Annotated in this window: 53 protein-coding genes (2 of these 53 cut by a window edge); 24 read left to right on the forward strand and 29 right to left on the reverse strand. The window is 64.3% G+C overall.

Features of this window, described 5'->3' with window-relative positions:
* The 4 genes from E1742_RS15330 to E1742_RS15345 all read right to left on the reverse strand — a co-directional run.
* Positions 1–1,393, reverse strand: the 5' portion of a protein-coding gene (locus E1742_RS15330) for a M13 family metallopeptidase (RefSeq protein WP_134385810.1). The gene continues 665 nt to the left of window position 1, outside the view; only the first 1,393 of its 2,058 coding nucleotides appear in the window; its start codon is at positions 1,391–1,393; its stop codon lies beyond the left edge, outside the window.
* A 148-nt stretch (positions 1,394–1,541) separates the two neighbouring features.
* Positions 1,542–3,578, reverse strand: a complete 2,037-nt coding sequence (locus E1742_RS15335; protein ID WP_134385812.1) for a M13 family metallopeptidase — start codon at positions 3,576–3,578, stop codon at positions 1,542–1,544.
* A gap of 34 nt (positions 3,579–3,612) precedes the next feature.
* Positions 3,613–5,835: a TonB-dependent receptor plug domain-containing protein gene (locus E1742_RS15340; RefSeq protein ID WP_134385814.1), complete on the reverse strand. Its 2,223-nt coding sequence runs from the start codon at positions 5,833–5,835 to the stop codon at positions 3,613–3,615.
* A gap of 117 nt (positions 5,836–5,952) precedes the next feature.
* A complete protein-coding gene (locus E1742_RS15345; protein ID WP_134385816.1) occupies positions 5,953–6,483 on the reverse strand; it encodes a hypothetical protein in 531 nt (176 codons plus the stop codon).
* A 307-nt stretch (positions 6,484–6,790) separates the two neighbouring features.
* Here E1742_RS15345 and E1742_RS15350 point away from each other — a divergent pair, with 307 nt between their 5' ends.
* The 3 genes from E1742_RS15350 (at position 6,791) to E1742_RS15360 (ending at position 11,372) form a co-directional block, all read left to right on the forward strand.
* Positions 6,791–8,221, forward strand: a complete 1,431-nt coding sequence (locus E1742_RS15350) for a S41 family peptidase (protein WP_134385817.1) — start codon at positions 6,791–6,793, stop codon at positions 8,219–8,221.
* A 235-nt stretch (positions 8,222–8,456) separates the two neighbouring features.
* Positions 8,457–9,578, forward strand: a complete 1,122-nt coding sequence (locus E1742_RS15355; protein ID WP_134385819.1) for a beta-ketoacyl-ACP synthase III — start codon at positions 8,457–8,459, stop codon at positions 9,576–9,578.
* 84 nt (positions 9,579–9,662) lie between these two features.
* Positions 9,663–11,372: a cation:proton antiporter domain-containing protein gene (locus tag E1742_RS15360; protein WP_134385821.1), complete on the forward strand. Its 1,710-nt coding sequence runs from the start codon at positions 9,663–9,665 to the stop codon at positions 11,370–11,372.
* 154 nt (positions 11,373–11,526) lie between these two features.
* Here the strand turns inward: E1742_RS15360 and E1742_RS15365 are convergent, their stop codons facing one another.
* Entirely contained in the window at positions 11,527–13,554 is a 2,028-nt protein-coding gene (locus E1742_RS15365; RefSeq protein ID WP_134385823.1) for an NADPH-dependent 2,4-dienoyl-CoA reductase, read from the reverse strand.
* 87 nt (positions 13,555–13,641) lie between these two features.
* Between E1742_RS15365 and E1742_RS15370 the strand changes: the two genes are divergently transcribed.
* Positions 13,642–14,277 (forward strand): SRPBCC family protein, encoded by a 636-nt coding sequence (locus tag E1742_RS15370; RefSeq protein ID WP_134385825.1) that lies wholly within the window; start codon positions 13,642–13,644, stop codon positions 14,275–14,277.
* On the opposite strand, the gene E1742_RS15375 is transcribed toward E1742_RS15370, so the two are convergent.
* The 6 genes from E1742_RS15375 to E1742_RS15400 form a co-directional block, all read right to left on the reverse strand.
* Positions 14,274–14,726, reverse strand: a complete 453-nt coding sequence (locus tag E1742_RS15375) for a hypothetical protein (protein WP_134385826.1) — start codon at positions 14,724–14,726, stop codon at positions 14,274–14,276. The two genes, E1742_RS15370 and E1742_RS15375, sit on opposite strands and share 4 nt — an antisense overlap.
* A gap of 6 nt (positions 14,727–14,732) precedes the next feature.
* Positions 14,733–15,185, reverse strand: a complete 453-nt coding sequence (locus E1742_RS15380) for a DUF2721 domain-containing protein (protein ID WP_134385828.1) — start codon at positions 15,183–15,185, stop codon at positions 14,733–14,735.
* A gap of 97 nt (positions 15,186–15,282) precedes the next feature.
* On the reverse strand, positions 15,283–16,239 hold the full coding sequence (gene pip / locus E1742_RS15385) for a prolyl aminopeptidase (protein ID WP_134385830.1): 957 nt from the start codon (positions 16,237–16,239) through the stop codon (positions 15,283–15,285).
* A 227-nt stretch (positions 16,240–16,466) separates the two neighbouring features.
* Positions 16,467–17,777 carry an amino acid deaminase gene (locus E1742_RS15390; RefSeq protein WP_134385832.1) on the reverse strand — a complete coding sequence of 437 codons (1,311 nt, stop codon included), beginning with the start codon at positions 17,775–17,777 and terminating at the stop codon, positions 16,467–16,469.
* A 115-nt stretch (positions 17,778–17,892) separates the two neighbouring features.
* On the reverse strand, positions 17,893–18,633 hold the full coding sequence (gene phbB, locus E1742_RS15395; protein ID WP_134385834.1) for an acetoacetyl-CoA reductase: 741 nt from the start codon (positions 18,631–18,633) through the stop codon (positions 17,893–17,895).
* A 76-nt stretch (positions 18,634–18,709) separates the two neighbouring features.
* Positions 18,710–19,888 (reverse strand): acetyl-CoA C-acetyltransferase, encoded by a 1,179-nt coding sequence (locus E1742_RS15400; RefSeq protein ID WP_134385836.1) that lies wholly within the window; start codon positions 19,886–19,888, stop codon positions 18,710–18,712.
* 121 nt (positions 19,889–20,009) lie between these two features.
* On the opposite strand from E1742_RS15400, the gene E1742_RS15405 reads away from it, so the two are divergent.
* Positions 20,010–20,336: a hypothetical protein gene (locus E1742_RS15405; protein WP_134385838.1), complete on the forward strand. Its 327-nt coding sequence runs from the start codon at positions 20,010–20,012 to the stop codon at positions 20,334–20,336.
* A gap of 121 nt (positions 20,337–20,457) precedes the next feature.
* Here E1742_RS15405 and E1742_RS15410 read toward each other — a convergent pair whose 3' ends face one another.
* Positions 20,458–21,366 carry a LysR family transcriptional regulator gene (locus tag E1742_RS15410; protein ID WP_134385839.1) on the reverse strand — a complete coding sequence of 303 codons (909 nt, stop codon included), beginning with the start codon at positions 21,364–21,366 and terminating at the stop codon, positions 20,458–20,460.
* A 128-nt stretch (positions 21,367–21,494) separates the two neighbouring features.
* Between E1742_RS15410 and metE the strand changes: the two genes are divergently transcribed.
* The 4 genes from metE (at position 21,495) to minE (ending at position 25,864) form a co-directional block, all read left to right on the forward strand.
* Positions 21,495–23,789 carry a 5-methyltetrahydropteroyltriglutamate--homocysteine S-methyltransferase gene (metE, locus tag E1742_RS15415; RefSeq protein WP_134385841.1) on the forward strand — a complete coding sequence of 765 codons (2,295 nt, stop codon included), beginning with the start codon at positions 21,495–21,497 and terminating at the stop codon, positions 23,787–23,789.
* A 163-nt stretch (positions 23,790–23,952) separates the two neighbouring features.
* Positions 23,953–24,732, forward strand: a complete 780-nt coding sequence (minC, locus tag E1742_RS15420; RefSeq protein ID WP_134385843.1) for a septum site-determining protein MinC — start codon at positions 23,953–23,955, stop codon at positions 24,730–24,732.
* Positions 24,733–24,796: 64 nt separating this feature from the next.
* Complete coding sequence (minD, locus tag E1742_RS15425) at positions 24,797–25,612, forward strand: septum site-determining protein MinD (RefSeq protein ID WP_134385845.1); 816 nt, start codon at positions 24,797–24,799, stop codon at positions 25,610–25,612.
* A complete protein-coding gene (gene minE / locus E1742_RS15430) occupies positions 25,613–25,864 on the forward strand; it encodes a cell division topological specificity factor MinE (RefSeq protein ID WP_107140067.1) in 252 nt (83 codons plus the stop codon).
* 76 nt (positions 25,865–25,940) lie between these two features.
* On the opposite strand, the gene E1742_RS15435 is transcribed toward minE, so the two are convergent.
* Positions 25,941–26,357, reverse strand: coding sequence for a hypothetical protein (locus E1742_RS15435; RefSeq protein WP_229466001.1), 417 nt, complete (start codon positions 26,355–26,357; stop codon positions 25,941–25,943).
* Positions 26,358–26,660: 303 nt separating this feature from the next.
* On the opposite strand from E1742_RS15435, the gene E1742_RS15440 reads away from it, so the two are divergent.
* The 7 genes from E1742_RS15440 to E1742_RS15470 all read left to right on the forward strand — a co-directional run bounded on the left by E1742_RS15440 (position 26,661) and on the right by E1742_RS15470 (position 34,231).
* A complete protein-coding gene (locus E1742_RS15440) occupies positions 26,661–27,350 on the forward strand; it encodes a response regulator transcription factor (protein ID WP_134385847.1) in 690 nt (229 codons plus the stop codon).
* A 124-nt stretch (positions 27,351–27,474) separates the two neighbouring features.
* The gene (gene hemA / locus E1742_RS15445) at positions 27,475–28,749 is read left to right on the forward strand and encodes a glutamyl-tRNA reductase (RefSeq protein ID WP_134385849.1); all 1,275 of its coding nucleotides are present in this window, start codon (positions 27,475–27,477) and stop codon (positions 28,747–28,749) included.
* Positions 28,750–28,828: 79 nt separating this feature from the next.
* Positions 28,829–29,905: a peptide chain release factor 1 gene (gene prfA / locus E1742_RS15450; RefSeq protein ID WP_134385851.1), complete on the forward strand. Its 1,077-nt coding sequence runs from the start codon at positions 28,829–28,831 to the stop codon at positions 29,903–29,905.
* A gap of 207 nt (positions 29,906–30,112) precedes the next feature.
* Positions 30,113–30,580 carry a disulfide bond formation protein B gene (locus tag E1742_RS15455; protein ID WP_134388195.1) on the forward strand — a complete coding sequence of 156 codons (468 nt, stop codon included), beginning with the start codon at positions 30,113–30,115 and terminating at the stop codon, positions 30,578–30,580.
* Entirely contained in the window at positions 30,577–31,407 is an 831-nt protein-coding gene (gene prmC, locus E1742_RS15460) for a peptide chain release factor N(5)-glutamine methyltransferase (protein WP_134385853.1), read from the forward strand. Before E1742_RS15455 ends, prmC begins: the two co-directional genes overlap by 4 nt.
* Positions 31,408–31,567: 160 nt before the next feature.
* A complete protein-coding gene (gene gshA, locus E1742_RS15465; RefSeq protein ID WP_134385855.1) occupies positions 31,568–33,160 on the forward strand; it encodes a glutamate--cysteine ligase in 1,593 nt (530 codons plus the stop codon).
* Between the two features lie 24 nt (positions 33,161–33,184).
* On the forward strand, positions 33,185–34,231 hold the full coding sequence (locus E1742_RS15470; RefSeq protein WP_134385857.1) for a histone deacetylase family protein: 1,047 nt from the start codon (positions 33,185–33,187) through the stop codon (positions 34,229–34,231).
* On the opposite strand, the gene E1742_RS15475 is transcribed toward E1742_RS15470, so the two are convergent.
* Genes E1742_RS15475 through E1742_RS15485 form a run of 3 tightly spaced genes read right to left on the reverse strand, consistent with a single transcriptional unit; the run spans position 34,226 to position 36,482 of the window.
* On the reverse strand, positions 34,226–34,585 hold the full coding sequence (locus E1742_RS15475; RefSeq protein WP_134385859.1) for a DUF3325 domain-containing protein: 360 nt from the start codon (positions 34,583–34,585) through the stop codon (positions 34,226–34,228). The two genes, E1742_RS15470 and E1742_RS15475, sit on opposite strands and share 6 nt — an antisense overlap.
* On the reverse strand, positions 34,582–36,186 hold the full coding sequence (locus tag E1742_RS15480) for a PepSY-associated TM helix domain-containing protein (protein ID WP_134385861.1): 1,605 nt from the start codon (positions 36,184–36,186) through the stop codon (positions 34,582–34,584). The genes E1742_RS15475 and E1742_RS15480 overlap by 4 nt, the downstream gene beginning before the upstream one ends.
* Complete coding sequence (locus E1742_RS15485) at positions 36,183–36,482, reverse strand: DUF3649 domain-containing protein (RefSeq protein ID WP_134385863.1); 300 nt, start codon at positions 36,480–36,482, stop codon at positions 36,183–36,185. Before E1742_RS15485 ends, E1742_RS15480 begins: the two co-directional genes overlap by 4 nt.
* 265 nt (positions 36,483–36,747) lie before the next feature.
* Between E1742_RS15485 and E1742_RS15490 the strand changes: the two genes are divergently transcribed.
* Both E1742_RS15490 and E1742_RS15495 read left to right on the forward strand, forming a co-directional pair.
* On the forward strand, positions 36,748–37,173 hold the full coding sequence (locus E1742_RS15490) for an organic hydroperoxide resistance protein (RefSeq protein WP_134385865.1): 426 nt from the start codon (positions 36,748–36,750) through the stop codon (positions 37,171–37,173).
* 115 nt (positions 37,174–37,288) lie between these two features.
* Complete coding sequence (locus E1742_RS15495; RefSeq protein ID WP_134385867.1) at positions 37,289–37,741, forward strand: GNAT family N-acetyltransferase; 453 nt, start codon at positions 37,289–37,291, stop codon at positions 37,739–37,741.
* 196 nt (positions 37,742–37,937) lie between these two features.
* Here E1742_RS15495 and E1742_RS15505 read toward each other — a convergent pair whose 3' ends face one another.
* Positions 37,938–38,384, reverse strand: coding sequence for an FKBP-type peptidyl-prolyl cis-trans isomerase (locus tag E1742_RS15505; protein WP_134385868.1), 447 nt, complete (start codon positions 38,382–38,384; stop codon positions 37,938–37,940).
* A 123-nt stretch (positions 38,385–38,507) separates the two neighbouring features.
* Complete coding sequence (locus E1742_RS15510; RefSeq protein ID WP_371860232.1) at positions 38,508–40,382, reverse strand: potassium transporter Kup; 1,875 nt, start codon at positions 40,380–40,382, stop codon at positions 38,508–38,510.
* A 123-nt stretch (positions 40,383–40,505) separates the two neighbouring features.
* On the opposite strand from E1742_RS15510, the gene E1742_RS15515 reads away from it, so the two are divergent.
* On the forward strand, positions 40,506–40,940 hold the full coding sequence (locus E1742_RS15515; protein WP_134385872.1) for a GNAT family N-acetyltransferase: 435 nt from the start codon (positions 40,506–40,508) through the stop codon (positions 40,938–40,940).
* Entirely contained in the window at positions 40,937–41,818 is an 882-nt protein-coding gene (gene rarD, locus E1742_RS15520; protein WP_134385874.1) for an EamA family transporter RarD, read from the forward strand. The genes E1742_RS15515 and rarD overlap by 4 nt, the downstream gene beginning before the upstream one ends.
* Here the strand turns inward: rarD and E1742_RS15525 are convergent.
* On the reverse strand, positions 41,808–43,700 hold the full coding sequence (locus tag E1742_RS15525) for an acyltransferase family protein (protein WP_134385876.1): 1,893 nt from the start codon (positions 43,698–43,700) through the stop codon (positions 41,808–41,810). The two genes, rarD and E1742_RS15525, sit on opposite strands and share 11 nt — an antisense overlap.
* Before the next feature lie 140 nt (positions 43,701–43,840).
* On the opposite strand from E1742_RS15525, the gene ettA reads away from it, so the two are divergent.
* Both ettA and E1742_RS15535 read left to right on the forward strand, forming a co-directional pair.
* A complete protein-coding gene (ettA, locus tag E1742_RS15530) occupies positions 43,841–45,508 on the forward strand; it encodes an energy-dependent translational throttle protein EttA (protein ID WP_134385878.1) in 1,668 nt (555 codons plus the stop codon).
* 117 nt (positions 45,509–45,625) lie between these two features.
* Complete coding sequence (locus tag E1742_RS15535) at positions 45,626–46,951, forward strand: IS4 family transposase (RefSeq protein ID WP_134383509.1); 1,326 nt, start codon at positions 45,626–45,628, stop codon at positions 46,949–46,951.
* 70 nt (positions 46,952–47,021) lie between these two features.
* On the opposite strand, the gene E1742_RS15540 is transcribed toward E1742_RS15535, so the two are convergent.
* Both E1742_RS15540 and E1742_RS15545 read right to left on the reverse strand, forming a co-directional pair.
* Positions 47,022–47,615 (reverse strand): outer membrane beta-barrel protein, encoded by a 594-nt coding sequence (locus E1742_RS15540; RefSeq protein WP_134385880.1) that lies wholly within the window; start codon positions 47,613–47,615, stop codon positions 47,022–47,024.
* Positions 47,616–47,851: 236 nt separating this feature from the next.
* Positions 47,852–48,448, reverse strand: coding sequence for an alpha-ketoglutarate-dependent dioxygenase AlkB family protein (locus tag E1742_RS15545; protein WP_134385882.1), 597 nt, complete (start codon positions 48,446–48,448; stop codon positions 47,852–47,854).
* Between the two features lie 41 nt (positions 48,449–48,489).
* Here E1742_RS15545 and E1742_RS15550 point away from each other — a divergent pair, with 41 nt between their 5' ends.
* Positions 48,490–49,071 carry a putative pterin-binding protein gene (locus E1742_RS15550; protein WP_134385883.1) on the forward strand — a complete coding sequence of 194 codons (582 nt, stop codon included), beginning with the start codon at positions 48,490–48,492 and terminating at the stop codon, positions 49,069–49,071.
* A gap of 81 nt (positions 49,072–49,152) precedes the next feature.
* On the opposite strand, the gene E1742_RS15555 is transcribed toward E1742_RS15550, so the two are convergent.
* From E1742_RS15555 to E1742_RS15590, 8 genes are all read right to left on the reverse strand, one after another.
* Positions 49,153–49,515 (reverse strand): hypothetical protein, encoded by a 363-nt coding sequence (locus E1742_RS15555; RefSeq protein ID WP_134385885.1) that lies wholly within the window; start codon positions 49,513–49,515, stop codon positions 49,153–49,155.
* 213 nt (positions 49,516–49,728) lie between these two features.
* Positions 49,729–50,568, reverse strand: a complete 840-nt coding sequence (locus tag E1742_RS15560) for a Rossmann-like and DUF2520 domain-containing protein (RefSeq protein ID WP_134385887.1) — start codon at positions 50,566–50,568, stop codon at positions 49,729–49,731.
* Positions 50,568–51,152, reverse strand: coding sequence for a DUF924 family protein (locus E1742_RS15565; protein WP_134385889.1), 585 nt, complete (start codon positions 51,150–51,152; stop codon positions 50,568–50,570). The genes E1742_RS15560 and E1742_RS15565 overlap by 1 nt, the downstream gene beginning before the upstream one ends.
* A gap of 27 nt (positions 51,153–51,179) precedes the next feature.
* On the reverse strand, positions 51,180–51,926 hold the full coding sequence (locus E1742_RS15570) for an MgtC/SapB family protein (RefSeq protein WP_134385891.1): 747 nt from the start codon (positions 51,924–51,926) through the stop codon (positions 51,180–51,182).
* A gap of 2 nt (positions 51,927–51,928) precedes the next feature.
* Positions 51,929–52,192 carry a hypothetical protein gene (locus E1742_RS15575; protein WP_134385893.1) on the reverse strand — a complete coding sequence of 88 codons (264 nt, stop codon included), beginning with the start codon at positions 52,190–52,192 and terminating at the stop codon, positions 51,929–51,931.
* Positions 52,189–54,021 carry an aminopeptidase P family protein gene (locus E1742_RS15580; protein WP_134385895.1) on the reverse strand — a complete coding sequence of 611 codons (1,833 nt, stop codon included), beginning with the start codon at positions 54,019–54,021 and terminating at the stop codon, positions 52,189–52,191. Before E1742_RS15580 ends, E1742_RS15575 begins: the two co-directional genes overlap by 4 nt.
* A gap of 75 nt (positions 54,022–54,096) precedes the next feature.
* Positions 54,097–55,173, reverse strand: a complete 1,077-nt coding sequence (locus tag E1742_RS15585) for an alpha/beta fold hydrolase (RefSeq protein ID WP_229466003.1) — start codon at positions 55,171–55,173, stop codon at positions 54,097–54,099.
* Between the two features lie 103 nt (positions 55,174–55,276).
* Positions 55,277–56,434: a PEP-CTERM sorting domain-containing protein gene (locus E1742_RS15590; RefSeq protein WP_134385897.1), complete on the reverse strand. Its 1,158-nt coding sequence runs from the start codon at positions 56,432–56,434 to the stop codon at positions 55,277–55,279.
* Positions 56,435–56,639: 205 nt separating this feature from the next.
* On the opposite strand from E1742_RS15590, the gene E1742_RS15595 reads away from it, so the two are divergent.
* Positions 56,640–56,847: the 5' portion of an MmcQ/YjbR family DNA-binding protein gene (locus tag E1742_RS15595; protein ID WP_134385899.1), read on the forward strand. Its footprint extends 146 nt past the window's final position; only the first 208 of its 354 coding nucleotides appear in the window; it begins with the start codon at positions 56,640–56,642; its stop codon lies beyond the right edge, outside the window.

Raw genomic sequence — 56,847 nt, forward strand, 5'->3', positions numbered from 1 at the left:
CCAGCTTGTTCAACTCCTTGTTGTAGTTGAACTCCGTGGCGCGCAGCACGTTGCCCAGCAGGTCATCGCGCTTGACGGTCAGCTTCGAGTAGTCGAGCCACTTGTTCGGGTAGCCGATCTTCGTGGTGAACTTCGCCAGCTTGGTCTGCGCTTCCTTCTTCGTGGCCGGCGTCATCCAGTCCAGCGTGTTGATGCTCTGCTTGAACGCCATCAGGAGGTTGTTGACCAGCTTTTCCATGCGCGCCTTGTGCTCCGGCGGGAAGTGCTGTTCGACGTACACCTTGCCGATGCTCTCGCCCACGGCGCTTTCGGTCGCGCTGACGGCACGCTTCCAGCGCGGACGGTTCTCCGTCACGCCCGACAGCACCGTGCCGTAGAACTCGAAGTTGGTGTCGACAAAGGCTTTGGACAGGTATGGCGCCGCCTCACGCACGACGTGCCACTGCGAGTACGCCTTCAGCGTGTCCAGCGACGTCGATGCCAGCAGCTTGTCCAGCGCCTGGAAGTACGTCGGCTGGCTGACGATCACGTACGTCGCCTTGCCCTGCACGCCCGTGGCGGCCAGGTACGCGTTCCAGTCGAAGCCCGGCATCAGTTCGCCGACCTTGGCGATGTCGAACTTGTTGTACGCCTTGACCGGGTCGCGCAGTTCGACCTTGGTCCACTGGATCTTCGCCAGTTCCGTTTCAAAACCAACGATGGCTTTCGCACTGGCCGCCGCTTTCGCGTCGCCCGCCAGGGTCAGCATCTTGGCGATGTGCGCTTCGTACTTGGCCAGCGCGTCGGCCATTTTCGCGTCATCCTTTTTCAGGTAGTAGTCGCGATCGGGCAAACCCAGGCCGTCCTGGTAGAAGTCGGCCACGTACTTGGTCGAATCCTTGTTGTCCTGGTGGATGGCAAAGCCCATCGGCGCCGTGATGCCGTGGCGGTTGAACTGGGCGATCAGTTGCGGCAGCGCCTTCTTGTCGGCGATGGCGGCGATCCGCGTCAGCTTGTCCTTGATCGGTGCGATGCCCAGCTGTTCGACGCGCGCTTCGTCCATGAAGCTGGCGTAGAAGTCGCCGATGCGCTGCTGGTCCGCATCCTTGGCACTTGCCGCGGCGTTCTCGATGATGGAACGCAGCTGCGGCTGGATGTCTTCACGCAGCTTGGCGAACGAACCCCAGCTCGATTTGTCGGCCGGGATCTCCGTCGTGGCCAGCCACTTGCCGTTGGTGTGGACGAAGAAGTCGTCCTGCGCCCGCACGGACGGGTCGATATATTCGATGGCAATCCCGGAGGCGGTTCCGCCGGTCGCGGGTTTGCTCGAAGGGGCTTTGTCGGCCGCGCCGGCAATGCCGCAGACGCCGGCCAACAGGCTCAGCGTTAATGCACTCAACAGATGTCGTTTCAAGATATTTCCCTCTTATGTATGACAGTGGTGTTACCGGTCATTGCCGGCAACCGACAATAGCATATGGCCTATGCCCTGCATAACAGAAAGGCCACGGTTGTGGCCTTTTTGACGCGGCTTTTCAGCCGATAGCCTTACCAGATACTCATCACCAGATCAGCACGCGTTCCTCGGGCTTCACATACAGCTTGTCGCCTGCCTTGACGCCGAAGGCTTCATAGAAGCCCGGCTGGTTGACGACGGTGCCGTTGGCGCGGAACTGGCCCGGCGAGTGCGGGTCGGTTTTCACCTGCACGATCTGCTGCGCTTCGCGCATCTTCGAGCGCCACACCTGGCCGAAGCCCATGTAGAAGCGCTGCTCGCCCGTCAGGTTGTCGATGGTCGGTGCCGGCTGGCCGTTCAGCGACAGCTTGTAGGCTTTATAGGCGATCGCCAGGCCGGAGTTGTCGGCGATGTTCTCGCCCAGGGTCAGGCGGCCGTTGACGTTATAGCCCGGCAGCGGGCTGTAGGCGTCGTACTGCTTGACCAGTGCATCGGTCTTGGCCTTGAAGTTGGCGCGGTCCTGCGCCGTCCACCAGTCGCGCAGGTTGCCGTCGCCATCGGACTGGCTGCCCGAATCGTCGAAGCCGTGGCTGATCTCATGGCCGATGACGGCGCCGATGGCACCGTAGTTGACGGCATCGTCGGCGCGCGCGTCGAAGAACGGCGGCTGCAGGATCGCGGCCGGGAACACGATTTCGTTGGCGGTGGAGCGGTAGTAGGCATTGACCGTCTGCGGCGTCATGCCCCATTCCGTCTTGTCGATCGGCTGGCCCAGTTTATTGAGGTCACGCTGGAACTCGAACTCGGACGCGCGGCGCAGGTTGCCCAGCAGGTCCGACGCGTTCAGTTTCAGCTTGCCGTAGTCGCGCCATTTGTCCGGATAGCCGATCTTCGGCGTGAACTTGGCCAGCTTGGCCTGCGCTTCCTTTTTCGTCTCGGGGCTCATCCAGTCCAGCGTATCGATGCTCTGCTTGTACGCCAGCAGCAGGTTCTGCACCAGCTTTTCCATGCGCGCCTTGCGGTCGGCCGGGAAGTGCTCGGCCACGTACAGCTTGCCCAGGCCTTCGCCGATGGCGCCTTCGACCACGCCCACGCCGCGCTTCCAGCGTGGCGGCTGTTCCGTCACGCCCGTCAGCACGGTGCCGTAGAACGCAAAGTGCGCGTCCGCATAGGGCTTCGACAGGTAGGGCGATGCGTCGCGCAGCAGGTGCCAGGTGAAGTACGACTTCAGCGTGGCCAGATCCGTGTCCGCCACGATCCTGTCGAAGCTTTTCAGGTAGCTGGGTTGCATGACGATGACGTAATCGGTCTTGGCGGCGATGCCCGACGCAGCCAGCGCGGCCTTGAAGTCGTAGCCCGGGGCCAGCTCGGCCAGTTTGGCCAGCTCGATCTTGTTGTAGCGCTTGACGGGGTCGCGGTTCTCGACCTTCGTCCACTGCGCCTCGGCCAGCGCGGTCTCGAACGCCACGATGTTCTTCGCCTGCGCCGCGCCGTCTTTCGCGCCGGCCAGGGTCAGGATCTTCGCGACGTGCTGCTCGTATTTCGCCAGCGCGTCCGCCAGCTTGGCGTCGTCCTTTTTCAGGTAGTAGTCGCGGTCCGGCAGACCCAGGCCGCTTTGCGCCATATAGGCCGCGTAACGGGTCGACTCGCGCGCGTCCTGCGACACGCGTACCGCGTACGGCGTCGGCACGCCGATGCGCGTCAGGTGCGCGATCAGCGTCGGGATACCCTTCTTGTCCTTCAGCGCGGCGATGCGCGACAGCTCGCCGGCCAGCGGTTTCGCGCCCAGTTGGTCCAGCTTTGCCTCGTTCATGTAGCTGGCGTACAGGTCGGCGATCTTCTGCTCGTCGCCCTTCAGGCCCTTCTGCTTCTGCAGCCCTTCGATGATGTCGCGCAGTTGCGGCAGCGTGTCATCGCGCAGCTTGGCGAACGAGCCCCAGCTCGATTTGTCGGCGGGGATTTCCGCCGTTTTCAGCCACTTGCCGTTCAGGTGGACGAAGAAATCGTCCTGCGGGCGTACCGTGCTGTCGATGTACTGCGTGTCGATGCCGGAGATCAGGCCGGCAGCCGGCGCGGTATCGGCTGCCGTGGCGCCCGTGGCAAAGGCGGCGAGGAGGGAAAGAGAGATCAGATGTCGTTTCACGTTGCGCTTTCAGATTATCAATTACAGGTGCGGCTTAAAATTTTGTCTCGAGCCGTGCGCTCCACACCACGAACGTCGGGTTGACCGTGTCCGCCCGCGATGCGAGGCCATTAGCGTACACCAGGTTGCTGCCCGGCGCATCGTCGGCCAGCGTGTTCGCGGCCGCGATGCGCAGTTGCGTGCGGGCGTCGAACTTCCACAACGCATACACGTCCAGTGCGCGCTTGCGGCCCACTTCGACGATCTGCTCGGTGCTGGTGCGCACGCGCGTGAGCGGCGTCCAGTTCAAGATGCCGCCCAGTGTCAGCGGGATTGCCTTGCTGCGGTAGTCGAGGCCGACGTTGGCCGTCTGCTTCGCCTGCTGGTCGAGACGGTTGTCCGGCCCCGGAATGCCGTCCACGCGCGACCAGAAGTGGCTGTAGTTGGTGCGCACGTCGATGTCGGGCGCCGTCGGCAGTAATTCCGTCAGCTTGAATTTCGCTTCCAGCTCGATGCCGCTGGTGCGGGCGTGGCCGATGTTCGACGGTGTCGACAGCCAGCGCGGACCCAGCTCCGTATCGCGCAGGGTCAACTCGCGCCGGATCAGGTTATCGATGTCGCGGATAAAACCGCCGGCGCTGACGATGCCGCTGCGGCCGATGTAGTGCTCATACGCGATGTCGAGTCCCGTCGCCAGCTCGGGCTTCAGGTCCGGATTGCCGCTGCGGTCCGGCCGCGTGGCACTGTTCAGGCGCGACAGGAATGGCGCGGCAATCAGGTCACCCACGTTCGGCGATTTATAACTCTTCGTCAGGCTGGCGCGCACCTGATCCTTTTCGAAGCCGGGGATGCGCCAGACGCCATGCAGCAGTGGGGAAAACACGCTGCTGGTGTTCTTGACGGTACCGGCGCTGCGGTCGCTGGTCGTGCGGATACCCTCCCAGCGCAGGCCGATGTACATGCCGAACTGCGGCGTGACGTCCCATTCGTCCTGCGCGAACAGGGCAACGCGGCGCGTGTCCGCCGTCAGGTTGTCGCCCGAATCGGCAAATTGCGCGTTGCCGTTCTTGTCCAGCGAGACGCGCGTCTGCTCGCGGTGGCTCGCTTCCAGATCCCAGCCGGCCGCCAGCAGGTGGCCACGGCCTATGGGCCGCGTGTACTTGCCGCCGGTGTTGATGCTGCGGTCGCGCGTGGCGTCCGTGTCGGTAAAGCGGTCCAGCAGGTTTCCTGCCGTGTCGTACTGGTGGCGCAGCGAGTCGCTGTCGATCTTGCCGGCGCCGAAGCCGAACTTGACGTCCAGCTTGGCGTTGCCGTCCATCTTGTGCAGCCAGTTGCCGAAGCCGCGCAGGAACGTGCTGTCGTTGTACGACTGCTGCTCGGCGAAGTTGTATTCGGGCGCGACGATGCCGGCTGTCTGCACCAGGGTCGACGAGGAGCCGCTGTCGCGCACGTTGTGCATCAGGAAGGGCTGGAAATTGATCGTGTCGCCGTTGTCGAACTTGTACGACAGGCGCGGCGCCAGGTGGATCGACTTGCCCGTGCCGGCACTCTCGTCGGCAATGTCCTGGTCTTTGGTGATGGTGCCGTCGTCCAGCGTGTCGACGTTGTGCGTGCGGCCTTCATCGTGCTGGCGGTTCTGCATCATGGAGGCGGACAGCGAGTACGTGAACGCGCCGGACTTGCCGGGGATCGTGACGGAGACATTCGGCGAATGGCGGCCGTCCTCGATCGAATCGGCCACGCGCAACTGATTGTCGCGCTGGACGTAATCCTCGCGCAGCACGACGTTGATCGTGCCGGCAATCGCGCGGGTGCTGTGCTCCGCGACGGGGCCGCGCATCACTTCGATGCGCTCGACCTGGTCGGGCGAGATCGACTCCATCGAGAAGCCCGCCGGCGGCCGTTCGCCGTTCAGCAGGATCTGCGTGTAGCCGCTGCCAAGACCACGCATGCGCACGTCGCCGCCGCGGCCCGGGCGGCCGCCGATCGTCACGCCGGGCAGGCGTTTGAGCACATCGCCCAGCGACGTGTCGCCGTTGCGGTCGAGCTCTTCGCGGCCGTAGATCTGCTTCGCGGCGGTGGAATTGCGGCGCACGTCCATGTCGGTCTGGCGTCCGCCGGTGATCGTCACCTGCGGCACGACCCTGGTGTCGGGCGGCGTTTCGGCCTTTGTGGTGGGATTGTCAGCGGTGGGCTTGTCGGCGGCGGGATCGGTCTGCGCCGTGGCCGTCGTCATGACCAGCATGGCGGCGCAGGCAAAAGGAGTCAGTTTGCTCATAAAAGGTCGAAGTCGTCGCGCGGCGGGACGGAGCTGCCGCGCTGGCATTGTAAGCGCGGCCACGCGCGGCTGAGCTGCCGCGGCGTGGTTTTTTACTTTTCGATACTTTGCACAGACTCAGCGGGCGCCCATGCCGATATTGACACCGCCGGGACCGCCCTTGTGGCCGCCCCGTCCTTCGCTGCCGCCCTCGTGCCTTGGCGGGGAGTCGCCGCGGCCCGGTCCTTCCGGCTTGCGCTGCAACTGCTCGGCCAGGAACACCGCGACCGTCTGGCGCTGCGGCTCGTCCAGCGCGTCGTTGAGCGTCAGCCACCATTCGCGCAACTGGCGGTTCTCCTGCGCGACGGTGGTTTCTTCGGCATCGAGGGGGGCCGCCAGGTCGCGCAGCTCGACGCCTTTGCCCTGCAGCGCCAGCAGGGCCTGCGCCTGCATTTTCTCCTGGCGCGACTGGCGCTCGCGCAGCAGGGCACGGGTGCGGTTCTCCGTCTGGTTCCACAGTGTCGCCTGGTTGGCGTTCAGCTTCAGCGCCACCTTCAGGTCGGGCGCCATCATCAGCAGGTCGGGTGCGCGCCAGTCCATGACGGGGGTGGCGTGGGCGGTGCCGGACAGCGCCAGCACCAGCGCGGCCAGCGTATAGAATCGGTTCATGAATGCTCCGTGCAAAAAAAAGCCTGCGCAGGGAGCGCAGGCCAAAACCACTTCAGGGTAGAGAGAAATACGAGCTCAGTGTAGGACGCCGATTCGGGCACTTCTGCCTTTCTTACATTTACTTACGCTCGTTAACGCAAGCTATACAAGCCGTCAACATCGGTAACGTGAGCAAAGCGTCATCGCCCGGTGTAAAGCGTGGTAAAGGTCAGCCGATTCAAGGATCAGCCAGCGCGGCTTTTGAAAATCGGGTTTATACTGGTTCGCATGGCGGCCGAGTGGCTGCCCTCGCATCTGAAGGTGATACATGGGCAAGAAACTGAAGAGTACCGGGCTGGTCGCCCTGGGTGTCGTGGCCGGCGTTGCCGTGTCCTTACAGTTCTCCGCACTGGCGCAACGCGCCGGCGAGCCGGCCCTGCCGCTGGAAGAATTGCGCCAGCTGGCCGACGTGTATGGCCTGATCAAGTCCGATTATGTCGAGCAGGTCGACGACAAGAAGCTGCTGACCGAAGCCATCTCCGGCATGGTTGCCTCGCTCGATCCGCACTCCGCCTACCTGGACAAGAAAGCCTATGCCGAGCTGCGCGAAGGCTCGCAGGGCAAGTTCGTCGGCCTGGGCATCGAGATCGCCCAGAGCGACGATGGCTACATCAAGATCGTCTCCCCTATCGAGGATTCGCCGGCGTACCGCGCCGGCATCAAGGCGGGCGACCTGATCACGCGCCTCGATGCCATGCCGCTGAAGGGGCTGTCGCTGGATGAATCGGTCAAGAAAATGCGCGGCGAGCCGCACAGCAAGGTCACCCTGACGGTGCTGCGCAAGGACGAGCCGCAACCGCTCACGTTCAGCCTGGTGCGCGAAGAGATCCACCAGAAAAGCGTCAAGGGCAAGATCGTCGAGCCGGGCTACGGCTGGCTGCGCGTGGCGCAGTTCCAGGAGCCGACGGTGGACGACCTGGCCGCCAAGATCACGGAGCTGTACCGGCAGGACCCGAACCTGAAGGGCATCGTGCTGGACCTGCGCAACGACCCGGGCGGCGTGCTGCAGGGCGCCATCGGCGTGGCGGCGGCCTTCCTGCCGAAGGACACGGCGGTCGTCTCGACCAACGGCCAGCTGCCGGACTCGAAGGAAATCTACTACGCCCGTCCCGAGTTCTACTCGATGCGCAGCGATACCGATGCGCTGGCGCGCCTGCCGGAAGCGGTCAAGCGCGTGCCGCTGGCGGTGCTGGTCAATACCGGCTCCGCGTCGGCCTCGGAAATCGTCGCCGGCGCGCTGCAGGACTACAAGCGCGCCACGATCATCGGCAGCCAGACGTTCGGCAAGGGCTCCGTGCAGACGATCCGCCAGCTGACGGCCGACACGGCCCTGAAGCTGACGACGGCGCGCTACTACACGCCGCACGGGCGCTCGATCCAGGCCAAGGGCATCGTGCCCGACCTGGCCGTGAATGAATATCCCGATGGCGACGGCCTGAACGCGCTGCGCATGCGCGAAGCGGACCTGGAAAAACACCTGTCGAACGACCGCGAAGCGGAAGCGGCCAAGGACAAGCGCGACGAACTGGAAGAACAGATCCGCATCCTGGCGCTGGAGAAGAAACGCCAGCCGCTGGAATACGGCACGGCCGACGATTTCCAGCTGCGCCAGGCGCTCAATCACCTGAAAGGCTTGCCGGTGCAGGTGGCCCCGCCGGAATCGCAGATCGTGCAGGCAGCGGCGCCGAAGCGCAAATGACGCTGTTCCCGACGCCGGCCTGAGCCGCAACGGCGCCAGTAACGGCGCCGTTTTTACGTCTTGATCCGACTATTCTTGATGTAAAATCAGCCCCTACGTACACTGCACTATTTAGTGGCAGCTGCCGGCAACCGCCGCGGCATGCCGGCAAGGCCGTTTCGGCAGGTCAGCCCGTTACACAGGGTGCCCGGTCCAAACGGCCTTCATGCTTCTTAACGAATACGAAAGCTTAATAATGAAACAAGCCGTCATCAGCGGAACCGGACTTTTTACGCCGCCCCATTCGATCTCGAACGAGGAACTGGTCGACAGCTTCAATGCCTATGTCGCCCTGTTCAACGCGGACAACGCGGCGGCCATCGAAGCGGGCACGGTGACGGCACTGGAGCCGTCCAGCGCGGCGTTCATTGAAAAGGCGTCCGGCATCAAATCGCGCCACGTGATGAACAAGGAAGGCGTGCTGGATCCGAAACGCATGGCCCCCCACTACCCGGAGCGCGACAACGAAGAACTGTCGCTGCAGGCGGAAATGTGCGTGGCCGCGGCCCGGCAGGCGCTGGACCGCGCCGGTCGCACGGCAGCCGACATCGACATGGTGCTGGTGGCCTGCTCGAACATGCAGCGTGCCTACCCGGCCATGGCTGTCGAGGTGCAGCAGGCATTGGGCATCGACGGCTTCGGCTTCGACATGAACGTGGCCTGTTCGTCCGCCACGTTCGGCATCCAGACGGCGGCAACGGCCGTGCAGACGGGCCAGACGCGCGCCGTGCTGGTGCTGAATCCGGAAATCACCAGCGGCCACCTGGATTACCGCGACCGCGACAGCCATTTCATCTTTGGCGACGCCTGCACGGCAATCGTCATCGAGGCGGCCGATACGGCTGTGTCGACGCACCGCTTCGCCATCCTCGACATGAAGCTGAAAACGTCGTTCTCGAACAATATCCGCAACAACTTCGGTTTCCTGAACCGCGGCGACGAAGCGGGCATCGGCCAGCCCGATAAACTGTTCAAGCAGCAGGGCCGTAAAGTGTTCAAGGACGTGTGCCCGATGGCCGCCGAGATGATCAGGAACTCCATCGCCAACGCCGGCCTGGAAGTGCCGCAGGTGGCCCGCTACTGGCTGCACCAGGCCAACCTGAACATGAACCAGCTGATCGTGCGCATGATCCTGGGCCGCGATGCGACGCCGGAGGAAGCGCCGGTCATCCTGGACACGTATGCCAATACGTCGTCGGCCGGTTCCATCATCGCCTTCCACAAGCACCAGGACGACCTGCCGCAAGGCGCCTACGGCGTCATCTGCTCGTTCGGCGCCGGCTACTCGATCGGCTCGGTCGTCGTACAGAAGCTGTAAGGTGGCATCGGGCGGCCCGGTTTATACTGGTTGACGGGACGGCAACGGCCGTCCCTCGCTCAACCTGAAAGGAACCCGCCCTGCATGCCCCATGACGTCAGCCTGATCACCACCATTGCCGCGGCCCTTGGCCTCGGTCTCGTCTTCGGCTACCTCGCTACCCGGTTCAAACTGCCTGCGCTGGTCGGCTATCTTGCCGCCGGCATCGTCCTGGGGCCCACGACCCCCGGCTTTGTCGCCGATGCGCACCTGGCCGGCCAGCTGGCCGAAATCGGCGTCATGCTGATGATGTTCGGCGTCGGCCTGCACTTTTCGCTGGACGACCTGTGGGAAGTGAGAAAGGTGGCGCTGCCTGGAGCGATCCTGCAGATCGGCGCGGCAACCGCGATGGGAATGGGATTGGCGCACTGGTGGGGCTGGAGCCTGGGCGGCGGGCTGGTATTCGGCCTGGCACTGTCGGTGGCCAGTACCGTCGTGCTGCTGCGGGCGCTGGAAGAACGGGGCATTCTCGATTCGTTCAACGGCCGCATCGCCGTGGGCTGGCTGGTGGTCGAGGATCTCGTCACGGTGCTGATGCTGGTGCTGCTGCCGGCGCTGGCGCCATCGCTGGGAGGCGATGCGACCGGTGTCGACCCGAATGCCAGCCTGTGGAAAACTCTCGCGGTTACCTTGGGCCAGGTCGCACTGTTTGTCGGCTTCATGCTCGTTGTCGGCCGCAAGCTGTTCCCGTGGATACTGTGGCAGGTGGCGCGCACCGGCTCGCGCGAGCTGTTCACCTTGTGCGTGATCGCCGCCGCCGTCGGCATCGCCTATGCATCCACTTCCCTGTTCGGCATCTCGTTCGCGCTGGGTGCGTTCTTTGCCGGCATGGTGCTGCGCGAATCGGAACTGGCGCACCGTGCGGCGCAGGAATCGCTGCCGCTGCGCGACGCGTTCGCGGTGCTGTTCTTTGTCTCCGTCGGCATGCTGTTCGAGCCATCCATCCTTGTCGAGGAGCCGCTGCGCGTGCTGGCGGTGCTGGCCATCATCGTGTTCGGCAAGTCGGTAGCGGCCTTTGTGCTGGTCGTGCTGTTGCGCTATCCCGCCAGGTCCGCGCTGATGGTGTCGGCCAGCCTGGCGCAGATCGGCGAGTTCTCGTTCATCCTGGCCGCCCTCGGCATCTCGTTGAAACTGATGCCGCAGGAGGGCCAGAGCCTGATCCTGGCGGGCGCCATCCTCTCCATCACGCTCAACCCTTTCATCTTCGCGTTGACGGGACCACTGGAACGCTTGCTGGGCAAGAACCGCATGCTGGCCGCGAAATTCGACCGCGCCGCCGACCCGCTGGCGGAACTGCCCATGACGACCGCGCCGACGAAACTGGCCGGCCAGGTCGTGCTGGTGGGATATGGCCGCGTGGGCCAGCGCATCGCCGAAACGCTCAACGCGCAGGGCATCCACTATGTTGTCGCGGAACAGAACCGCGAGAAGGTCGACCAGCTGCGCCAGGCCGGCGTGGCGGCCGTTGCCGGCAATGCCGCCGAAGCGGTGGTGCTGATCCAGGCGCATATCGCCAAGGCGCGCATGCTGGTGATCGCCACGCCCGACACATTCCACGTGCGCGCGATGGTCGACGTGGCCCGCACGCTGAACCCGGACATCCGCATCGTCGTGCGCACCCACAACGACGAAGAAGCCGAGCTGCTGCGCAAGGAACGCATGGGCAAGGTGTTTGTCGGCGAGGAAGAGCTGGCGAACGGGATGACGGACTATGTGCTGGAAACGTTCAAGGAGCCGCACAAGAGCGGCCACTAAGCGAGCTACCGTTCAGCTTGTGACAACATCGGGGTCAGGCACGAAAACTGTCACAGGCTCAGCACTGCTGCCGTTACGGCGCCATTACAGCTGAGTTCGTGACAAGTTCTGTGCCTGACCCCGATGTTGTCACGGGCTCGGCTGTTGCTGTGGCTTACAGGCGGGCGGCCAGTTCGGCGCCTTCGCGGATGGCGCGCTTGGCGTCCAGTTCCGATGCCAGTGCGGCGCCGCCGATCTTGTGCCAGCGCGGGCCACCTTGCTGGCGCGTGCCTTCGGCCGGCATCAGCTCCGTCAGGCTGTCCTGGCCGGCGCAGACGATGACGTTGTCCACGGCCAGCAGGCGTTCTTCCCCACCGATTTCGATGTGCAGGCCGTGTTCGTCGATGCGCTTGTACTGCACGCCGCCCAGCATGACGACGCCATTTCTCGCCAGCACGGCGCGATGGACCCAGCCGGATGTCTTGCCCAGCCCGGCGCCCGGCTTGCTGGTTTTGCGTTGCAGCAGGTACAGCTGGCGCGCCGGCGTTGGCGCCGCCGCAGGCACCAGGCCGCCGCCCGTGCTGGCGTGCAGGTCGACGCCCCACCCTGCCGCCCACGTGTCGACCGGCAGCGGCAGTGGATGGCGGCTGTCGTGCAACAGGTACTCGCCCATGTCGAAGCCGATGCCGCCCGCGCCAATGATTGCCACGCGCGCGCCGACGGGCTTCTTGTGCTGCAACACGTCCAGGTAGCTGAGCACCTTCGGATGACCGATACCGTCGATCGCCGGCATGCGCACCTTGATGCCGGTGGCGACGATGACGTCGTCGAAGCCCGTCAGTTCGTCGCCGGTGACCTTGCGCCCCAGCCGGACGTTCACGCCCGTCAGTTCGAGACGGCGGCCGAAATACCGGATCGTCTCGGCGAATTCTTCCTTGCCCGGGATTTGCATGGCGATCTTGAACTGCCCGCCGATGCTGTCGGCCGCATCGAACAACGTCACGTCGTGGCCCCGTTCGGCCGCCACCGTCGCCGCCGACAGCCCGGCGGGCCCGGCGCCGACCACGGCCACGCGCCGCCGCGCCGCCGTCTTGCGGTAGACGAGCTCCGTTTCGTGGCAGGCGCGTGGATTGACGAGGCACGTGGCACGTTTGTTGGAGAACGTGTGATCGAGGCAGGCCTGGTTGCAGGCGATGCAGGTGTTGATCTCGTCGGCCCGGCCCTGCGCGGCCTTGTTGACGAATTCCGCGTCGGCCAGGAACGGCCGCGCCATCGACACCATGTCCGCGTCGCCGCGTGCCAGCACGTCCTCCGCTTCGCGCGGCATGTTAATGCGGTTCGACGCGACCACGGGAATACTCACCTCGCGCCGCAGGCGCCCCGCCACGCCTGCGAACGCGGCGCGCGGCACGGACGTGACGATCGTCGGCACCCGGGCTTCATGCCAGCCGATGCCCGTGTTGAGGATCGTCACGCCGGCCTCCTCCAGCGCGCGCGCCACGGTGACGACTTCGTCCCAGGTATTGCCGCCTTCGACCAGGTCGAGCAGCGAATGCCGGTACATGATGATGAAGTTCGCCCCCACGGCCGCGCGCACGCGCCGCACGATCTCGACGGGCAGGCGCATGCGGTTTTCGATGGCGCCGCCCCACGCGTCCGTGCGCAGGTTGGTGCGGGCGCACAGGAACTGGTTCAGCAGGTACCCTTCGCTGCCCATCACCTCGATGCCGTCATACCCGGCCTTCTGCGCCAGCCGCGCGGTGCGAACATAGGCGCGGATCGTCGCCTCGATGCCCGACGCCGTCAGCGCCTTTGGCTTGAACGGCGAGATGGGCGACTTGCGATCCGATGCCGACACGACGAACGGTTGATAGCCGTAGCGTCCCGCGTGCAGGATCTGCAGCAGGATCTTGCCGCCCTCCTCGTGCACGGCGCGCGTGACCTTGCGGTGGTTGAACACGTCGCCGGCGAAATTGAGCGTGCCACCGAACGGCAGCAGCCAGCCTTGCCGGTTGGGCGAGATGCCGCCCGTGACGATCAATCCGACGCCGCCGCGCGCCCGCTCGCGGTAGAAAGCGGCCAGCTTGCCGTAATGGTAGAAGCGATCCTCTAATCCGGTGTGCATGGAACCCATGACGACGCGGTTGCGCAAGGTGGTAAACCCCAGGTCGAGAGGGGCCAGCAGGTGGGGAAATGGGGTCATCGGGGTCCGATCGGGGCTTTGTGCGCTGCCTAACGGTGGCAGTGCGGCGCGCTTGTATTCTGCCACCAGTTACCTTACGCTGGAAGAATGAAAAGATTCCTGCTGTTATTTCTGATCGGTTGCACGGCACCTGCGCTGGCGTTAGCGCAGACGCATCGCACCGATGTGGCGAAATTGCAGGTATCGGTCAAGCGCATCACGCAGGACGCGCTGCACATGTACGAAGTGGACGCCACCGGCACCGTGCTGGCGCCCCTGCCCACGGTCTGGCGCATCCTCACGGGCTACGATCGCATGGAGGAATTCGTGCCGGACCTGGTGTCGTGCCGCGTCCTGTCGCGCAACGGCAATGAAGTCATCATCGAGCAGTTCGGCACGGCGCGCTTCCTGTTCATGTCGCGCTCCATCCACCTGATCGTGCGCGCGACGGAGCAGCCGATGTCGTCGATCGACATCGACCTGATCTCGGGCGACATGAAGCACTACGAATCGCGCTGGGAACTGGTACCCGTTCCGGAAACGGGCGGGACGCGCGTCATCTACACGGGGCGCATGATGCCCAATTTTTACGTGCCCGGCGTCCTCGGCACGAACATCATCCGCGGCGATATCGAACGCATGATGGGCGCCGTGCTGGCGCGCCTCGACAAGGGCGGCACGTCGAAACTGCCGGGGCCGGCAACGGACCTGGCGAAGCACCAGCCGGCGACGATCGCGCCCTAGGAAGGGTAATAGTCCGCCGCGCGCAACTCGGCAAACTGTTCCAGGCTGCCGATCCGGATCACGACCGGATTCATGCTCGACTGGCTGTGCATCGGCCGCCAGGCAAACTTCCATTCCTGTTCCATCGCATCCTGCGTGCCCATCGTGAAGGCGGCCCCCAGTGCGGCGCGGGTACCGTATTCGACAGCGCCGTCGATGCCGGCCCAGTTGGGCAAGGTCCGCTGGACGGCGCGGTGCACGCGTTCGCCGAATTCTTCCGCGTCGTGGATGACAAGGCAGCAGTCGGCGCCGAAGTGCTCATACAGGTCGCGGCGCCAGGCCTGCGAGAACGACAGGGTCAGAAAGCCGTTGGCCGGGCGCAGCACGAACTGGCCTTGCGTCAGCGACGTTTCCAGTTCGCTGCGCGGGCCATAGCGGTGCAGTGTGGGGGGACGTTGATAGTCGTGCATAAAACTCTACTCGGTGGTTTTGGGCGTCCGGCGCACGTGGCGGTGCGAACGCATGGCTGCCGAGGCGATGAAGATCTCGCGCAGCAGGAAGCCGAAGCTGAAAATCAGGCTGATCACGGCGGCCACGAACAGGCCCGCGATATATTTATCCAGCGTGACGTTGGTCGTATCGCCAATGAACAGCAGGGCGATGACGAGGCAGACAAACAGGCCGCAGGCCGTCGACAGCGTAATGGCGTAATTGATCAGGTGCGAGCGGCGGTACAGTACATCGAGCTCGTTCAGGTAGTTGTCGCTATAGGCGATGTCGAGCCGGTCTTCCAGTACCCGCGAGCGGTCGATGATGCGCGCCAGGCGGTTGATCAGTACCATCAGGTTCGTGCACACCCCGGTCAGCAGGAAGACCGGTGCGATGGCCAGTTGAATGATGTGGCCGATATCGCCCAGCTGAATATTCATCACGTCTCAATGCGTCTTTATGGAAGTTGCCTCGTTCAGGCATGAGTGTAGCAGGCCGCGCGCGCGGTTCCGAATCCGCCGGCGGCACCGGCATCCGTCAGGCGAAACGGCCCTGGCGGCGAAACAGCTCCGTCGCGGCCACCAGCTCGCGGCTGATGCCCGTCTCCATGGCCGCATGGCCGGCGTCCGGCACCATTTTGATCTGCGAGCCGGGCCAGCGCTGGTGCAGCCGCCACGCCGACACCGGCGGACAGATGACATCGTAGCGGCCCTGCACGATCACGGCCGGCAGGTGGGCAATCCGGTCGACGTCGCGCAGCAGCTGGTTCTCGTCGAAGAAGCCCAGATTGACCATGTAATGTGCTTCGAGCCGGCCCAGGCCAAGGTCGACGCTGTCGCACGACGGCTCCGCCGGCTGCGGCATCAGGAACACGCGGCGGCCCTCGAAGCGGCTCCACCCGCGCACGGCCGGCCAGTAGACGTCCGGGTCCGGGTCCATGATGCGGGTGTAGTATGCCTGCAGCAGGTCGCCCCGTTCCGCCGGCGGGATCGCCTCGACGAATTCCTCATGAATCTCGGGATGGAACCACTGCGCGCCGTTGATGAACCAGTCGATCTCAAGCCGCGTGCACAGGAAGATGCCGCGCAGGACAAACCCCAGGCAGCGCTCGGGATGCGCCTGGCCATAGGCCAGCGCCAGGGTCGAGCCCCACGAGCCGCCGAACACCAGCCATTGCTCGATGCCGAACATGGCGCGCAGCGTTTCGATATCCTCGATCAGCAGTTGCGTCGTGTTGTTGCGCGTCTCGCCCACCGGCTGCGATTTGCCGGCGCCGCGCTGGTCGAACAGGATCACGCGATAGTGACGCGGATCGAAAAACCGGCGATGCTGCGGCGACGTGCCCGCGCCGGGCCCGCCGTGCAGGAACAGCACGGGAACGCCCTGCGGGTTGCCCACTTCTTCCCAGTAGATGGTATGCAGGTCGTCCACCGCCAGCATGCCGCTGCGCGAGGGACTCACGGGTGGGAACAGGTAGGGCGACGGGTCGGACATGGGGGCGCTCGCGTAGGGTCGAAGAACCCGATTGTAACGGTTTTGCCGGCCCCGCCAGGGAAGCGCTGATTTATTGCTGGTCGATGAGATTAGTCCTGAAAAAACGTGTCCGGCAAGATGCAAATTCCCTGTCATCCTGGAGCATGGCAGGGAATTGTGGCACAGCTGGGCGCGTTTTCTCCGGGCTAAGATCACCGTCATGAATCAATCGGCGCTGCCCCAGACGCTCAGAAGAAGGTGTTGACGGCGCCTTCCACGTTGTAGGCGTCGTCCACCAGCAGCAGCACGGCCCACTTGTCGAACGTCGTGCACGGGTGCGAAATGCCGCAGCCAATCAGGTCGCCCACTCGCAGCGCGGACGCCGCGTCTTCCGGCAGTCGCAGGTAGGCATGCTGGTCGTTCATTTTCTCGATGCGCCATCCTGTGTCCAGCGTCTCCGGCGCCGCCGTGCCGGGACGGTGCCGCATCAGCGCGCGCGGCAGGCCGATGTCGTACGAGGCATCGCGCTTGCCCATGCCGAGGATGGCCAGTGTCGGCTCCGGGCGCGACAGCACGATGCTCCACACCTCCAGCGCCGGCCGCAATCCGGGGCCGCCGCCCTCGCGCTCGTCCAGCTCGCGCGTCAGGTCGAAATAATGGCCATGGTCGTTGGTCAGATAACAGCCGCTGCGCAGGATGGGCAGCACGGGCCGCGACATCGCGCCGATAGCGGCGAAGCGCCGTGCCACCAGGTCGAAATACGACGACCCGCCGGCCGACAGCACGATCTGCGATCCCGTGAAGAGCCCTTCGGCGTCGCACTGGCGCACCAGCGCCACCATCGCATCCAGGAAGGCGTGAACGCGCTCGATGTCGACGTCACGGTCGCCGCTGACCAGCAGTCCTTCGTACCCCTCGATGCCGGCCAGTTGCAGGCCCGGCGCGGCGGCAATCGCCCGGGCCACCGCCAGAGCTTCCTCGCCCGTGCGGCAGCCGGCCCGCTTGCCGGCCAACCCCAGCTCGACCAGCAACGGCAATGGCCGCGCCAGGCCGGCGGCATCGACCGCCTGCGCCAGTCGCGCCACGCCGTCCGGCGAATCGGCCAGCGCGATCAATTCAAAACCGGGATCGTCGCGCAGCAGATGCAGCAAGGCGCGGATGTCGCTCGGTGCCACCAATTCGTTAGCCAGCAGCGCGCGGCGCACGCCGAAACGCGCCGCGACCTGCACCTGCGTCGCACTGGCCAGCGTGATGCCCCAGGCGCCATTGGCCAGCTGTGCGCCGAACAGCTGCGGACTCATGGTCGTCTTGCCGTGCGGCGCCAGCAGTGCGCCATGGCGCTCGCAGAAGCCGCGCATCCAGTCCAGGTTGTGCCGCAGTGCGGACGTCCGCAAGAGCGCGACGGGAAAACCGGTGTCCGCGCGCAGCACGTTCCAGTGCTGTATGCCGATCATGTGCTGGCGCAGGGGTGCGATCAAAGGCAAGCCCTTGACGCCGGATTGCAGCAGTTGTTCGTCAAGCTGGGACAGCGCCAGGCCGCCGTCGGGCAATGCAGTCATTTCCGTGTCCTGAAAAAAACCGGAACAGCCACCTGCCTGGGGGTCTCGGACCCGCAGACAGGTGACTGTCCCGATGGAACACAAGCACCACCCGACGGGCGGCGCCTGATCCTGTTTACGACATATGCTGTCCGCCATTGATGGCGATATTGGCGCCCGTGACAAACGCCGCCTCGTCCGATGCCAGGTACGCGACGAGACCGGCCACTTCATCGGGCTTGCCCAGGCGGCCCATCGGAATCTGCGGGATGATTTTCGTGTCCAGCACTTCCTGCGGAATCTCGGTGACCATCTTCGTGCCGATATAACCCGGCGAAATCGTGTTGACGGTCACGCCCTTGCGCGCCACTTCCAGCGCCAGCGCCTTGGTGAAACCGTGCACGCCCGCTTTCGCCGCCGAGTAGTTGGTCTGGCCGAATGCGCCCTTCTGGCCGTTGACGGAGGAGATGTTGATGATGCGGCCCCAGCCGCGCTCGACCATGCCGTCGGCGACCGGCTTCGTCATGTTGAACACGGAGTCCAGGTTGGTGCGCATGACAGCGTCCCAGTTGACTTTATCCATCTTCTTGAACGTCATGTCGCGCGTAATGCCGGCGTTATTGACCAGCACGTCGATGGGGCCGATGTCCTTTTCGATCGCCGCCACGCACGTCTGCGCCGAATCGTAGTCGGACACGTCGCAGGGATAGGCCGCGAAGTTGTAGCCGGCCTCCTTCATCTGGTCCAGCCAGGCCTGGTATTTCGTATTCGTTGGGGAATAGGTGGTAACCACCTTGTAGCCCAGCGCAAGCAGCTTGACGCCGATCGCTTCGCCGAGACCACCCATGCCGCCTGTTACCAATGCAACTCGTGCCATATGTCATCCCCTCTTTTGATTTGCGTTCTCAACACGGCCCCCTCTCCCGGGGAGGCCGCGAATACCGTGCTGCGTTTCAGTCGCGCTCGACCGCCAGCGCCACGCCCATGCCCCCGCCGATGCACAGCGATGCCAGGCCCTTCTTTGCATCGCGCCGCACCATTTCATGCAGCAGCGTCACGAGAATACGGCAACCCGACGCGCCGATCGGGTGGCCGATGGCAATCGCGCCGCCATTGACGTTGATCTTGCTGGTGTCCCAGCCCATTTCCTGGTTGACGGCGCATGCCTGGGCGGCAAATGCTTCGTTGATCTCCATCAGGTCCAGATCCTGCGGCGACCAGCCGGCTTTTTTCAGCGCCAACTTGCTGGCCGACACGGGGCCCATGCCCATCTCGGCCGGGTCCAGGCCGGACGACGCGTACGACTTGATGCGCGCCAGCGGCGTCAGGCCCAGTTCCTTCGCCTGCCGGGCCGACATCATGACAACGGCCGCGGCGCCGTCGTTGATGCCTGAGGCGTTCCCGGCGGTAACGGTGCCTTCCTTGTTGAAGGCGGGACGCAGACCGGACAGCGCTTCCAGGGTCGAGCCTGGCTTGACGTACTCGTCCGTGTCGAACACGATCGAGCCCTTTTTCTGCGGGATTTCCAGCGGCAGGATTTCGTCCCTGAACTTGCCTTCCTTCTGCGCCGCCTCCGCCTTCAGCTGCGACTGCAGCGCGAATTCGTCCTGCTGGCTGCGCGAGATGTCATACTTCCTGGCGACGTTTTCCGCCGTGACACCCATGTGGTACTGGTTATAGACGTCCCATAGTCCGTCGACGATCATCGTGTCCACCAGTTTCGCGTCGCCCATGCGGAAGCCGTCGCGCGAATTGTTCAGCACGTGCGGCGAGGCGCTCATGTTTTCCTGGCCGCCCGCGATGATGATGTTTGCGTCACCGCACTTGATGGCCTGGGCCGCCAGGTGGGTGGCCTTCAGGCCGCTGCCGCATACCTTGTTGATCGTGTAGCCCGGAATCGCGTTCGGCAGGCCGGCCTTGATCAGCGCCTGGCGACCCGGGTTCTGGCCGACGCCGGCCGTCAGCACCTGCCCCATGATCACTTCGCTGATCAGGTTGGGGTCGATGCCGGTGCGGGCCAGCAGGCCCTTGATGACGTGCGCCCCCAGGTCCGCCGCGGCGATCTTGGCGAGGCTGCCGCCGAACTTGCCAACCGCGGTGCGGGCTGCGGCAACGATAACTACATCATCCATTTCATTCTCCAGTGCGCTGACGGGTCAAGTCAGCAGGGTTGTCGAAGCGCTACTGCTTTTCATTCTATCGAAGTGCGGGACAACGTTCCAGCGAAGTCCCTCCCGTTTCGTGCAGGACGGCATGCATCCCGCTGGGGACGCCGGCCACGCGCCCGGCCTGGGCGTGCGCGCGGTTGAGCGCTTCGTGCTGCTGGGCGGCGGCAATAGCAACAAGGTCCTGCGGGTAGCGGACGAACTGCAGCTGGTTCGACGCGGCGGTGGCGGCAGCCAGCTGTTCGCTAGGCCGACGTTGACGTTCGTCAGCCAAGCACCGCCGCCGGGCACGCAGCGCGCCAACGCATTGCACGTGGCCATTTGGACCGCCAGGGCGGTCCGGGCAAAATACGTCCCACTCGTTACGGATGAGCTCGCTGCAGATGAGCTCCGTGCCGGGTTCGGGGAGCGTTGACATACGATTCCTTTGCGACTGCGGTCGAGTTACCGCAACGCTTTAATCGTAATTGCCGTCGAGCTGCCGTTGGCCGATATAGCCGTGTTGTTTGATGTACATCAAACAATATGAAACTCCATCACGACAATAGCTTGATCCCGTCCAAGGTGGCTGCGCATTGCTCGCGGATGACTTTGACGAAGTCCGCCACGTACGCCTTCTGGCGCAACGGTGCCGGTACCGACACGTACAGGTCGCTCCACAAGCCCTGTTCGCCCAGCGGACGGGCGATCACGTAGTCATAGTCGACATAGTTTTTGATTGCCCAGTTCGGCAGGGCCGCCAGCCCGCGCCGGCTGGCGACGAGTTGCAGGATGGCGACCGTCAGCTCCGCCGTACGGCGCTGGAACGTCACGCCCGCCGGCCGCAGCAGTTCACGGATCAGGTCGATTCGCTCTTCCGGCACGGGATAGGTGATCAGGGTTTCGCCTTCGAAATCGGTCGCCTGCAGGCGGCGCTGGCCGGCCAGCCGGTGCTTCTGTGCCATCACAGTCAGAATTTCAAAGCGGAACAGGGGGAACGTGGCGTACTCGGCGCTGTAATCCGAGCCGATGACGAGGTCGGCAGCCCCCGTGCGCAACAGCTCGGCCGGCTCGCTGTGGAAGCCCGACACCAGATCGATTTCGACCTCGGGCCAGCGGGCACGGAACTCGTCCATCACGGGCATCAGCCAGTCGAAACAGGTGTGGCACTCCAGCGCCACGCGCAATTGTCCCTGGTCGCCCTGCATCAGACGGGCCACGTCGCGTTCGGCCTGTTCGATCTCGGGCAGCATCGTGTCGGCCAGTCGCAGCAGGCGCGCGCCGATGGCCGTGAAACCGATCGGCACGGACTTGCGTTCGAACAGCGGGCCGCCGTAGCGGTCTTCCAGCAGTTTGACCTGGTGCGACAGGGCCGACTGTGTCAGGTTCAGCAGTTCGGCGGCTCGCACAAGGCTGCCGGCGGAGCGCAGCGCGGCAAGCGTGCGCAGATGACGGATTTCCAACATGGTCCTTCCTGGCGTTCAGCACTCGACCGAATGAATATTTTTCATGCGAATGCGCAAAATGTTTCGTTTGGCTTATTCAAACGATTGTCGCACACTCTACTGCACCAATATTTAAATGGCATGACAACATGAAAAAAATTGTTCTCCACGTCCCTGGCTTCCCGCGCATCGGTGCGGCCCGCGAACTGAAGTTCGCCCTGGAACGCTACTGGCACGATGACATCGCGGCCAGGGACCTGCACGCCACCGCCGCCACGCTACGGGCCCGCCACTGGGCAGCGCTGCGCGCCGCCGGGCTCGACTTCGTCACCGTTGGCGACTTCGCGCTTTACGACCACGTCGCCAACCATATTCAGCTGTTCGGCTGCGAGCCGGCCCGCTTTGCCTTCGGTGCGGACGAATCCGCGCTGCAGCGCTACTTCATCATGGCGCGCGGACGCAGCGGACGCGACGAATGCAGCTGCGGCAGTGCGCATGCGGCCAGTCCGGCGCTGGAAATGACCAAGTGGTTCGACACGAACTACCACTACCTCGTGCCGGAATTCTCGGACGACACCACGTTCGCGCTCGCCGGCACGCGCCTGTTCGACGAGGTGGCCGAGGCGCAGGCGCTGGGCCACCCCGTCAAGGCGACACTGATCGGACCGCTGACGTTCCTGTGGCTGGGCAAGGGTGTCGACGACAAGCTGGCCCTGCTCGACCGCCTGCTGCCGGTCTACGGCGCCATCCTGGCGCGCCTCAAGGCCATGGGCGTGGCATGGGTGCAGCTGGACGAGCCCATCCTCGGCCTGGACCTGCCGGCAAGCTGGCGCGGCGCCTTTGAAAACGCCTATTGGCAACTGAACCAGGCGGGCGCGCCGCTCTTGCTGGCGACGTATTTTTCGCCGCTGGAAGAAAACCTCAGCCTGGCCTGCCGCCTGCCCGTTGCCGGGCTGCACGTGGATGGTGTGCGTGCCGCCCACGAGCTGCTCAACGTGGCGGACTGGCTGCCGGCCCATAAAGTGCTGTCGGTGGGCATGGTCGACGGCCGCAATATCTGGCGCACGGACCTCGACCTGGCGCTGGTCCGGCTGGCGCCGCTGCTGGACAAGCGCGCCGGCGACCTGTGGCTGTCGACGTCGTGCTCGCTGCTGCACGTGCCGTACAGCCTGAAGGCGGAGACGGCACTGGATGCCGAGCTGAAGAGCTGGCTGGCGTTCGCACTGGAAAAGCTCGATGAACTGGCGCTGCTGCGCGCCGCCATCGCCACACCCGACGAACCCGCTGTACAGGCCGCGCTGGCAGCGTCACGCATGGCGCTGGCATCCCGTCGCGACAGTGCGCGGGTGCACAACCGGGCGGTGGCAGAGCGCCCGGTACCGGACGACAGCCGCCCCGCCCCGTTCACGCAGCGGCGCGCGCTCCAGCAGGCCCGGCTGAACCTGCCGGCGTTCCCAACGACCACGATCGGTTCGTTCCCGCAAACCTCTGCGATCCGCACTGCCCGCGCCGCCTTCCGGCGCGGCGAACTGGACGTTGCTGCTTACGAGGCCGCCATGCGGGTGGAGATCGCCCATGCCATCGGCCAGCAGGAACGGCTGGGCCTGGACGTGCTGGTGCATGGCGAAGCCGAACGCAACGACATGGTCGAATACTTCGGCGAACAACTGGACGGCTTTGCCTTCACGGCCCATGGCTGGGTGCAGTCTTATGGTTCGCGCTGCGTCAAGCCGCCCGTCATCTGGGGCGACGTGAGCCGGCCGGCACCGATGACGGTGGACTGGACCGTGTACGCGCAAAGCCTGACGGAACAACCCGTCAAAGGCATGCTGACGGGGCCGGTAACGATCCTGCAGTGGTCGTTCGTGCGCGACGACCAGCCACGGCGCGCCACGGCCACGCAGATTGCGCTGGCCATGCGCGACGAGGTGGCGGACCTGGAGCGGGCCGGGATTGCCGTCATCCAGATCGACGAGCCGGCCTTGCGCGAGGGATTACCGCTGCGCCAGGGCCGGCGGGCCGCGTACCTGGACTGGGCCGTGGCGGCGTTCCGCATCACGGCCGGGGTGGCGGGCGCGGCGACGCAGATCCACACGCACATGTGCTACCCCGAGTTCAACGACATCCTGCCGCAGATCGCGGCGCTGGACGCCGACGTCATCACCATCGAGACGAGCCGCTCCGCCATGGCCCTGCTGGATGGCTTTGGCAACTTCCGCTATCCGAACGATATCGGGCCGGGTGTATACGACATCCACTCGCCGCGTGTCCCGGACAGCCGCGAGATCGCCGCGCTGCTGCGCAAGGCGCAGGCCGTGATCCCGGCGCGGCAGTTGTGGGTCAATCCGGATTGCGGACTCAAGACGCGCGGCTGGGACGAAACGGCGGCAGCGCTGCGCAATATGGTCGCGGCGGCGCACCTGCTGAGGCGGGAAGCCGCATAAACGCTGGCGGCGTGGTGGATCGGGAGTGCGTTCCGGCACGTGGAAATGCCTCCCAATAAATAGTTTTTGACAGTAAAATGCTCGGGCCCCGCCTGAGGAGGCGCTGATTTGATTCTGCGGATGAGATCAGCGCTTCCCTAATGCCCGACCATCTACTATCGACATGTCCAAAAGCCCGTTTCAGAAGCCGATCGAAATCAAGATTTCCACCGTCGTCGCCGTGTCCGCGATCCTGCACACGTCCGACGGCATCGCCCTCGATGCTGCGTTGCAGGGCATGACGGGCGGCGTTCCCGACTTTTTCGAAGGCGACCTGGCCGTCATCGACGTGGGCGACCTGGCCCCGGGCTGCGAGCGCATCGACTGGGCCGGCACGATTGCGCTGCTGAAGAAATACCGCCTGAACCCGGTCGCGGTGCGCAATGCACGCCCGGACATGGTCGGGGAAATCGCCGCGCACGGCCTGTCGCTGGACACGGGCAAGCGCGACGATTCCGCAGCCGCTCCCGCTGTTGCGTCCATGCCCGAGCCGGCACCGGCCGTTGCGCCGCCGCCTGCGCCCGCTTTGACGCCAGGCGCAAACGGCGCCGCCACGACGGCCACGATGATCATCGACACCCCCGTGCGGGCCGGCCAGCGCATCTATGCGCGCGGCGGCGACCTGATTGTCATGGCCGTCGTCAACAATGGTGCGGAAATCATTGCCGACGGCAGTATTCACGTCTACAACACCCTGAACGGCCGCGCGCTGGCTGGCGCGTCGGGCGATGCCAGCGCCCGCATCTTCGCTCTGTCGATGGCGCCAGAACTGGTGTCGATCGCGGGTGTTTACCGGACGTTCGAGGATGGTTTCCCCGCCGAACAGGCCCGCCAGCCCGCACAAATCAGGCTCAACGGTGACAAACTGGATATACAATCCGTTAATTCGGCAACGCGCGCGTGATGTAACCCCGGTACCGCGGTAACGGCAATGTCCAACCTGCGCAGTTCACTTTAAAGGATTACTTGTGGCAAGAATTATTGTTGTAACGTCCGGCAAGGGCGGTGTCGGCAAAACGACGTCCAGTGCCAGCTTCTCCACCGGCCTCGCCCAGCGCGGCCACAAGACGGTCGTCATCGACTTCGACGTGGGGCTGCGCAACCTGGACCTGATCATGGGTTGCGAACGCCGCGTCGTATACGACCTGATCAACGTCATCAACAAGGAAGCGTCGCTGAACCAGGCGCTGATCAAGGACAAGCACTGCGACAACCTCTTTATCCTGCCGGCGTCGCAGACGCGCGACAAGGATGCGCTGTCCGAAGATGGCGTCGAGGGTGTGCTGGCCGAACTGATCAAGATGGGCTTCGACTTCATCATCTGCGATTCGCCCGCCGGCATCGAGCACGGCGCGCTGATGGCGCTGACGTTTGCCGACGAGGCGCTGATCGTGACGAATCCGGAAGTGTCGTCGGTACGCGATTCGGACCGTATCCTGGGCATCATCCAGGCCAAGTCGCGCCGCGCACAGTCGGGTGGCGAGCCCGTCAAGGAACATCTGCTGATCACCCGCTACTCGCCGAAGCGCGTGGAAGCGGGCGAAATGCTGAGCTATACGGACGTGCAGGAAATCCTGCGCATTCCGCTGATCGGTATCATTCCCGAATCGGAACAGGTGCTGCACGCGTCGAACCAGGGCAACCCGGCCATCCATTTCAAAGGAACCGACGTGGCGGAAGCCTATGAGGACGTGGTCGCCCGCTTCATGGGCGAAGAAAAGCCCCTGCGCTTCACCGATTATGAAAAACCGGGTCTCCTGAAGCGTATCTTTGGAGCAAAGTAAATGGCCCTGCTATCTTTCCTGTTCCAGAGCAAGCCCAAAACGGCCACGGCCGCCAAGGAGCGCCTGCAAATCATCATCGCGCGCGAACGCAACGGGCGCACGGGGCCGGATTTCCTGCCGGCACTGCACAAGGAGCTGATCGAAGTCATCTCCAAGTACACCAAGGTGAATGCGGACGACATCAAGATTTCGCTGGACCGCCAGGGCAACCTGGAAGTGCTCGACGTCAACGTCGTCCTGCCGGACGCGTAAGCCTTCGGTCCACGGCCGAGCTCGTGACAACATCGGTGCCTGACCCCGATGTTGTCACGAGCTCGGCCGTGGCGCATTATTCCTTCGCGGCCAGTAACTCATGCGCCACCCTGGCGCAGGCTTCCACGTGCTGGTAGCCGATCTGGCGAAACGCAAAGAAGCCGATCGCGGCCGAAGCCGCCTGTCCCGCCAGCGGCACGAAGCGCGTTGCCTGCTTCGCCAGCAGTTTCGTCCCTGACTTTTTCACCACTTTGAGCAGTAATTCGCGCGTGACGAGGCGCCCGACCAGTGCGCCGCCGACGCTGACGGCGGCCTGGTACGCAATCAGCCGGAAGCGCGGCTGCAACTTGTCGACCTGCTCCGGCGTCAGCCCGAATTCGCGGTTGACGTCCTCGATCAGCTGGGTAAACAGCTTCAGGTCCGACACGATGTCGATGCCCGGCAGCGGTACCGCCGACACGGCCGCCGACGCGGCGGCGCGCCGCCTCACCATGCCCCGGCAACGCTCCCTGACCTCGGCAATGCCCTCCGGTGACCCCGGCAACAACTCCCATCCAGTGTCCACGTCGATAACTCCCAATTAATTGCCAAATGTAAAAGTTGATTGAAAACGAAGCTTTTTGAGTGTACCGTGTATCGGCTGGACGGGCTCGCACCACTCCCGCACAAGCGCTCGTGACAGCGCCGGCAGTTAATACCTGTCAGAAATAATTGGTATGTTTAGTAACTATTTTTGGCAATCCCTGTTATATTCCTGTGACTAAGCCTTACCCCCTCGTTTTAACTTGTCGATAAGATGAAAATCGTCGTTCTAGATAATGACCGGAGTCAGACCGACCTGATATGCCAGGTGCTGACGTCGGCGGGCCACGTCTGTCATGGTTTCCAGACCGGCAGGGATTTGTTGAGCCAACTCCGCAAGGAGGAATACGACATGCTTATCTTCGATTGGCAGGTCGGCGATATGGGAGGTGCGGATCTGATGCGCAAAGCCCGCGAGAAACTCAACGAAAACGCGCCCGTGCTGTTCATGACCACCGCTTCCGGCGAGGACGATATCGTCGCCGGACTGGACGCCGGTGCCGAGGACTACATGATCAAGCCGCTGCGCCGCAGCGAAATGGTGGCGCGGGTGCAGGCACTGCTGCGCCGTGCGTTCCCGACCCAGAATGGTGCCGAGCAATTGCAGTTTGGCCAATATGTATTTGAAACACGGCCGGGCCGCCTGCTGATGGACGGAAACGTGCTCGATGTTACGCACAAGGAGTTTTATCTGGCGCTGCTGTTCTTCCGTAATATCGGCCGGCCACTGTCACGAGCGTATATTCACGAGGCCGTCTGGATCCGTGAGACGGAGGTTCCGTCGCGCACGATGGACACCCATGTGTCACGTGTACGCAACAAGTTACAGCTCAAGCCCGAAAACGGCTTCCGTCTCGTACCAGTGTACAGTTACGGCTACCGCCTCGAAAAACTGGGCGGCTGACCGCGTAGTGACCTTCAAGCGGCCGCTGGGACGATTTGTCCTAGCCTTTCCGCTAGGACATACACCGAGCCCGGTGCCCGCATCGGGGGTATAATGTCCACCTACGTCCTTGATTTTTCAAGAAATGCAACTCCTAGCCGTCGGACTCAACCACACTACAGCTCCGGTCGCCCTGCGCGAACGGCTGGCGTTCGCGCCTGATCAGCTGGGTACGGCTGTCCGGGCGGCGCGCAACTGGTTCCAGCGGCTCGATACGCGCGGCAGCGACGAAGCCGCAATCCTGTCGACCTGTAACCGCACCGAACTGTATGCGGCCAGCGCGGCGGACAATCCTCTCGACGTGGGTGCGCACTTCCTGGCCGACTTCCACAAGCTGAACTACGGCGAACTGCGTCCGCACCTGTACATGCTGCCTCAGCACGAAGCGGTGCGGCACACGTTCCGCGTGGCGTCCGGGCTCGATTCGATGGTGCTGGGCGAAACGCAGATCCTGGGCCAGATCAAGGATGCGATCCGGACGGCTGACGAAGCGGGCGGCCTCGGCACTTACCTGCACCAGTTGTTCCAGCGCAGTTTCTCTGTTGCCAAGGAAGTGCGCAGCACGACGGAAATCGGCGCGCACAGCGTGTCGATGGCCGCTGCCGCCGTCCGGCTGTCGCAGCGCATTTTCGACAAGATCAGCCAGCAGAACGTGCTGTTCATCGGCGCCGGCGAGATGATCGAGCTGTGCGCCACGCACTTTGCCGCGCAGACGCCGAAGTCGATCACGGTTGCCAACCGTACGCTGGAGCGGGGCGAAGCGCTGGCGCACCGCTTCAACGGCCAGGCCGTCCGTCTGGCCGATCTGCAAAACCAGCTGCATCAGTATGACATCCTGATTTCGTCGACGGCATCGTCACTGCCGCTGATCGGCCTTGGCATGGTCGAGCGCGCCATCAAGGCGCGCCGCCACAAGCCGATGTTCATGGTCGACCTTGCCGTGCCGCGCGATATCGAGCCCGAAGTGGCGCGGCTGAACGACGTGTTCCTGTACACCGTCGACGACCTGGCCGACGTTGTCCAGACCGGCATCGAGAACCGGCAAGCCGCCGTGGCGCAAGCCGAAGCCATCATCGAAACGCGCGTGCAGTCGTTCATGCACTGGGTCGACGACCGCGCGGTCGTCCCCGTCATCCAGGGCCTGCAGGAAAACGGCGAAGCCATCCGCCTGGCCGAACTGGAACGCGCCCGCAAGCTGCTGGCCAGGGGCGAGCATATCGATGCCGTGCTGGAAGCACTGTCCAAGGGCCTGACCGCGAAGTTCATGCATGGTCCGCAGCAGGCGCTGCACCGGGCGCAAGGCGAAGACCGCGCCCAACTGGCCGAACTGCTGCCCCAGCTCTTCCGCGGCCGCCGTTAGCGCCCCCCATCCGTCAGTGCGCCGCGTCCCGCGGCATTCGTTGTTCCCCATTCGTTGTTCTTTTTCCGACGTCGAGATTATGAAACCATCCATGTTGTCCAAGCTGGACCAACTTGCCAACCGCCTGGTCGAGCTGGACGAACTGCTGATGTCCGAAGGCGCGACCGCCAATATGGACAGCTACCGCAAGATGACGCGCGAGCACAGCGAGCTGGGCCCGCTGGTGGCGCTGTACAAGCATTACCAGAGCGCGCAAGCCGACATCGCCGAGGCGCAGGCCATGCTGGCCGACCCGGACATGAAGGAGTTCGCCCAGGACGAGATCGAGTCCGGCAAGGCAAAGCTGGCCGAGCTGGAACTGGACCTGCAAAAAATGCTGCTGCCGAAGGACGTCAACGACGAGCGCAACATCTTCCTGGAGATCCGCGCCGGCACGGGCGGCGACGAATCGGCCCTGTTCGCGGGCGACCTGCTGCGCATGTACACCCGCTTTGCCGAGCGCAGCCGCTGGCAGGTGGAGATCGTCAGCGCGTCGGAAAGCGACCTGGGCGGCTATCGCGAAGTGATCGCCCGCATCGTCGGCCATGGCGCGTACTCGAAACTGAAATTCGAATCCGGCGGCCACCGCGTGCAGCGTGTGCCGGCCACGGAAACGCAGGGGCGCATCCACACGTCCGCGTGCACGGTGGCCGTGATGCCGGAAGCGGACGAGGTGGAAGACGTCCATATCAACCCGGCCGACCTGCGCATCGACACCTATCGGGCGTCGGGCGCGGGCGGGCAGCACATCAACAAGACCGACTCCGCCGTCCGCCTGACGCACTTGCCGACGGGTATTGTGGTTGAATGCCAGGACGACCGCTCGCAGCACAAGAACAAGGCATCGGCCCTGAAAGTGCTGGCCGCGCGCATCAAGGACGTGCAACTGCGCGAACAGCAGTCGAAGGAAGCAGCTACCCGTAAAAGCCTGATCGGCAGCGGCGACCGCAGCGAGCGCATCCGCACCTATAACTTCCCGCAAGGCCGGATGACGGATCACCGCATCAACCTGACGTTGTACAAGCTCGACATGATCATGGATGGCGACCTGGTCGAACTGACCAACGCCCTGTCGGCCGAGCACCAGGCCGAGCAGCTCGCAGCGCTGGGCGATTGACGCCAACGGCCGGGTTCGTGACAACATCGGGGTCAGGCACCAAAACCGTCACGAGCTCGACCATTAAAGGGCAACCCTATGTCCCAATGCGGTGCCTGACACCGTGGTGGGACACGGGCTCGACTGTCGTCTGTTCAGCGGCGGCCAAGGCGAGCGCGGTGCTTTATGCGAGAATTAGCCTTGACCATCCACCAACACCAATACACGATGAACTCGCGCACCATTCTCCTGGCGTCCGCCGCCGTCTGCTTCCTCCTGATTGCCGTGGCGCTGTACCTGCAGCATGTGGTGGATTTGCTGCCCTGCCCGCTGTGCGTGATCCAGCGTTACCTGTTCCTGGCAATCGCCATCGGCTGTTTGATCGGCGCGTTCGCGCGCAAGCCGAAGCTGGGCGCGGGAATCGGGCTGGCCGCCGGTGTGGCGGGACTGTGGTATGTCGGCGAACACCTGTATGTGCTGGCCCATCCCGGCTTTTCCTGCGGCATCGACCCGAAGCAGACGTTCCTGAACAAGCTGCCCACGGCCACGTACCTGCCGTGGGTGTTCCAGGCCGACGGCCTGTGCGAGAACGCCACCGAAGGTTTTCTCGGCCTGTCGATTCCGCAATGGTCGGCCGTCTGGTTCGTCATCCTGACGGCCACGATGCTGTGGGTGCTGGTGCGCCGCCGCGCATGACGTCCCTCGTTCCTCCCGGCGCCACCGTCGCGTCGCTGCAGCGTCAGGCGCTACTCGATCCGGTCGACAATCGCATCCTGCTGTGCCACGCGTTGAACCTGTCGCGCACGGCGCTGATCACGCAATCGGACCGCGTGCTGACGGCCGACGAAGCGGCGCGCCTGTCCGCCCTGCTGCAACGCCGGCTCGATGGCGAACCGGTCGCGTACATCATCGGCAGGCGCGAGTTTTACGGCCTCGATTTCGACTTGACACCGGCCGTGCTGATCCCCCGGCCCGAAACGGAACTCCTGGTCGAACTGGCGCTGGAGCGCCTGCCGCCGCGCGGGCGCGTGCTGGACATGGGCACCGGCAGCGGCGCCATTGCCGTCGCACTGGCGCACACACGGCCCGACGCCACCGTTACCGCCCTGGATGTCAGTCCGGACGCCCTCGCCGTTGCCCGCCGCAATGCGAGCAGCAACGACGCGACGGTGCGCTTCCTGCACAGCGACTGGTTCGGCGCCACCGCGGACGAGACGTTCGACCTGATCGTCTCCAATCCTCCTTACATCGCCGACGGCGACCGCCACCTGGCCGAAGGGGACTTGCGCTTCGAGCCGGCCGGCGCGCTGACCGATTACGCCGACGGCCTGTCCGCGCTGCGCCGGATCGTCGCCGGCGCGCCGGCGCACCTGGAGCGGGGTGCCTGGCTGCTGATGGAACACGGCTACGACCAGTCCGATGCCGTTCAGGAACTGCTGACGGCCCACGGCTATACCGACGTGCAGAGCTGGCACGACCTGGCCGGCATTGCCCGCGTCACGGGCGGACGCACCCTGCGTTAAACAGCGCGCGGATCGGTCCGCCGCCCTTTGCTAGAATCCCAAGCAGGCCCTCCCCGCTGCCCGTTTTTTTGGCAACGGCGGAGCCTCCACGCGCATTTTGCCGATTTCGGTTACTCTCGCACCAAATATTTGGTTAGATGCACAAGAAAGGAATAGCAAATTGTCCAGTCTATTGACGCGCCGTCTGGCCCTGTTGGCCGGTGAACCGCACCGTAACGTGCTGCGGGGCGGCTTGCGTGGCATCGAGCGGGAGACCCTGCGGGTCCAGCCAAACGGCAACCTGGCGCATACGCCCCACCCGGCCGGCTGGGGCTCGGCACTGACGCATGCCGAGATCACGACCGATTACGCGGAAACGCTGGCCGAGTTCATCACGCCGGCCGAAGCGGACATCGGCACGACGCTGGAAAAGCTCGACGGCATCCACCGTTTTGCGTACTCGAAGCTGGGCGACGAGCTGCTGTGGAGCCAGTCGATGCCGTGCCAGCTGCCGGCCGAGGAAGACATCGAGATCGCGTGGTACGGCAAATCGAACCTGGGCATGCTCAAGCACGTCTACCGCCGCGGCCTCGCGCTGCGCTACGGCAAAGCGATGCAGTGCATCGCCGGGATTCACTATAACTACTCGCTGGACGAAAAACTGTGGCGCATCCTGGCCGAAGACGAAGGCGCCGGGCAGAAGTCGCCCGTCGCTTATCAGTCGGAAGCCTACCTGGCCACGATCCGCAACTTCCGCCGCCACAGCTGGCTGCTGATGTACCTGTTCGGCGCCTCGCCGGCGCTGAACAGCAGCTTCCTGCGCGGTCGTCCGCATCAACTGGAAACGCTGTCGGCGGACACCTTGTACCTGCCGTATGCAACCAGCCTGCGCATGAGCGACCTGGGTTACCAGAACGACGCGCAGTCGGGCCTGTCCCCGCACGAGAACAGCCTTGACAGCTATGTCGCCACGTTGACGCGCGCCGTCAACCAGCCCTACGAGCCCTACCAGAAGATCGGCACCAGGGATGCGAATGGCGAATGGCAGCAGCTGTCGACCAACGTGCTCCAGATCGAAAACGAGTATTACTCGACGATTCGTCCCAAACGCGTGATCCGCACCGGCGAGCGGCCAATCCAGGCGTTATGCAGCCGCGGCGTGCAGTACATCGAAGTGCGCTGCATGGACGTCGACCCGTTCGAACCGGTCGGCATCAGCGAACAGGCCGGCCGCTTCCTCGACGCCTTCCTGCTGTTCTGCGCACTGGAGGAAAGTCCGCCGATCACGGAAACCTGCGGCGAAATCCTGGCGCGCAACTTCGCCCGCACCGTCAAGGAAGGCCGCCGCCCGGGCCTGACCTTGACGCGCGACGGCAAGGAGGTCACCCTGCAGGAATGGGGCCGCGACCTGGTGGAGCGCATCCGTCCCGCCGCCGAGCTGCTCGATTCCCTGCGTGGCGACAGCGCGCACGCAACCTCGCTGGCCGCGCAGGCCGGGAAGCTGGCGGACCCGGAGCGCACGCCGTCGGCGGCCGTCATGCGCGAACTGCTCGCCAATGGCAAGTCGTTTGCCGACTTCGGCCTGCGCCAGAGCGAGAAGCACGCGGCATACTTCCGTTCGCACCCACCGAGCGCCGAACAGGCCGCGTACTTCGACGCCATGGCGCGCCAGTCGCTGGCCGAACAGGCCGAGATCGAGCGGGCCCAGACGGGCAATTTCGACGACTACGTGGCGGCCTATCGCAACAGCAACCTGTGCCACGATCATCCGTAAGCATGGTCACCATGCGGGGCGCGCGTGCTCACTTTCTATAACGAGCAGCACGCCCAGCACCGGGCCCGCCATGAACTTGTGCGCGGCGCGCCGGCGCCGGCACGCGACACGCCCGACCGCATCGACGGCGTGCTGGCCGAACTGGGAAGACGCGGTCTTGGTCGCATCGTCACGCCGCATGGCGTGCCGCTGATGTCGCTGGAGCGCGTTCACCGGCCCCGTTATCTTCACTTCCTGCGTACCGCCTGGAGCGAGTGGCTGGCGCAGGCGCCGGCCAACGCGACCCGCGACGCCTTCGCTTCGCACTTCCCCGTGCGCGGCATGCGCGTCGATATCGAGCCGGACGATTTCGGCGCCCGCCTCGGCCTGTATTCCGTCGATACCGTGACGCCGCTGACGGCGGGCACGTGGACGGCGGCAAAGGGGGGCGCCGACTGCGCCGTCAACGCCGCGCATGCGCTGCGCGTGGGCGAACGGGGAACGTTCGCGCTGACCCGGCCACCGGGCCACCATGCCGGTCCCGATTACTATGGCGGCGCGTGCTACCTGAACAACGCCGCGCTGGCGGCGCAGCACCTGCTGGACGACGGCCTGGGACGCGTGGCGGTCCTCGACGTCGACTACCACCACGGCAGCGGCACGCAGACGATCTTCTACGATCGTGCCGACGTGCTGTGCATTTCGCTGCATGCCGAGCCACGCGTGAGCTTTCCCTATTATTGCGGCCACCCCGACGAAACGGGCGCCGGCGCAGGACTGGGCTACAACGTCAACCTGGTCGTGCCGACCGGCCCGGCCAGCCCGCAGGCGTGGTTTACGGCGCTGGAAACGGCCTGCGTGCGCCTGTCGATGTACCGGCCCGACGCACTGGTCGTTGCCCTCGGCGCCAACACGTTCCAGGGCGAGGTGCACGGCGGCTTCGGGCTGCAGGGCGGCGACTACCTGCGCCTGGGCGAACGCCTGGCGTGGCTCAACCTGCCCACCTGCTTTACGTTCGAAGGCGGCAGTCCGCTGCGCGAGCTGGGCGTGAACGTCGTCAATGTCCTGGAAGGATTCGAGACGGCGTTATAAAACGCCCAGCAGTCCGCTCACGAGGGCGATGGCGCCCATGGCCTTGGCCAGCGGCGGTACCCGTGCTGGCGCATAGGTCGACATCAGTACGACCACGAAGGCCGACGCCGTCAGCATGCCGGCCCAGGCCACCCATCCCTGTGCACTGCCCCTCAAGGCAATACACGCCAGCAGCGACACCAGCAAGCCTGCAGATCCCCCGCCCTGCAGCCAGCGCCGCAAGGTACCCGGGTCGCTGCCGCGGCCATGCAGCGTTTCCCAATGCCGGTCCATTGCCAGACTCAGTGCCGCGAAGCCGGCGACAGCGGCCGTCAGCGCGGTCAGTGCCGCCATCGTTGCCTGCCATGTGTTCATGCCGCCTCCGCCGTGACACGGGCGACCGGCGTCTTCTTGATGGCGGCGGGACGTCCCAGCCGGCGCGCTGCGAACAGCAGCGCGATGCCCAGTCCCAGCGTGACGAGATCGAAGCCGGCAACGGGCCACAGGCCGGCGGCGATCGCCGTGCCCAGATGGGCGCCGCCGGTCATCGCGTTCAGCGCCGGCAGCAGCGCGAACAGCGCGCCGCCCAGCGCCAGCAGCACTTGCCACATGCGCCGAGACGGGCGCGCCATCGCAATCAGCGCCGTCACACCCCAGGCGATAAAGAACCAGCGGATTTCGGCTTCCGGCCGCGCCGGCATCGCGGCCGGAAGCAGGCGGTTGGCCCAGAAGAAGGCGGCCATGGCGACCGGCACGCCGGCAATGGCGCCGACATTGAGGCCATCGACCAGGCGCAGGCCGAAGTGTCGCTCACCGCGCGCCAGCGCCCTGGCGTGCTTCTGGCGTTCCTTGACGGCCCACAGCAGCAGCCCTGTCGCCACCATTGCGCAGCCGGCCAGGCCGGACAAGAAGAACAGTGCGCGCAGCAGCGGATTGGCGAAGCGCGCGATATGCAGGCCATACAGCACACTGCGCGTTTCGGTCGCCGCACCGGGCGTGCCTGATGACGACAGCAGACGCCCGCTGACGCCGTTGAACAGCATCGTCGGCTGGTCGTAGCCGATGGCGCGGCCGGCCTGGCGCGACATCAGCACGGTGGCATTGGCGTCGCCGGGGAAGTCGACGGTCACGCGGCCGACGGGCGCCCCCTGCCACGCCGCGCTGGCCTGCGCCACCATCGGCGCCAGCGGTGCCAGTGGCGCCGGCTGCCCGGCCGGCTTCGCGTCGGCCGGCAGCGCGTTGTTCAGGTCCGTGAAGAACTTGTCCTGGCTCGGGTACAGCGCCTGCACGCCCCATGGCATGTACATGAACATCAGCGTGACGATGCCGGTAAAGGTAATCATCAGGTGATACGGCAGCGCCAGCACCGCCGTCACGTTGTGCGCGTCGAGCCACGAGCGCTGTCCCTTGGCTGGACGGAACGTGAAGAAATCCTTGAAGATGCGTTTATGGGTGACGATGCCCGACAGGATCGCCACCAGCATGAACATGGCGGCCACACCGACCATCCAGCGCGCCCAGATCGGCGACATGTAATGCAGGTCGAAATGCAGGCGATAGAAGAAATCGCCGCCGCGGGTGGCGCGTGGCGCACTCAGTTCGGTACCCGTGACGGGATCGAGTTCCGCGCTTTCGAAACGGCGCCGGCCGCGCGGTTTGGCCTCAATTCCATCCTTCTTCTTCGCCGGCATCCAGCTGGCGCGCACGGCGGGTTCGCGCTCGCTTGGCATCGTGATGAACCACCGGCCGGCGTCGGCCGCGCGCTGTTCCAGCAGCGTTTGCGCATGGCCCAGCGCCACCGTCTGCGGTACGGAAGGATGCGCCGCCGCGTGCAGTTCCGGCTTCATCCACAGCGTGATCTCGTCGCGAAAGTAGGCAGCCGTGCCGGCCGAGAAAACGAGGAAGAGCAGCCAGCCGACCAGCAGTCCGGACCACGTGTGCAGCCACGCCATCGACTGGCGGAATCCTTCCTTCATGCGGCACCTCCATGCAGCGCCAGCGCGGCGGCCGGCAGCAGCGCGACCAGTGCGAGACCCGCCCACGCGCGCACCGCGCTGCGGGCGGCAAAGCACCACATGATGGCGCACGGGTAAACGACGAGCGCGATCAGGGTGGCCGTCAGCGCGGCCTCCACCTTTGCGGCGGGGAGCCAGGTGGCGATTGCCGCGGCCCACAGCGCGGATACACCGTAGCCGCCGCCAATGGCCGCAATGGCGCGGACCAGGACGCCGCCGCGATAGGCCCAGCCGGCGGAACGGATCGTCTCAGCCATGGTCACGCAGGTAATGAGAAAATTGGATCGTCATATGGGTGGGCTGGCGAGGCTACGCCAAATGCAAATGAGAATAGTTCTCAATCTTACTGGACTTTGTGACGACTTGTGAAGCCGGCAGAGTAATCTGAAAGTATTTATTAAAATCGCTTGCAATTGAATCGCGTCCTATGTATAGTCCTTACATCGGCGCTGCAAACTGGCGATGCACCACAGAATGTAGTGCACTATTAAATCGAATCTTACTCAACAGAAAGGTCTCACCATGTCGATCCAACAAGTCCTGTACCGTGCCAATGCCAAATCCACCGGTGGTCGCGAGGGCCGCTCGGTCTCCAGCGATGGCGTACTGGATGTCAAACTGACCACGCCGAAGGAACTGGGCGGTAACGGTGCCGTCGGCACCAACCCGGAACAGCTGTTCGCCGCCGGCTACTCGGCCTGCTTCATCGGCGCGCTGAAATTTGTCGGCGGCCGCGACAAGATTGCAGTGCCGGCGGACACGTCGATCGACGCAACGGTCGGCATCGGCGCCATCGAAACGGGCTTCGGCATCGAAGTGGAACTGAAAATCTCGCTGCCAGGTCTGGACCGCGAAACGGCCGAGAAACTGGTGCAGGCGGCCCACATCGTCTGCCCTTACTCGAACGCCACCCGCGGCAATATCGACGTCACGCTGACCATCGTATAATCGCCGCACAAAAAACCGGTAACAAAAAACCGGTGACAGGCTCCGATTTTCCAAAATCGGAGCCTGTCACCGGTTTTTTTGTCACCATTTTCACGCTTAGTTCAATGAGGCAGCGATGATCGAGTGGCAGTGGCTGGATTTCGAAAGCATCCCGCGCAAGGATTTGTATGAGGTGCTGCGTCAGCGCCAGGCCGTGTTCGTGCTGGAGCAGACATGCCTGTACCCGGACCTGGACGGGTACGACGAGGCGGCGCACCACCTGATGGCATGGCGCACGCAGGACGGCGAACGCACGCTGGCGGCCTACCTGCGCTGCCTGGCGCCGGGCGCGAAGTACGACGAAATGTCGCTGGGCCGCATCCTGACGCCGGCCGCTTCACGCGGCACGGGCATCGGCCGGCAGCTGGTGGCCGAAGGCATCCGCCATGCGGAGCGCCAGCACCCCGGCCACCGCATCCGCATCGGCGCGCAGCAGCGGCTGGAGAAGTTCTACCAGGGGTTCGGGTTTGCGACTGTTAGCGAGCCTTATGATGAAGACGGGATCCTGCATATCGACATGCTGCGCTAGGGAAGCGCTGATCAATGCCCAGGGCACGACCGTGGTCATGGTGACGCACTCGCCGGCGCACGCGGCGCAGGCGTCGCGCACCCGAAACCTGCTGGACGGCCGCATCATGGTCGATGCGCTGCGCGCCGCGTGAGCATCGTGGATCGGGCACAAAAAAAGGCGGCCCGAAGGCCGCCATCGCCAAGACGTCCAGCGCTCAGCGCTTCATCGCCAGTACCTCGACATCGAACACCAGTGCCGAATTGGCGGGGATCTTGACCTGCGGGGTCGAGCCGTAAGCCATCGATGCCGGCATGATCAGCGTGCGCTTGCCGCCCACCTTCATGCCCACCACGCCCTGGTCCCAGCCGGCGATCACTTTGCCCTGGCCCAGCGGGAAGCTGAACGGGGCGCCGCCCACGCTCGTTTCGAACTGGGTGCCTTTTTTGTCGCCGGCGCTGTCCGAGTACAGCCAGCCCGTGTAATGCACGGTGACGGTGTCGCCGGCCACGGCTTCGGTGCCGGTACCGACCACCGTGTCGGTCTTGCTGAAGACAGGTTGCACCGGCGCGGTGGCCGCGGGCGTATCACTGCCACCGCCGCCACAGGCGGTCAACGCCACCGCGCAGGCGATGGATGCGACAAACTGAAAGATCGATTTCATTGGTCTCACTGTGGTTGATTGATCATGCCACGCGTGGCTGTGCCAGCGCGAACGACTGACGAGTGTAACGGACCATCGATCTCAGCGGTTCATTTGCAACATTTTCGTTACAATTTGATGGTGTCAGATTTCCACCTGTGTCCCCAGCTCGATCACGCGGTTCGGCGGGATCTGGTAATAATCGGCGGCCGCGCGGGCATTGCGCGACATCGCCACGAACAGGTGCTCCCGCCACGGTGCCATGCCGCCGCCAGGGGCCGAGATCACCGTCTGGCGGGCGATGAAGAATGACGTTTCCATCATCTCGAACGGCAGCCCCTTTTCGCCGCACAGCGCCAGGATGGCGGGAATGTCGGGCTCGTCCTTGAAGCCGTAATTGACGTTGACCTGCCAGCACTGGTGTCCCAGGTCCGTGATAAGGGCCTGCTCGGGCCGCGCCACGTACGGCTCCTCCAGAATGTGCACCGTTAGGAACACCACACGCTCGTGCAGCACCTTGTTGTGCGAAAGGTTATGCAGCATCGCGTGCGGCACGCCGTCGCTTTCGCCGCGCAGGAAGATGGCCGTGCCGGGCACGCGCACGGGAGGTGCCACGAACAGCGACGACAGGAAGTCCTCCAGCGGGATCGCATGCTTCTCCAGGTTGCGGAACACCAGCTCGCGACCGGTGCGCCACGTCAGCATGATGGTAAACAGCGTGGTGCCCAGTGCCAGCGGCATCCAGCCGCCGTGGAACAGTTTCAAGGTACTGGCCGAGAACAGCGTGATGTCCATGATGATGAAGAAGCCCGTGGCGCCGAAGCACAGCGCCAGCGGCAGGTGCCAGCGGTAGCGGATCACGAAGAACGTCAGAATCGTCGTGGCCAGCATTGTCGCGGTCACGGCGATGCCGTAGGCGCCCGCCAGCTTGTCGGACGAACCGAAACCGATGACGGCGACCAGCACCACCACCAGCTGCAGCCAGTTGATCGCGGGGATGTAGATCTGGCCGATCTGGTGTTCCGACGTGTGCAGCACGCGCATGCGCGGCAGCAGGCCCAGTGCGATGGCCTGCTTTGTCATCGAGAAGGTGCCGGAGATCGTCGCCTGCGACGCAATCACGGCGGCCATCGTCGACAGCACGACGAGCGGATACACGCTCCAGCTGCCCAGTTGCTGGAAGAATGGATTCGACACGGCCTCGGGATGGCGGATCAGCAGCGCGCCCTGGCCGAAGTAATTCAGGGCCAGCGCGGGGAACGCGATCAGGAACCACGCCATGCGGATCGGCTTCTTGCCGAAGTGGCCCATGTCGGCGTACAGCGCCTCGGCGCCCGTGATGGCCAGCACGACGGCGCCCAGCGCCACGAACGCGACAAACCCGTTCGCCACCAGGAAATTGAAGGCATAGACGGGATTCAGGGCCAGCAGGATATGCGGCTCCTCGACGATATTGATGACACCCATCACCGCCAGCGCGGCGAACCAGAGCACCATGACGGGGCCGAACCAGCGGCCGATACCGGCGGTGCCGTGGCGCTGCACGGCGTACAGCGACACCAGCACGACGATGGTCAGCGGCACCACGTACTGCTCCAGCGCCGGCGCGGCCACTTCCAGGCCCTCGATGGCGCCCAGCACGGAAATGGCCGGCGTGACGACGCTGTCGCCATAGAACATGGTAGCGCCCAGCACTCCAATGATCATCAGCGGGACATACCAGCCCGAGCGCCGGCTGACGGAGTTCAGGGCCAGCGCCATCAGCGCCATCACGCCCCCCTCGCCGCGGTTGTCGGCGCGCAGCACCAGCGTCACGTATTTGAGCGAGACGATCAGCGTCAGGGCCCAGAAGATCAGCGAGATAATGCCGAGCAGATTAGTTTCCGACAGCGCCAGGCCATGTTCGGGATCGAAAATGGTTTTCAGGGTGTAGAGAGGGCTCGTACCGATGTCGCCATAGACGATCCCCACCGCTGCCAGCGTCAGCGCGGTGAGACTGCTTTTTTTGTCTGTCAAGATGCACTCAAAGTAAGTTTTGGCGCATTGCACAATAGGCTAAGCGTGCCGGAAAAGCAAGCGCAAGGCGCTGCCGTGCGGGTACCCCGGCATTGTGGTATTTTTCACGACTCACGAAAGAACACGATGCCAATCAGTCAAGCCAGCGCAGCCGACCTGCCCCGCCTGTTCGAGGTGTGGGAAAAGTCGGTGCGCGCCACCCACGACTTTCTCGACGAAGCCGCCATCGACAGGTTAAAACCATTGGTGCGGGACCTGCTTGCCAACTTTACGCCGCTGCATTGCCTGCGCGACGAAGGCGGCAGCCCATACGCCTTCCTCGGCGTTGCCGACGGCACCATCGAGATGCTGTTCGTCCACCCGGACTATCGCGGTACCGGGGCCGGGCGCACGCTGGTGGCGTTTGCCGTCGCCACGGCGGGTGCGCGCAAGGTGGACGTTAACGAACAGAATCGCCAGGCCGCCGGCTTCTACGCGCACCTGGGCTTTCGCACCGTGGGCCGTTCGCCACGCGATCCGTTCGGCAATCCCTATCCGATCCTGCACCTGGCGCTGCCATGAACCGCGGGATCGCCTACGCCGCTCTGGCCTTCCTGATCTGGGGCCTGTTCCCGCTGTACTTCAAGGCGCTGCATGATGTGCCGCCCATGCAGATCCTGGCGCACCGGATGGTCTGGTCGCTGGTCTTCCTGTGCGCGGTGCTGACGGTGCGGCGGCAATGGAAATGGCTGCCCGACGTGCTGCGCCGGCCCAAGGTGGTGGCGACGTTCACGTTGTCCGCGCTGCTGCTGTCGGCCAACTGGTTCATCTATATCTGGGCCGTCAACAACGGCCACGTGATCGACGCCAGCCTGGGCTACTTCATCAACCCGCTCGTTAACGTACTGCTGGGCCTGCTGGTGCTGAAGGAGCGCCTGCGGCCCGGCCAGTGGGGCGCCATCGGCGTCGCCGCACTGGGCGTGATGTGGCTGACATGGCAGGCCGGCCAGCTGCCGTGGATCGCGCTGCTGCTGGCGGGGACGTTCGGCGCCTACGGCCTGCTGCGCAAGACGGCGGCGCTGGCGGCGCTGGAAGGGCTGTCGTTCGAGACGCTGTTGCTGTTTCCGCTGGCGGCGGGCTATGTCGGCTGGCTGACGATGACGGGCACCAATGCCTTCATCGAGACGTCCAGCGACGCGACCCGCTGGCTGCTGGCCGCCGCCGGTCCGATTACCGCCATTCCGCTGCTGCTGTTCGCCGCCGGCGCGCGCCGCATCCCGCTGTCCGTGCTGGGCATGCTGCAGTACATCGGTCCCACCATCCAGATGCTGCTCGGCCTCGTCGTGTTCCACGAGACCTTTACCCCGGCGCGGCTGGCCGGGTTCATCGTCATCTGGAGCGCGCTGGGGCTGTACGTGGCCGAAGGGTTGTGGACGGGCCGGCGCACCGTCACGGCCTGACGGCCAGCGCAGCGCGCAGCGCCGGCCGGCCCTGCAGCGCCAGCCAGCCCGCGCCATGGGTGCTCAGGTGCAGCCAGTCGGCATAGAGCATGCGGTCGCCGTCCATCAGGCGGCACTGCCGGTCATCGCACAGCACGGGATAGGGATCGAACACGGCCACGTTGCGCGCGGCCAGCCATGGCAGCAGCGTGACGCGATAGTCGCCATCGCTTTGCCGTGCCTGCGCCAGGGTGCGGCGGCAGATGTTCTTCTCGACCAGATGCAGGGGCCGGGGCACGCACGTCGCGGGATTGGCGCCCGTCGGCGGCGACAGCAGGATGACCACATGGCGGCCCAGCGAACGGTAATGCTCGACGGTGCGCCGGAACGCGGCATGGAAGGCCGCTGTGCTTTCCTCATGATCGAAACGGCTCCAGCGCTGGCCGCCCGCATAGGCGGGCCAATGACCGGCCAGGATGACCGTCCGGACGCCAGCATGTTGCGCCACGTAAGCCGCCTGCGCCCGTACGATCTCACGGCACCAGGCGGGACCATAGTCAAGCAGCGCGGGACATTGGCCGCGGCCGAACTGGACGAACCGCGTACTGGCGTCGGCCGTCAGCATGGCCGTGTAGGCGTTGGCAAAGCTGTCGCCCAGCAGTACTGTGTCCGGTTCGCGCCCTGCCGCGTTCCCCCCATTGCACCAGTCTTCCGGATGATCCTGTCCCGTCAGCATCCGGCACGATTGCGGCTGCTGCGCATTGTTCGCGTTGGCGCGGGTGAAGGCGGCCAGGCGCGCAGCGTGCTGCGCCGACTGCGGTGGCGCAGTCCAGGCGACCGTCCCGACCAACAGCAGCATGGCACACAACACGGCGGCCTTGCGGCCCGGGCGGGCGCCATAGCGGATCGGCTGCTCCACCAGGCGCCACGTCAGCCACGCCAGTACGAAACTGAGCACCACCGCGCCATTGCGCTCGGCCGCCGGCAACGCGTCGGCGATCCGGCCGAACGCCAGCAGCGGCCAGTGCCACAGGTACAAGGGATAGCTGATGGCACCGATCAGCACGAGAGGCCGGCAGGCCAGCGCACGGTTGACGATGCCCTGGGGCCCTGCGTACAGCAGCAACGCGGCGCCTGCCACGGGCAGCAGCGCACGCCAGCCGGGGTAGGAGGCGCCATCGCGCAGTCCCCAGTACGCCAGCGCCAGCAGCAACAGGCCGCCCATTGACATGGCGCTGCGTGCATGCTGGCTGGCGACTGCAGGACCGCGGAAGGCCAGCAGGCCGCCGGCCAGCAGTTCCCACATGCGTGCGTGGGGCCCGAAGAATGCCTGCACGGGATCGGCCGACGTCAGCACCAGGCCCAGCGCGAACGACGCCAGTGCCAGTGCGGCCACCGCCCGCACCGGACGGCGCAGCCAGCGCCACGCGGCCCATAACAGCGGCGGATACAGCAGATAAAACTGTTCCTCGATCGACAGCGACCACAGGTGCATCAGCGGCTTGAGTTCGGTAACGGTATCGAAATAGCCCGCCTCGCGCCACAGCACGAGGTTCTGCACAAAACCGGCACCGGCGGCCACATGCCGGCTCAGCTGCGCATATTCGACGGGCAGCAATTCGTACCAGCCAAATGCCAGGCAACTGCACAGCACCAGCAGCAACGCTGGCAGGATGCGGCGGGCACGGTGCCCATAGAACTCGGCCAAGCTGAAACTGTCCGTTTGCAGGCCGCGCAGAATAATGCCGGTGATTAAATAGCCCGAGATGACGAAGAACACATCGACTCCGGCGAAACCGCCGGGTACCAATCCGGGAAACGCGTGAAACAGCACGACCGCAAGCACGGCCACTGCGCGCAGGCCGTCGATATCGGGACGATAAAAAGCCGGGTTGGTCCGCATTCTTAACTATTAGCAATAATGAAAAGCCCGCGATTGTCCCATAAATCGTCCCGACCGGCCCGATGGCGTCTAGCCCGATGGCGGCGTTTGGCGTATCCTTGTTGACCTTCTTTACTGACAACCATCCGAGTTATTTCTAAATGGCAAATTACGTCTATACCATGAACCGCGTGGGCAAAATCGTCCCGCCCAAGCGCCAGATCCTCAAGGATATTTCGCTGTCCTTCTTCCCGGGCGCGAAGATCGGCGTGCTGGGCCTGAACGGCTCCGGTAAGTCGACGTTGCTGAAAATTATGGCGGGCATCGATACGGATATCCAGGGCGAAGCGCGCCCGATGCCGGGCCTGAACATCGGTTACCTGCCGCAGGAACCGCAGCTGGACCCGGAAAAAACCGTGCGCCAGGAAGTGGAATCGGGCCTGGGCGAAGCGTTCGAAGCGCAAGCCAAACTGGACGCCGTCTACGCTGCCTATGCGGAAGAGGATGCCGATTTCGATGCGCTGGCGGCCGAACAGGCGCGCCTGGAAGCGATCATCTCGTCCTCCGACGGCGGCAACCTGAACCTGCAACTGGAAATGGCCGCCGACGCGCTGCGCCTGCCGCCGTGGGATGCGAAGATTGCCGTGCTGTCCGGCGGTGAAAAGCGCCGCGTAGCGCTGTGCAAGCTGCTGCTGTCCAAGCCGGACATGCTGCTGCTCGACGAGCCGACCAACCACCTGGACGCCGAATCCGTCGAATGGCTGGAGCAGTTCCTGCTGCGCTTCCCCGGCACCGTGGTCGGCATCACCCACGATCGCTACTTCCTCGACAACGCCGCCGAATGGATCCTGGAACTGGACCGCGGCCACGGCATCCCATGGAAGGGCAACTACAGCTCGTGGCTGGACCAGAAGCAAGCCCGCCTGAAGCAGGAAGAGGCGACGGAATCGGCCCGCCAGCGCGCGTTGCAGAAGGAACTGGAGTGGTCGCGCCAGAATCCGAAGGCCCGTCAGGCGAAATCCAAAGCCCGTCTGGCGCGCTTCAACGAACTGTCCGAATACGAATACCAGAAACGCAACGAGACGCAGGAGATCTTCATTCCTGTCGCCGAACGCCTGGGCAACGAAGTCATCGAATTCAAGAACGTGTCGAAAGCCTTCGGCGACCGCCTGCTGATCGACAACCTGTCGTTCACGGTGCCGCCAGGCGCCATTGTCGGCATCATCGGCCCGAACGGTGCCGGTAAGTCGACGCTGTTCAAGATGATCGCCGGCATCGACAAGCCCGACAGCGGCGAAGTCGTCATCGGCAAGACGGCCAAGGTATCGCTGGTCGACCAGAGCCGCGACGAGCTGGGCAACAGCAAGACGGTGTTCGAAGACGTCTCGGGCGGCGCGGACATGCTGTCCGTCGGCCGCTTTGAAATGCCGTCGCGCGCCTATCTCGGCCGCTTCAACTTCAAGGGCGGCGACCAGCAGAAGATCGTCGGCAACCTGTCCGGCGGCGAACGCGGCCGCCTGCACCTGGCGAAAACGCTGCTCAAGGGCGGCAACGTGCTGCTGCTCGATGAACCGTCGAACGACCTGGACGTCGAAACGCTGCGCGCGCTGGAAGACGCGCTGCTGGAATTCGCCGGCTCCGTGATGGTGATCTCCCACGATCGCTGGTTCCTCGACCGGATCGCCACGCACATCCTGGCGTTCGAAGGCAACTCGCAGGTCACGTTCTTCGACGGTAACTACCAGGAATACGAAGCGGACAAGAAGAAGCGCCTGGGTGAAGAGGGTGCCAAGCCGAAGCGGATCCGTTACAAGCCGCTGACGACGTAAGCCCGCAGCCGGGTATAAAAAAAGGACCCGCGAGGGTTAATGCCGTTCAGTTAAGACTGAACGGCATTTCTATTTTGCGGTTGTAAACGCCCCGCATCACTGTTAACCTTCGTCGCCATGTTCGACGACACCCTGCATTTCCTAGCGAATCATCTCGAGTCTCCTGATTGGGCGAGGCTGGGAGAGCATTTGCCGTATGAATGGGTCGAGCAGGCGGTGTTGAGCACGGAGGCGGCCAGTATCCGACATCGGCGTCTACCCGCTGAGCAGGTCGTGTGGCTGATGGTCGCGCTGGCTTTGTATAGGCACAAATCCATCAGCGAAGTGCTCGATGATCTTGGTTTGGCGGTACCGGATTCACAGACGCCATTCGTCAGCAAGAGTGCTGCGGCACAAGCCCGCCAACGCGTCGGACAAGCACCTTTGAAATGGCTATTCGAGCGTTCGGCCAGGCACTGGGTTGCGCAGGACAAGAAGGCCTATCTGTTCAAGGGGTTGCAGTTGTTCGCCATGGACGGAACAACCTTGCGTACGCACGACACGGTGGAAAATCGCGAGCATTTCGGGGCGCAAAGCTACGCGAGCGATACGGTCGCAAGCTATCCTCAGGTGCGAGGTGTCACCGTGACATCGCTCCCTACGCACTTGGTACACAGCGCCGTGTTTGGGCCGTACTCGACCAATGAAATGCTGTATGCAAAGCAGCTGCTTGGCACCATTCCGAATGAATCACTGACGGTTTTCGATCGAGGTTTTCTGTCAGCCGAGATCTTATGTGGCCTGACAGGCAGCGGCGCTGAACGGCACTTCATCATCCCGTCCAAATCGAATACCAAGTGGGAAGCAATCGAGGGCGAAAGCGAAGATATGCTGGTGCGCATGCGCGTCTCGCCCCAAGCCAGGGCCAAGTGCCCAGAGTTGCCCGAGTTCTGGGAAGCGCGGGCAATCACCGTCGTTGACGCCCAAGCACGCAAGCGCATCTTGCTGACGTCGCTACGCGACCGCCGTCGCTACAAGCCAAGTGATATCGCCCTCTGCTACGACAAGCGCTGGGGAATTGAGACGAGTTACCGGGAGCTCAAGCAGACCATGCTCGGCACAGCGCTGACGCTGCGCTCGAAAACCGTGGACGGGGTATATCAGGAAATCTGGGGCACTCTTATTGCTTACAACCTAATCCGGCTCGAAATCGCCAAAGCCGCACTGGCCGTCAAGTGTGAACCGACCGAGGTAAGCTTCATCCGCGCTTTTCACCTAATCCAGTTTGAACTGCACTGGGCAGGGGTCACCAGGTCGTACGGAAAACTGCCTGCATCAATGAAGCACCTACGAGAAAGGTTGGTTAGCCTCCTGAACGACGAACGGCCCGGCCGCAAATGCGACCGGGCCGTCAAGGCAACGCCGAAGCGTTACGCCGTCCGGAAGGTCAAGAAGCTACCTTAACTGAACGGCATTACCCGCGAGGGTCCTTTTTGCTGTCAAACCGGCTGCGCAGCAGGTCTGGCGTACGCCATCAGAAGCTGTAGCGGGCGCCCAGCGAGACGCCGCCCTTGCGACGGCCCAGGTCGTTGCCGCTCTTGCCGTAGTGTTCGTATTCCAGCGACAGCGAGACTTTCTCGTTGATCGCGTACTCGGTGCCCAGCGCCGCGTAGACGCTGTTTTTGCTGTACTCGTCCTTGCTGCTCAGGCCCAGCATGGAGCCGGTCACGTCATTGCGGTTGTGCGCGACACCCAGCTTGCCGAACACATTGACCTTTTCAGCGACTGGATAAGTGGCTTTACCGGCCAGGTAGAACGACTCGGATTTCGATTCGAGGGTGCCGTTGACACCGCTCAGACGGTAGTCGACGTCGCCTTTACCAAAATTGGTGTAGCCGCCTTCGATGGCCCACATCGGCGTGAACTGGTAGCCGGCGAAGACCTTGCCACCCCACTCCGTGCTCTTCTTGTCACCGACGGCGATGCCGCTGCCCGGCTGGTCGATATCGAAACGGTGCTCGCTGGCGACAACGCCAACACCGGCATAAGGCACGCCATCGGCGGCTTGTGCGGAAACGGCGCCCAGGGCGCTAACGGCGGCAACTACGGCAAAAATGGTCTTTTTCATGTTGATCTCTCAGCAAATGGTTGAACTGCCACATGCCGCTGTTCATTCGTAAAAGAACTGCGACGAAGCCAAGATAGCATCGACTTTGATTTATAAAAGGTCCATTTGCGTAATAATTGTTAGTAGTTGTAATCGCTATTGAAATGACGGTTTATCGCCCCAGATGCCACGGTTCGGCTTGACTTTTTGTTGTGTGAGCTGGCGCACGGATGGGCTTGGCCGCCGGCGCAAAACGGTCAGGCGATCAGCCGGAATGTCAGGTTGACGCGCACGCCGCGTTCCTTCGTTTCCTTGTTGATGCCGTGCTTCCAGTGCCGTTGCAGCATGCCCGCCATCAGCAGCAGGCTGCCATCCGTCAGGTCGATCTTGACGGTTTTCGGCAGCGTCTTGTGTTTCAGGATGAAGGTGCGGGTCGTACCGAACGTCAGCGAGGCGATGGCGGGCGTTGGCCCCAGCTCCGGCTCGTCGTCGCTGTGAAACCCTACGCTGTCGCGCTCGTTGCGGTAGCAGTTCAGCAGCACGCTGTTGAAGCGATGGCCGGTGACGCCTTCGACAATTGTCTTGAGTTCGGCCAACAGCGGCGTGAACGGTAACGGCGTGAACAGCCGGCGCGAATACGTGTACGCGGCTTCGCCATACCAGGCGGACAGGCGCGGCTGCTTCTGCTCCTTGCCCCAGACAAAAATCGTTTCCTCTTTCCAGTCGATCTCCTCCAGCAGGCGCTGCAGGATGACGTCATTGGGCGCCGGCAGCGCCAGTTGCGACAGGAACGACAGCTCACCATCGTCGATGGGGATCGGCTGCAGGGTGTCGGGGGCGGAGAACAGGTCCATCGGATTATGATACCGGACCACAACCAACGGGGGATGCATCAATGAAGAAACGCGATTTCCTGGCCGCGCTGGCGGCCACCGGCGCGCTGCCCGCTGCCGTTCCCGCCTTTGCCGCCACGACCTCCAGGGGCCCCGCCCTGCTGACCGTCACGGGCGCGATTGCCCGCGCCAACCGGGCGCCGTTCGATCCGGTGACGGACCAGATGATGCACAAGCAGAAGCTGACCTTCGACAAGGCGTGGACGTTCGATTTCGCGGCGCTGACGAAGCTGCCCGCCGTGACGATCCGCCCCACGCTGGAGTACGACGGCAAGGTCCACACCCTCGTCGGGCCGCTGCTGACGGACGTGCTGAAAGCGGCTGGTGCCACGCTGACCGGCAGCACGCGGATGGCATTGCGGGCGGTGGACGGCTATGCGGCCGCGATCACGGTCGCGCAGGCCCACGCCCGCCGCTATATCGTCGCCACGCACCTGGACGGCCAGCCGATGGCGCTGGGCGGCCTGGGGCCGCTGTGGGCCCTGTACGATGCCGACCGCCTGCCCGAGATGGCGGCCAAGGCGCTGCCGGAGCGGTTCAGCGGCTGCCCCTGGGCGCTGTATCACATCGACGTGCTGGCGTAAAAAATTCGGGGACAGGCCAGCCTTCGGCGAACCGAAGGCTGGGGCCTGTCCCCGAAGAGTGGCGAGCTGAAGTTCGCGCTGTTATGCGTAGGCTTCGGCCAGCGACATGACGCGTGGCGTCACGGTGATGCCGACGTCGCCAAACACCTTGTTGATGACGGCCATATTGGCTTCGCACTCTTCGGCTTTCCAGCCCTTGAACAGGTCGGTGCCGTCCTTCTGGAAGTGCAGGTCCAGCACCTTGCCGCGGTCCTTGTGGGTGTAGCCCGAGCTGTGGGTCTGCTGGAAACCGGCAGCGGCCAGCGCATCCAGCACGGCGGCAGGCGGATTGTCCGGGTCCGTTGCCATGTAGACGCCGTAGGTCTTGCCAGGCGGTTTGGCGGCGATGTCGACTTCATAAATACCGGGCGCCTTGGTCACGGTAGTGGATTTCAAAAATAGCATTACGATCCCCTGTCCGGCGCAGATAGGGCATCGCGCCGATGATGAAAAATGTGTTGTGTTGGAGTAAGAGTAGCCTAGCTTATTGCTTCCAGCCAAATTTGTCGATCACAACGGGGATATTTTTGCTGTCGAGCAACGAACCGTGGCGGAATTGAGCAGTAAACACAGGGTGTCCTGACAAGATTGCCTGCCGGTCTTGCAGCCGCGAGTAGACTATAAGATAGCGCTGCTGAATGACTGTTTGCGCGCAGCCACCTCGGCCGTCGGCGCGATGAGCGCCTCATACAAGCCGCCGGTGGCGAGATCCCATGCCGCCACGGCGGCCTGCTGGCGCGCGACAGTTGCATAGTCGCCCCGCGCGATCGGGCCGCTCAGCGCGGCCGGTGCGCCCAGCCGGAACACATTCGATAACGTTTCCTGGGCCAGCGGCCGCGCCAGCTCGCGTGCAACGTCCTCGGGTATCCCGGCCGCCTGGTAGGCGCGCAGTGCGGCGTCCAGCACCGTCACCAGGTAGTTGCTGGCGAAGACCGCCGCCGCGTGATAGACGGTTTTCGCCGACGCATCGATCGGCACGGGCCGCGCGCCGATGCGCTCCAGCGCCTCCGTCAGCACGGGCAGAGCCGCCGCATCGCCCTCGATGCCGCAGAACGTGCCGGCAAATGCCCCGGCGACGGCATCGGGATCGGCGAAGCTGCGAATCGGATGCACGCTGGCGACGCGTGCGCCCGCCGCGCGGGCCGGTTCCAGCCGGTCCGACGCCAGCGCGCCGCTGCAGTGAAACACGATGGCGCCTTGCAGGCAGACGTGCTGCGCCAGCGCCACACATGCGCTGCCGATCTGGTCGTCCGTCACGGCCAGCATGTAGCAGTCGGCCGCGCGCAGCCCGGCATAGCCAGGCATCGCGCGCCCGGCCCCGATGAAGTCGACGCCGCGTTGCGCCGACGCGGGCGAGCGGGCCAGCACGTCCCGCACGGCAAACGCGCCCTGCCGGTGGAACAACCGTCCCAGCACGCGCCCCACGTGACCGGCGCCGATGATGGACAGGGACCGCATCAGAAGCCCGACCCCGGCTGCGCCAGGTACGCGATTTCCTCCGGCGTCGACTGGCGTCCCAGAATCGCATTGCGGTGCGGGAAGCGGCGGAATTTACGGATCACGTCATAGTGGCGCCGCGCGTAATCGAGCATGCTCTCGAAACCTGCGGCGGAGGCGTTCAGCTTGTCGAACAGGAGCACCGAGCGCTCCTGCATCGCCAGGTTTTCCGCATGCTCGAACGGCATATAGGCAAAGGCGCGCTGCACCGGCGGGAGCGTCTGATGAGCGCCCGCGTCGTCCAGTGCCAGAGCCGCCTCCAGCGCCAGTGCGTCGCCCGCAAACGCTTTCGGTGTGCCGCGGTAGACGTTGCGGGTGAACTGGTCCAGCACGAGGATGCGGGCCAGCGCGCCCTGCGTGCCCTCGTCATCCCACTGGCGCAGGCCGCCCGCCAGCGCAGTGTCGACGGCTTCGCCGAACAGTCGGAATATCTCGCGGTCGAAGGCGTCGTCCTTGCGGAACCATTCGGCACGCTGCGTGTTATGGCCCTTCGCGCCGATCGGCAGGAACCAGAAATCCAGTACGTCTTGTGCGGTGACGAGCATCTTTTCTTTCCGTTTCAGTTGCGTGCCTCAGTTGCGTGCATGGGTCAGATGAAACGCGTCGATCCCCTCGAAGCGCGCCATCTCGGCCGCCAGCTGCGGCAGCGGCGCGCCGGCGCGCTTGCCCAAAGCCAGGGCGACGAAGCGCCATTCCATCTTGCCCTCTTCCTGGCTGATCATGAGCGAGCCGCCCGCCACCTCGTAACCGCGGTCGCGGGCCAGCTTGCGCAACTGTTCCTCCTGCGGCGTAAAACCCGCCTTGAAACGCATGGTGATGGCGATGGCATGGCGCGACGGCAGCAGCAGCTCGATCTTGGACAGGTAAATCATCACCATCGCGCACAGCAAGGCCAGTCCCATCGCGGCCAGGTAGAAGCCGACGCCGACCAGGATGCCGATGACGGAAGACGCCCAGATCGACGCGGCCGTCGTCAGGCCACTGATATTGAAGCCTTCGCGCATGATGACGCCGGCGCCGAGAAAACCGATGCCGGTGACGATGCCCTGGATGACGCGGGTCGGATCAGTGCCCATCACGGCGTTGGCGGTATGGCCGCCGAACCAGAAGTCCGGGTAGCCGCCGACGACCGTCAGTGCGGCCGATGCCATGCACACGAGGCCATAGGTGCGCATGCCCGCCGCACGTCCGTGATACGCCCGCTCGTACCCGACCAGCATGCCGAGCAGCAGCGCGCCGATCAGGTTGAGCAGGATGACGCCATTCGTCGCCAGCTCGCTGCCGGACCAGTACGCGCCGAAGAACTCGGAGGTCGGCATGATTACGCCTTCGGCGGTTTTTTCGTCAGCTGTTTTTCAAACGCGACATCGAGCTTGCTGATGCGCCGTGGTGTCTGCGGTCCCTGCGCATTGACGAACGCGACGAATTCGTCCAGCTCCATCGGTGGGCACAGCGGCGGCTGGCCCGGCCCCTCGGTCAGGAAGAAATGGCCGCTGCCGGTACGCGACATCGACCAGCCGGGATTGCCGCTGCGCTCCTTGAGCCGGTCGATGGCGTTCGAAGCACGGGTGGAGCGGTTGCTCATAATGGTGTTGTCCTTTCTTCCAGCCATGCCAGCGCGGCGCCCTGCACGTGCGGACGCAGGCGCTGCAGCACGGTGGCATGGTAATCGTTCAGCCACGCGACTTCGTCGGCGCGCAGCAAAGTGCGGTCGATACAGCGCGTATCGATAGGGCACAGGGTCAGTGTTTCAAAGGCGAGGAATTGGCCGAACTCCGTCGTGCCGGCAAGCCGGTTGAGCACGAGGTTCTCGATGCGGATGCCCCACTTGCCGGGCCGGTAGATGCCGGGCTCGATCGACGTGATCATGCCCGGTTCCATGGCCGTGTGCGGGTCCGGCATCGTCGACGGGGAGATCGACTGCGGTCCCTCGTGCACGTTCAGGAAGTAGCCGACGCCGTGTCCCGTGCCGTGGCCGAAGTCGATGCCGGCCGACCAGATCGGCGCGCGCGCAATGGCGTCCAGCAGCGGCGAGCGAGTGCCGCGCGGGAAGCGCGTGGCCGACAAGGCCATCATCCCCTTCAGCACCAGCGTGAAGTCGCGCCGGTGCTCCACCGTGATCGCACCGACCGGTACGACACGGGTGATGTCGGTCGTGCCGCCCTCGTACTGCCCGCCCGAATCGATCAGCAGCAGGCCATCGCCCTGGATGCGTGCGCAGCCGGCAGGCGTGGCGCGGTAGTGCATGATGGCGCCGTTGGCGCCGAAGCCGGCGATGGTGCCGAAGCTGGGGCTGACAAAACCGGGGCGCCGCGCCCGCGCCGCCGTGATGTGGCGGTCGATGTCCACCTCCGTCAGCGGTTGTTCGTGCCGGCGTGCCAGCGCGTCTTCCAGCCAGGCGAAGAATTCACACAGGGCCGCCCCGTCCTGCTCCATCGTGGCACGCACGTGGGCCGCCTCGTCATCGGTCTTGCGCGACTTGGCAAACGTGGTCGGGTTGATCGCTTCCAGCACGGTCAGCTGCGTCGGCACGGCCTGGCGGGTGCCGTGCGTGACGCGGCGCGGGTCCAGCAGCAATGTCGTCCCCGGCGCCAGCTCCGCCAGCGCGTTGGCCACGTCCGTGTACGGCGCCACGTCGACGCCGTCGGCTTGCAGCGCGGCACGTACGTCGGCCGGCACCTTGCCCTCGGCGACAAACAGCGTGGCGCGCTCCGGTCCAACCAGTGCGTGCGCGACGAAGATCGGGTTGTACGACACGTCCGCGCCGCGCAGGTTGAACAGGTAGGCGATATCGTCCAGCGTCGAGATCAGATGGCGTTCGGCGCCGTGCTGGGCCATCGCCACGCGCAACGCGGCCAGTTTGGCGGCACGCGACGTGGTTGCATACGGCGGCAGGTGCTCGGACACGGGCGCGTCGGGCAGGCCGGGCCGGTCGGTCCAGACGTCGTCCAGCACATCGAGGTCCGTGCGCAGCGCAATGCCGCGCGCGTCGAGCGCCTGGCGCAACTGGCGGGCGATCGCCAGCCCCAGCACGGCGCCGTCGACGGCGATCACCTGGCCCGGCCGCAACGTCTCCGCCAGCCAGTCGATGTACTGCGTGCTGGCGCCGGACGAGATCTTCATCAGGGCGATGCCGGTGCCGGCCAGCTCGTCCTCGGCCTGCGTCCAGTAGCGGCCATCGGTCCACACGCCGGCGAAGTCCTGCGTGGCGATGAACGTGCCGACGGAGCCAGTGAAGCCGGACAGCCACTGGCGCCCCTGCCAGCGCGGGGGCAGGTATTCGGACAGGTGCGGATCGGACGACGGCACGATGCACGCGTCGACGCCATGGCGGCGCATGGCCTGGCGCAGCGCTTCCAGGCGGGCAGGAATGTCGGCTTGGGTAGACAGGGGCGGTGTGGGCGGTGTGGACATTGTGCGCATTGTGCGGCTGTAGCCTTGGTCAAGGCCTAATGATACAACTTGCCGTGTTTCCACCGCCGCTGCCACTCAGTGCAGGATGCGCGGCGTGGGATCGCCGTGGTGCGTCGTCTGCTGGAAGTCCATGCCGGGCCGGCCCTCGACCATGTCGCGCACGGCACGCACGATTTCGTCCTGCGCCACGTAATGCAGCATGTGGCCCGCATCCTGCACCGTATGCAGCTGGCTTTGCAGCAGTTCGCGGTGCAGACGCTCGGCGTTCGGCGCGGGTGCCACCATCTTGTCGCCGCCCCCCGTGAAGATCGTGACGGGCATGGTGATTTCGCCGTAGCGGTGCCGCAGCGCCGCCGCTGCGGGAATCATCAGCGCCGACTCGGCGCCGGCCGCGCGCAGTTGCGAAGGCCGCAGCGACAGCCACTTCGGCCAGCGCGAGAAACTGCTGGCCGGCGCCCTGGGACTGAAGATGCGCCGCACCAGCCGGTTCCATGCCAGGCGGCCCAGCAGCGGCGACACGGTGTAGCGCATCACGTCGCCCAGCACGGGAATGGCCGGCGCCGCCGCCAGCGCCACGTCCAGGCGCGGGCTGGGGTAGTAATAGCCGGCCAGCAGCACCAGGCCGCGCACCAGCGTCGGATTTTCCATGGCCATGGACAGCGCCACCAGCGTGCCCCAGGAGTGGCCCAGCACCCGGGCCTGATCCACGCCGAGCTGGATCAACGCATTGCACAGCAAGGTGGCTTGCTCGGCCGGTGTCCAGACGGTGCTGCGGGGACGCTCGCTGTAGCCGAAGCCGGGCCGGTCGAACGCGATCACGCGGTGGTCCTTCGCCAGCATGTCGATCAGGCCGGACAGCTCGAAGTCCTGCGACGTGGCGCCATTGCCGTGCAGCAGAACGACGACAGGGCCGGCGCCCCGCTCCAGATAGTGCAGCCGGACGCCATCGACGTCGACGAACTGGCCGGCCGGCGGGTGCTCCGCCTCGGCCTGTTTCGTCTTGCTGCGTACGACCAGATAGGCCGCCGTCAACGCGCCCGCCGCCACCAGCAGCTTGGTACCCAGCGAAATCCGGGCGGCCGGACGCAGCGGGTCCCGATTCGCCAGCAGCCTTTCATGCAGGTTCCAGTTGTGTCCACTCATCCTTGCCATAATGACTCCCAAGATTCAACCAGTTGACTGACAGGCTAAATCAGGGTGGCGCCAGACTTTGTTAGGGCACTAACACAGGCATCATGAAAGGCGCAACAGCGGGTCAGGCCGTACGGCGACGGCGCCAGGCCGCCAGCACGCCCAGGCCGCCGATCAGCATGGCGTAGGTGCCGGGCTCCGGCACCGGCAGCGGCACACCAGGGGGTACACCCGGTGGCAGCAAGATGGGGGCCTGGTCGGGCGTCAGCAGCACGTACTGCAACGCGCCGCCGTTGCGCCGGGCGGTGGCAAGGATCTGGCCCCGGTCGTTCAGGTCGAGGACGCTATCGATCCACCAGCCGTCCTCGTGCAGCAGCGTGTTCAGGTCGATGGTTTCACCGCCCGCGTACAGCCAGAAGCGGAGATTGTCGCCGCTGCCGACCACCTGGCCGGCGTTGTTCATGTCCAGCACGACGTTGGAACGGTCGGTCAGCCCCAGCGCCGTGACCTTGCCGTGATCGTAGAGCCATGCTTCATTGCCGTTCGGGCCCCACTCTTTGCCGGCGATCTGGGCGGCATCGTTGATGAAGACTGCACCATTGGCGGTGATGTCCAGCGAACGCATCGCGCCATCGGTGTAGACAAAAACAGTGTTCTTATCGGCATCGGGGCTGGTCGTCGACACGCCGACGATCACCCCCTGGTTGTTAATGCCATGTGCCGAAGCGGTGTTGCCACCCAGCGTGCCGAGGTCCGTCGTCTGCCCGTTCTGATAAATGATTGCCCGGCTCCACGGCGAGCGGTATTCGCAGCCCCAGTCGCTACTGGAGCATTCGGAATTGTAGTGCGAACCGCTGCCCACCACCACACCGCTGTCGTTCATGGCCCTGGCATAAGTACCGCCGCGATAAATATCCGGATACAGCGGTTTTATTTCCTGTATTACCCCGTTCTTCAGGACATATGACCGGTCCATTTCAAGATTCTGATAATTGCCCCATACCGTGTAGGCAACGGTGCCGTCGTTGCCGATGAAGGCACTGGCGTCCCAGCTATAATATCCCACCTCATATTGCTTCAGCGCACCGTTACTGTAGACATTGACATTATATCCGTCTGTACCGACGATATCGCCCGCATTGTTAATGCTGTTCCAGACGGCGTCCCCCTGCGGAGACAGGGAGCTGAGGTTGGTCAGGGAAAACTTCGATTGCGCGTGCGCTGCCGCAGAGAGCAGGCAAAGACTTACCGCCACCGCTTTCATGTAGATCTGGTTTTTCATATATTCACTGAACGTAGGTTGAGTCACCTATTTGAGACAAGCTGGTGACGGGCTGTTTTATAAGACTGTGCCATGCTATCGCAATTATAAAGATATTGAAATAGCAACATCACTTCCGTACTGTAAGTTACTCCCCTCTGGACGAGTCTGGCAGAACCGACTACGCTGGCAGCACAGGCCATTCCCTGCTCACCGACCGTTTGTCATGAACCTCAACAAAGCAAAAACACTGTGCCGCGGCTTTCCCGGCGCAACGGAAGACATCAAATGGGGCGAAGCCCTGGTGTTTTCCGTCGGCACGAAAATGTTTGCGCTGACGGGCGCGACACCGGGCGCCAGCAGGATCAGCTTCAAGGTCGACGACGATGCGTTTCTGGCCCTGACCGACCGCCCGGGCATCGTCCCCGCGCCGT

Source organism: Pseudoduganella plicata (genome assembly GCF_004421005.1).
In the GTDB taxonomy this organism is placed as follows: Bacteria; Pseudomonadota; Gammaproteobacteria; order Burkholderiales; family Burkholderiaceae_D; genus Rugamonas; species Rugamonas plicata.

Bases quoted from the DNA above. Each gene is read 5' to 3' on its own strand.
- E1742_RS15340 (WP_134385814.1), bottom strand. From the start codon at position 5,835: ATGAGCAAACTGACTCCTTTTGCCTGCGCCGCCATGCTGGTCATGACG.
- E1742_RS15345 (WP_134385816.1), bottom strand. From the start codon at position 6,483: ATGAACCGATTCTATACGCTGGCCGCGCTGGTGCTGGCGCTGTCCGGC.
- E1742_RS15350 (WP_134385817.1), top strand. From the start codon at position 6,791: ATGGGCAAGAAACTGAAGAGTACCGGGCTGGTCGCCCTGGGTGTCGTG.
- E1742_RS15355 (WP_134385819.1), top strand. From the start codon at position 8,457: ATGAAACAAGCCGTCATCAGCGGAACCGGACTTTTTACGCCGCCCCAT.
- E1742_RS15360 (WP_134385821.1), top strand. From the start codon at position 9,663: ATGCCCCATGACGTCAGCCTGATCACCACCATTGCCGCGGCCCTTGGC.
- E1742_RS15365 (WP_134385823.1), bottom strand. From the start codon at position 13,554: ATGACCCCATTTCCCCACCTGCTGGCCCCTCTCGACCTGGGGTTTACC.
- E1742_RS15370 (WP_134385825.1), top strand. From the start codon at position 13,642: ATGAAAAGATTCCTGCTGTTATTTCTGATCGGTTGCACGGCACCTGCG.
- E1742_RS15375 (WP_134385826.1), bottom strand. From the start codon at position 14,726: ATGCACGACTATCAACGTCCCCCCACACTGCACCGCTATGGCCCGCGC.
- E1742_RS15380 (WP_134385828.1), bottom strand. From the start codon at position 15,185: ATGAATATTCAGCTGGGCGATATCGGCCACATCATTCAACTGGCCATC.
- pip (WP_134385830.1), bottom strand. From the start codon at position 16,239: ATGTCCGACCCGTCGCCCTACCTGTTCCCACCCGTGAGTCCCTCGCGC.
- E1742_RS15390 (WP_134385832.1), bottom strand. From the start codon at position 17,777: ATGACTGCATTGCCCGACGGCGGCCTGGCGCTGTCCCAGCTTGACGAA.
- phbB (WP_134385834.1), bottom strand. From the start codon at position 18,633: ATGGCACGAGTTGCATTGGTAACAGGCGGCATGGGTGGTCTCGGCGAA.
- E1742_RS15400 (WP_134385836.1), bottom strand. From the start codon at position 19,888: ATGGATGATGTAGTTATCGTTGCCGCAGCCCGCACCGCGGTTGGCAAG.
- E1742_RS15405 (WP_134385838.1), top strand. From the start codon at position 20,010: ATGCATCCCGCTGGGGACGCCGGCCACGCGCCCGGCCTGGGCGTGCGC.
- E1742_RS15410 (WP_134385839.1), bottom strand. From the start codon at position 21,366: ATGTTGGAAATCCGTCATCTGCGCACGCTTGCCGCGCTGCGCTCCGCC.
- metE (WP_134385841.1), top strand. From the start codon at position 21,495: ATGAAAAAAATTGTTCTCCACGTCCCTGGCTTCCCGCGCATCGGTGCG.
- minC (WP_134385843.1), top strand. From the start codon at position 23,953: ATGTCCAAAAGCCCGTTTCAGAAGCCGATCGAAATCAAGATTTCCACC.
- minE (WP_107140067.1), top strand. From the start codon at position 25,613: ATGGCCCTGCTATCTTTCCTGTTCCAGAGCAAGCCCAAAACGGCCACG.
- E1742_RS15435 (WP_229466001.1), bottom strand. From the start codon at position 26,357: ATGGTGAGGCGGCGCGCCGCCGCGTCGGCGGCCGTGTCGGCGGTACCG.
- E1742_RS15440 (WP_134385847.1), top strand. From the start codon at position 26,661: ATGAAAATCGTCGTTCTAGATAATGACCGGAGTCAGACCGACCTGATA.
- hemA (WP_134385849.1), top strand. From the start codon at position 27,475: ATGCAACTCCTAGCCGTCGGACTCAACCACACTACAGCTCCGGTCGCC.
- prfA (WP_134385851.1), top strand. From the start codon at position 28,829: ATGAAACCATCCATGTTGTCCAAGCTGGACCAACTTGCCAACCGCCTG.
- E1742_RS15455 (WP_134388195.1), top strand. From the start codon at position 30,113: ATGAACTCGCGCACCATTCTCCTGGCGTCCGCCGCCGTCTGCTTCCTC.
- prmC (WP_134385853.1), top strand. From the start codon at position 30,577: ATGACGTCCCTCGTTCCTCCCGGCGCCACCGTCGCGTCGCTGCAGCGT.
- E1742_RS15475 (WP_134385859.1), bottom strand. From the start codon at position 34,585: ATGAACACATGGCAGGCAACGATGGCGGCACTGACCGCGCTGACGGCC.
- E1742_RS15480 (WP_134385861.1), bottom strand. From the start codon at position 36,186: ATGAAGGAAGGATTCCGCCAGTCGATGGCGTGGCTGCACACGTGGTCC.
- E1742_RS15485 (WP_134385863.1), bottom strand. From the start codon at position 36,482: ATGGCTGAGACGATCCGTTCCGCCGGCTGGGCCTATCGCGGCGGCGTC.
- E1742_RS15490 (WP_134385865.1), top strand. From the start codon at position 36,748: ATGTCGATCCAACAAGTCCTGTACCGTGCCAATGCCAAATCCACCGGT.
- E1742_RS15495 (WP_134385867.1), top strand. From the start codon at position 37,289: ATGATCGAGTGGCAGTGGCTGGATTTCGAAAGCATCCCGCGCAAGGAT.
- E1742_RS15505 (WP_134385868.1), bottom strand. From the start codon at position 38,384: ATGAAATCGATCTTTCAGTTTGTCGCATCCATCGCCTGCGCGGTGGCG.
- E1742_RS15515 (WP_134385872.1), top strand. From the start codon at position 40,506: ATGCCAATCAGTCAAGCCAGCGCAGCCGACCTGCCCCGCCTGTTCGAG.
- rarD (WP_134385874.1), top strand. From the start codon at position 40,937: ATGAACCGCGGGATCGCCTACGCCGCTCTGGCCTTCCTGATCTGGGGC.
- E1742_RS15525 (WP_134385876.1), bottom strand. From the start codon at position 43,700: ATGCGGACCAACCCGGCTTTTTATCGTCCCGATATCGACGGCCTGCGC.
- ettA (WP_134385878.1), top strand. From the start codon at position 43,841: ATGGCAAATTACGTCTATACCATGAACCGCGTGGGCAAAATCGTCCCG.
- E1742_RS15535 (WP_134383509.1), top strand. From the start codon at position 45,626: ATGTTCGACGACACCCTGCATTTCCTAGCGAATCATCTCGAGTCTCCT.
- E1742_RS15540 (WP_134385880.1), bottom strand. From the start codon at position 47,615: ATGAAAAAGACCATTTTTGCCGTAGTTGCCGCCGTTAGCGCCCTGGGC.
- E1742_RS15545 (WP_134385882.1), bottom strand. From the start codon at position 48,448: ATGGACCTGTTCTCCGCCCCCGACACCCTGCAGCCGATCCCCATCGAC.
- E1742_RS15550 (WP_134385883.1), top strand. From the start codon at position 48,490: ATGAAGAAACGCGATTTCCTGGCCGCGCTGGCGGCCACCGGCGCGCTG.
- E1742_RS15555 (WP_134385885.1), bottom strand. From the start codon at position 49,515: ATGCTATTTTTGAAATCCACTACCGTGACCAAGGCGCCCGGTATTTAT.
- E1742_RS15560 (WP_134385887.1), bottom strand. From the start codon at position 50,568: ATGCGGTCCCTGTCCATCATCGGCGCCGGTCACGTGGGGCGCGTGCTG.
- E1742_RS15565 (WP_134385889.1), bottom strand. From the start codon at position 51,152: ATGCTCGTCACCGCACAAGACGTACTGGATTTCTGGTTCCTGCCGATC.
- E1742_RS15570 (WP_134385891.1), bottom strand. From the start codon at position 51,926: ATGCCGACCTCCGAGTTCTTCGGCGCGTACTGGTCCGGCAGCGAGCTG.
- E1742_RS15575 (WP_134385893.1), bottom strand. From the start codon at position 52,192: ATGAGCAACCGCTCCACCCGTGCTTCGAACGCCATCGACCGGCTCAAG.
- E1742_RS15580 (WP_134385895.1), bottom strand. From the start codon at position 54,021: ATGTCCACACCGCCCACACCGCCCCTGTCTACCCAAGCCGACATTCCT.
- E1742_RS15585 (WP_229466003.1), bottom strand. From the start codon at position 55,173: ATGGCAAGGATGAGTGGACACAACTGGAACCTGCATGAAAGGCTGCTG.
- E1742_RS15590 (WP_134385897.1), bottom strand. From the start codon at position 56,434: ATGAAAAACCAGATCTACATGAAAGCGGTGGCGGTAAGTCTTTGCCTG.